The organism is Yersinia sp. 2553 StPb PI (assembly GCF_052217105.1).
Classification (GTDB): domain Bacteria; phylum Pseudomonadota; class Gammaproteobacteria; order Enterobacterales; family Enterobacteriaceae; genus Yersinia; species Yersinia enterocolitica_E.
The window spans coordinates 1,034,532-1,092,202 of sequence record NZ_JAZGPX010000002.1 but is presented as its reverse complement, the minus strand read 5'-3'; the positions used below and the strand labels follow the sequence as shown (position 1 = coordinate 1,092,202).

Sequence of the window (57,671 nt, the reverse complement as noted above, 5' to 3'; positions counted from 1 at the left end):
TGTTGGTCTCTCGAGAGCGAGGATCAGACATAATTGATCTGCCCCAATCCAGATAAGGGTACCGTTATTTTCTCTTAGGTTCCCAGACACATGTGATGCCGCAAACCTTTTCGATGAACGCACAAAGAGCTGCCGCACCTTCTTCAATCGTGTTGTAAGGCTCCGAACCGTAAATTTCGTTTTTCCCGTTGAACCAACTACGATGTTCTGGCCGTATATCAACTGAAGTGAAGCGTTTCAGACAATCTGGACTGGTACGAATCCGAAAACCACCATTTTTGTCGCGCTGAAGCATATGTACACCAGTGGTATTGTTACCTTTAGTGTTAGCAAGATTGACCATTTTCGATTCCTATTTGTATTAAGATGATTCTGAGGATAAACACACCACTAATCGTTGTATTTGCTCAACAGGGACCCGAATTTAACGATATTTAGATAATTTTTATAACCCATCGAGTCGAGAGTTACCAGATAACAGGTTGGTGAATTTTAGCAAAACCAGCACCGCTATAACGAATTACATCACGTGGCCACCAGTTGGGTATATATCCCCGCCATTGGTCGGGTTCGTATGCTGTTGAGTAGGTAATAGCTCCCGTCGTAGTCACTCGGAGATATGAGGGTGTTTTCAGTAATTGACTGTTTTGACGGGCGCTAAATAAAAAAGGCCACCAAATTGGTAGCCTTAAAATTATTCTGTAGTGATCGGGATGTTCTCTGGCTATATCAGTTTTAATCTATAGATATTAATAACGAGCTAATTATATAAAACACATTTATAAATAATCTATTTTAATTCAATTAATTGAACTTATATATTCATTGACGGGAACGATCCCTTCGGTAAAATGAAATCAACATAACTTTCCCTGGTGTTGGCCGAATTGGCATCCCTTACCAAATAAGATAGAGGTAAGGGCTTTTTTTTTGCGCCTAATAATCATATTGGATTGGTCGATGAAATATAATGCAGTGATAGCTAACTACCACGGGTAGGACGACTGAGCCACAATCATCAAAAAGCAACTGTCACGGCAAGTTATAATTTACACTAGCAACATAAACAATTAGTAAATATCGCTCATTTTTATTGAGCTCCTCGCCCCCCCCCAAAAAAAATGAATAAAAAAATCACCGAAGTGAGCCTTAAAAATTGTCGTGAATTGATCGCTTAGCGTTGCATAAAACTAGTGACTAAAATTAAATCTATTACACTATAAAAGCACTCGGTGTAGCCCTGACTATAGCAGTTTCAATTAGCTAAACGTGACAGAGCTCGCAAGCACTCTTATCCGAAAGTTATAACCCTTTCGATGTTAAACGTGCCACGTGCTCGACAAATAGTTGAACAGGGTTGGTACTGCTGGTAACAACCCCCGCAGTTTGATTGATAGCATCCAGGTGATCCATTGAATAATCAGAGCGGATAACTTTGCCGAGATGCATACTATAGCGCCCAACCAACCCATCATTCTGTAAACGTTCTTTTGTGAACAGAAATGAGAGGGCAACCATTGAAATATGCAGCGGATCAAAATTATTGAGTCCCTGCTCAATCGGGTTGTAATTAATCACCCCACCCCAAGAATAATAATAAACGCCATTCTCATATTCTTTACCTTCGCCTCCCCAATTGCTTGGCAAACCCTGCGGATATTTGGCATTGAATTTAGCGACGCCTTCGCTGGTGAGCGAGTTAAGCGCTGCGACACTGTCTTGTGGCAGGGAGGGACGACCAGTCATAATGGAAAGGAATGAGCCAAAAACGTTCATCACTGCGCCCGCAATCGCTTCTGGAAGGGAGCCTGGTTTCATCGCCAAACGGACCAGATCGGCAATTTCCGAGCCAAAGTTTGCCCCATTAACGGAGGTAACAGACGCAACCAGTTCGGGATGAATGGCGGCGACGTAGCGGCAGGCCAAAGGGCCTTGGCTGTGACCAATCAGGTTGACCTTGTGGGCTCCGGTTAATTGGGTGACTTGTTTTACAAAACTGAGTAATTGTTCACCACGAGCTTCATTACTGTTTTCTGCCGATATAGAGGCAGTGAATACAGTAGCTCCGGCTTTTTCCAGTGCTTGCTGAATACCGAAAAAGTAAGGATAGATTCCAGCAATCTTATCGAAACCACTGAAACCGTGAACGAGAATAATGGGATATTTTAATGAATTAGACATGATGAATACCTTTTAGGATTATTTGTCCATGTGGTCGAAATAAATAGTAAATCAAGGTGATGACTCCAATCCGTCATTACTGTTGTGTGGCGAGTAATACAAAGAATGCGTAATGGTGACGCTGTTGAACATTAATAGGACATGTGCTTTTCAATGAAGGTATCCGCCCATTCCACAAACCAAAAAGCCCTGACTTATGTCGGGGCTTATCATTTTTGAAGTCGGTTACGGTTCCGGCGTCAACACCTAACGATGTGCTGACCACATACCTTTAAATGTACTTCTGTGGTGGCGGGGAATTCGCCGATGTCGTTTCACTGGTGTTCCACTTGTATCCCCACATATCGGTGCCGGTTTTCTCCACATTCGGCTGGATACTGTTTCACAACGATTGGATTAACCAATCCAGTACCCATGCGAATGTAGAAATGAAAAAAAGGCCAAAATTAAATAGCACCATAATCATTTCATTATTAACTAGTATACGTTCATCAATGATCCATGTATTTATTTTGACACTCATTAAATATTTCAAGTATATGGACGTGAGCATATAAAAACTCACCTGCAAATTTGGAGAAATCATTATGTTTAAAATTATAAAGTTTGGAGCGGTGGCGTTGTTGTTTACAATAGCAATCCCTACGTTTGCTTGTGTCTCTATGGGTGTTAGTCACACGTGTAATAAAGATTGTAATTCTTGGTCAGAGCCTTGGTACGCACTTTGTATATATGGTGGAGAACAACATCGATAGCTAATAAAAAGCCCCTGAGCAATTAACTCAAGGGCTGGAAAGTTGCCTGTTTTTCCCAACCGTTACTTCACATCAGTAAGGTACACTTAGCTTCTTTTGGAAAGTCGATAGTGTGGATCTGCCCAGCGCTCATGCGAATGAGCCCTCCAGTAATTACAGCTCCCACCAATAATTCAACGGCATTGCTGAGAGATACTATCCGTCCCGCGAGGGCATATCTCTGAAGAACTTGGGTACGGCATTGGTATCCAACTCCAAGAACAAGCAGACAATGGTAAACACAAAATAACAGCAATTAACATTCTCATAAATCACATCCCTATCATTTGTTAAGGGAATATATCAAAATATTAATAACCCATTTTTAAACGAACAATGATTTACTTAAAATAAAAAGCCCCGGCGATTAACCGAGGCTTTGAGTTTGGTGCTGTGATAGCTGACCCTGTAACCGTACCAATGATAATGCAATCCTTGCACCAAGGTAACTATCACAGCACTATATAATATACAGTGCAATTATAAACAAACATTAAACATGACCAGTTTTATAGTGGGCATGACTCACAAAACAGCCCCCCTATAACTATTAACTCAAGGGCTGGAATAGTTGCCAATATCTCATAGATATGATTACCAACAGAGAGGCGCACCGGGCAATTTTCCGTAGGGGTCTACGCATCAATTTATAAGCACGCCATCAGCAAGGTTACTTTTCAGATAATTCAGTCTACTAATGCAAACTCCAGAAAAGACAAAACCCCGCACAAAGGCGAGGTTTATTTGACTGAATAAGCGCTACTTCATAACCAACTCTTATCATACTAATACACTTTTTGCGGCCGCACCAACACTTTCATCATAAATTTCTGACTTCATTGTTGCAGGGTCCATTTCTAGGCAAACGTCTATCATCGACAAGCAACCATCAACAAATCCTTCGGCCATCTGCATGCTCACCCTGACGGCTCTTTCATCCCGTTTCTGCTGCCGAGCAATGGCCCGTTTTGACTGATTCAACACATAATGCCGTATAATCAGTTCGTACTCATCAGGTCGATATTGATTTAGTCAGGCAACCCGCTAACTGGAAAGGAATTATCTCTCGGCCAAATTGCCCGGCGAGACGCCATATCCCAAGCCATTGAAGCCAATAACTTCATTGAACAAAATTACACGCCTGTCGCGCTACTAGAAAAGCTCAAAGGCACGCAGGAGTACACACTTTCAGCATGGCTAAAACGGTATGACGTCATTTATAAACGTCGGGAACTGGCGGAAAACACATATAAAGTTCGCAAGGGACAAATAGCTATGATCAGCGAAATGATGGGTAACAAGGTGTTAGCTAAAATCAGTACGCGCCATATTGCCGAGTTTTTAGAGTTTTGGGTGGCACAGGACAAAAAAACTATGGCCGCTACTATGCATTCAGTGTTGTCTGATATTTTCCGAGAGGCGATTGTCGAGGGCCATATAGAGAATAATCCGGTGGCACCGACACGCTCAGCTAAATCTGTGGTGAAACGTGAGCGCCTGGAACTGGATCAGTATCTCGCTATTCGTGAGGTCGCTGACACATTACCGGCGTGGTTTGGGCTATCAATGGATCTGGCGCTAGTCACTGGCCAACGACGTGAGGATTTATCTCTGATGCGCTTTGACCAGATTGTTGATGGCAGATTACAGATAGACCAAGGCAAAACCGGTGCCAAAATATCCCTACTCTTAGACCTTGAACTGAAAGCTGTCGGTCTGCGGCTAGGTACAGTAATTGATCGATGTAGGTTAGCCAGTAATACAGATTTTATGATAAGTGCAGGCATCAGAAAAAATAGCCCTGATGGATCACTACATCCAGATAGCCTGACAAAGAAATTCGTAATGGCGAGAAAAGGAACAAATCTTCGTTTTGATGAGAGTCCGCCAACTTTTCATGAGATCAGAAGCCTAGCCGGACGATTGTATGAAAAGGAAAAAGGCAAGGAATTTGCGATGAAATTGCTGGGGCATAAATCGGAGAAAATGACGAATAAGTATCCCGATACGAGGGGGAAAGAATACGTGATGCTATAAAAGACCGAATATCAGATTTCGATAAAATTTCGATAAATTTCGATAATCCTAAAAATTCACCTTTAAAATCAACAAGATAAAAAAAGACCGAATACGATTCCTAAAGGTGAGAATTCTTAATTTTATCAATATAAAACAATAAGATAACCAGAATTATGACCTTTAGCCTACGTTTAACACCGTCTTTAAAAGATCAACATGATCATATAATTATCAGCTATTTCGAAAATTCTCGGGAAAATTTCGAGCGTTAAAATGAGGAAAACATGACTTCAACACTGTTTATAGTCTGCCTAATACTGACAGCCGTAATGATCACCATCCACCCTGCTCTCTGCGTTCCGTTTGTTATCGCTGCTTACCTGTTGGCAGGTAAAGGAAACATGCACATGGACAGTAACGCGAGTATCATTTTAGGTATTATCGGATTTATTCTGTTATTAGTTCTGTTCGTCATTGTGAATGACGCCCTCAAATAATTATTGATGCTGTAATATGGATTAATAGTTACTTAGTCTGGTCGTCAACTAAGAGCGAACAGCGGACGTTGGCCTTTCATATATGTACGATTTACTCGCTGGCCTGCTCTGACGTATATATCATAGATTCAGGGATTCATTAGTATGATCGGAGATTGCATATGTTGATATATAACGTTTTTGGGCGGCATATTGGCGTTCAACGTAAGAATGAACGATGGCTGGTATTTCGTGCTGACCTGACGGAGAGAAAGTTTTCTCGACTCTATGACATCGCTATACCAGACGATATGACGGAAGGCGAGATTGCCGGCTGGCTGGGTGACATTTTCCATGAAGCCGCAACCGAGCGTCATCCAAATGTGGAACGCATTGAATAAGGATTTGATGGATAGCATTACATTGAGTCCGTTCCTGGCACACAGCAGACAAGCACGTGGCGCTGAAGGTCCGCCGTGAGCGAGGTGCAGACCTACCGACCCTGCATGAAGGGTGCCATAGGATCATGAAGAGAAGAACTACAAGGCATCTTGAGTTCAGTTGACCAGATATCAAATCGGTTAACCTGTAATGGTCAACTAAAACCGGACACGGATTTAGGCACATTGTTGTAATCGGCGTTCATATTCATTCGGCGATATATTGCCCAGCCGGTAATGCCGACGCTTCAGATTATAAAAACTGTCGATATAATCGATAACGTCCGCAATGCCCTGACTTCGGGTTTCATAGCGACGGTAGTTAACTCTCTCTGCTTTCAGGCTGCGGAAGAACCTCTCCGTAACGGCATTATCCAAACAGTTACCCTTGCGGCTCATACTGCCCGTCACATCAAGTTCCTGCTGGCAGGACTGGAACTGGGCGCTAGTATACTGAGCACCTTGATCGCTATGGAATACGACTGGGCCTGTTGGCCGTCGTTTATTAACCGCCAGTCGTAATGCCCGGATAGTCAGGGCGCTGTCCGGTTTGTCCGAGAAGGCCCAACTCACTATTTTTCTTGAACATAAGTCCATGACAATAGCCAGATATAACCAGCCCTGAGCGGTACGAAGATAGGTGATATCACCTGACCACCAGGTATTTAATGTCTCTGGATTAAACTGTCGATTCAACAGATTAGCCGCCACTACAGCCGGTTTACCACCACGTGGATAGCGATGACGTCCGGGACGCTTCGCAACCAGCATCAGGGTCTTCATTATCTGACGGACACGGTATCGGCCAACGTTAAAACCCTGTTCACGCAGCTCAATACACATGCGCCGACTGCCATACGTCGCATCCATTTCAGCATGAACATGCTTAGCCGCCGCATGAAGCATCAGAACATTTGCTCTGAGGGCTGGCCGCCGGCTTCGGGCGTAAAATACACTGCGCGTGAGCGACAGGCATCGACATACTTGCTGGATGTTTGCCCCGGCCTTCTTCAGCTTCACCGCGACTTTTTGTCGTTGTTCATTTCCATGGCGAAGAAGGCTGAAGCCTTTTTTAACAGGTCATTGTCGCTTTGCAACTGACGTACCTGCTTTTCAAGTTCCTGTATTCGTCGTTGTTCAGACGTGATCGCGGTGGCGATGGGAGTATCTCCCCTCACTTCTCCGCGATATTGGCGTAACCAGCGTTGTAATGTTGAAAGGCCTATATTCATCGTTTCAGCAGCCTGGGTCACCGGGTACTTATGCTGCAGAACCAAATTGACACATTCCTGCTTGAACTCATGGGTAAACGTTTTTCTTCGCATTTTCACCTCGTTAGCGTTGCTCATTATATCTCTAACAAAGTGTCCGAAATGATTAGACCATTACAACCATCATATCCGAATGATGCCCCTCTGTAGGTCCAAAAGCTACGTAGTCTGAATGTCCAGCTATATGGCTAGAACGAGGGATTTTATCTTTTCAGCCTTTTCAAAGTGATCCAGCTTCATCTCCATAATCCACCAATGCGCAACCTCCATGAGTAGTTCCGGATCCTCATTTTTATTAGCAAAAAAAGCATAGAAAGATAGACCTACGTTACCGCCCTTGGCCGCGATTTTAGCCTCACACGTCCTGATGATTTTTTCCTTCATTTCTGCACGCACATTCTTTCCCTTTTTGTTCGTTCACTGCCCGTATGAAAAAGCCCACTCCTGGGTGGGCTGGACCAGATTATTTTCGTACAGACAGTGACTTGCGTCATGCAATCAATCTAACATACCAGAGGGGCAGTACTCGCCTTCCCATCCCACTATCTTAGCGTTTGAATCCAGATCTTTTACCGATACGCTATCTCCGGAAAATTCCGAGCCAGTAACGACGATATCGTAATCATGATTTGGCTGAGGAATGAATCTCTCGGAGGTAGACTGTACTGTATTTTGATAGTACCCAGCCTGGGTCCAATAATGAATTACCGTCACCAGTTGCCCCGGCTTGATAGTAAATTCATTTATGAAAATGCCCTTGTTATTAGATGACTCTGGCATTCCGATTTTTTTATTTCCTGTGACAGGAATACCGATAATAGCCAAACCAGCAGTAATCCGGCGTTCTAGAACTTTTTTATAACAACCACTTGCCTGTTTTTCGTAAAATTGAAGAGCTGTATTGCCATCAGATGCAGCACGAATCCGGGCTGCATCTGAACCTTTATAGTCTTCCAACGAAGGCCTAAACCCCGCCGTACATCCACTCAACAACGTTACCATTATTCCCGTAATGGCCAGTTTTCCATACATGAGCATCACCTTGCGTTTTTGTTGATCCCACTTTTATCGACTCAGACGGGGAAAACTTTAAACGAATATTAAGCCAGTCATTTACCACTTCATCCCGTTATAGTGTTCCAACCACTCATATTTAGCATAAAATCAGTTCATCGTACCGACTCTGTACCGCTTTACTGTCAGCGCCAATGTTTATAAGGTCCGCTCCTGGCACAGAGCAGACAAAAAGCAAGGTCATAAGGTTCGCTATGAGCGAGTAGCGGAAGTTCGCTCTTAGGTAACCTAATCCTTATGTCGGAAGTCTTCTAGAAGCGTATGAAACGATTATTTGGGATACTTACATAACCACATCCGCGATGCTCGACTGGTGAGGGAATATGCTCCCACTCCCTGTGCTATGCCTGGGCACAGAACGCGATCCAGTATTACGAAAAACAGGAACTGAGTCAGAATGAAGCGCTGGCATTAATACCAGCGGGTCTGGATAATGAGGATGGACGCGGGCGATACATTGAGCAGATTCATGGAAATGCTGAGTAAATATCTGACTAAAACAAGAGCTTTTAATCATTCCTACATGTGAAATTTTTCACAAATAACTTAATGTAGTAGTAGAACAATGAAAAAACGAGGTAGTGAACACGTGACTATTCCGCTTCGTCGCATTTGAGTTTAAAATCACTAAATTCAGCAAAAACATAGGACTACTTGTTATGAAAATCTCATATTTAAAATCATCACCATCTTTGATTGAAGTTTTGAAAAGTAACTATGAAGCTTTCATAATTCAAAATTATAAATTAAATCATTTTGGTTTGTTTCATGACGAGGAAACTATTTATGCTGTAATAAAGGATTGCGAAGGATGTAATTTAACATTAAATGAAATACAAGAAAATTATAACTATAATTTTAAAACCATAGGTGTTCCAGGACCAATCTTCACGGATGAAATAAAAGATGATTTCATAAGGATAGATCTAAGAAATACCTACGAAAAAGTAAATTTATTTGGACAGCCGTTTAATCCTTCCGATTTCAATAATAATATAAGTATAGCTATACCACCTGAATTCCATCCTTTTCATGTGGACATGAAGTGGTCCAACAACACCTTTACTTTTACCTTTAATAAAAACCTAACTCAAAATGAAACTGATGAAATTATTTTAATATGCGAAAGTTTGGGTTTCTATGGATACAATTATATTATTAAAACAGATCATGAACTACCTGATTACAAACATCAAAAAAATAAAATGAACACACAGGTAAATCTTACACTGGTTGCAGGTCGATACCTTAAAAATAATCAACCTAAAGAAATTTTAGAAAAATATGAAGAAGATCAAGATTTCTGGGTTGAGAAAAGAGTAAATGTATTTTCAGATATAAATTTCACCAGAGATGAATGCCTTAGCGATTCATTTAAAAACAGTCAAAATAGATGTTTTGTAGATGCTAGCGTTTTCCCTCGAAATAATATAAGAGAATATATTTCACTATATGATACTGTGATCATTGCAATTCCATTAATAGATACATCTAATACTAATAATTTTCATGATATTTTTAAAATCAACAGAATTGAACTATTAGAGTTAGTTAGACGTGGACGTATAAAATTCGTCGCATTCCAAAATCTCCAACGCTATGATTCAACATTCTTGGCGGATGTTCTATCTGTTGATCCAGAATGTGTTTTATTTTCCAGAAGATTAGCTGCCGCCTCATTATTAGGAATTCGAGAGAAAACAGGATTTTTTGGATTTTCTTTTGATAGTAACACTCAATATAAGATATTAAAAGAATGTTACAACTCAAAAAGTAATTCACTAAAAATATTAGCAGAATCCTTATCTAAAAATATAGCATTTCTTGAGCATGGAATAAACCAAAGGGGGGCTCTGGGTGTTAGTCAATTTTGTGGGGCGGGTTTTGCGGCACAAATATATAAATCACGTGGTCGTGATTATGATATTGAGTTAACGTCAAGTGCAATGTCACTTGAGTTTTCAATGGGATTAGGAGCACATCACTTCCCCTTTGAACACGTAGATTATTCTGAGGTAAATGCCTGTAAAATACTTAATGGAATATATAGTGGAGTTAAGCAATCACAAAATGAACTCCGAGAAGTTGAGATAAATACTTTACTGTCAAACATCCTTACAATTAATAACGACATGAATGTTCTTGAGTTAGATGATATTTTAAGTAAATACAACAGGCGCATGATTCCAGGAATATTAAAAGAATATGCCAATCTGACACCAGAAGAATTAAGTTTTAAAATATATTCTTTAAATAAAGATATAAAAGCAATTGAGCAAAGGAAGAAAAATTTATCTGTGTTAGACTTATCTGGCTTAGCCCCAGTCGTTGTAGGGGCTGTTATGGAGTACAAAGGTCTCTCAGGGGCTGGTTATATCGCATTCCTTCCCTGGTTTTTTAAATTATTAAAAGCCACCTGTAATAATTCAGATATATTTAACAATAAAATCCTTAGTGATTTAGAATCACTAACTTTAAATGCTCCAAGAAACACAGTATTGGTTCATAAAATCAGAAAAAACTTATCCAAATAGTATGTATTTAATACATTACTGCATGTATGCGACAAGCCCATACTCGCGTATGGGCCATAGTGATGTATGTTTAGCACAACACCGTTAAATCAACCAGTTCAAAATGAGACTGCTTCACCCGAACTTCTTCCAGTATGGCAGTCACTTATCTCATAAGTTTTCCAATTTCAATATCGCCGATGTCACACAGACCACATCAACTCTGAACAGGAAGGGATGCTGCGGAGGTACATTTCAGGTAATCTGTTCATAGTGATCCACCATACACATGGTGATCTTTAGTTTTGCTTCACATTGAAAACGCAAATAAAAATACGATATTTCGCCCCCCCCCTAAAAACCTTAATGATATATAAGCTTCTTCATATCAATATCATAAACACTCTTTTGTGCCTCCCCCAGGCGTTGTTGAATAAATCGAACTTTTGGCCGTAGTTAGGATCAGATCACCACACTCCTGATCCTGCAGCGATATCACGTGGCAAAACAAAAGTTCAAAATCACCAACTGGGCCACCTACAACAAGGCGCTTGTCAATCGGGGCTCACTGACATTCTGGCTTGATGAGTCGGCCATTCAGGCATGGTATGACGAGCCCAACACGTCTTTACGCGGTCGTCCGCAACGTTATTCTGAGCTGGCCATTTCAACCGTTCTGATGCTCAAACGCGTTTTTCGCCTCACACTTCGCGCTGCGCAGGGATTCATTGACTCCATCTTTACCCTAATGAAGCTCCCGCTCCGTTGCCCGGATTATTCCTGCGTCAGCAGGCGGGCTAAATCCGTCAGCATCCCTTTCAAAAACCCAACACGCGGTGAAATTGCCCATCTGGTTATCGATTCCACCGGCTTAAAAGTCTTCGGTGAGGGTGAGTGGAAGGTGAAAAAACACGGCCAGGAAAAGCGCCGCGTCTGGCGGAAACTGCACCTGGCGGTGGATGCTGATACGCATGAGATTATCTGCGCTGACCTGTCCCTAAACAACGTGACTGATGCAGAGGCATTCCCGGGGCTTATCCGTCAGACGCACAGGAAAATCAGGGCTGCCTGTGCCGACGGGGCTTATGACACAAAGCGGTGCCACGACGAGTTGCGGCGCAAGAAAATTAAGGCGCTTATCCCGCCGCGAACGCGCGCCGGCTACTGGCCGGTGGAGTATGCCGACAGAAATCAGGCGGTGGCGAGGCAACGGCTTACTGGGAGCAATGCGTACTGGAAATGGCACACGGCTTATAACCGGCGTTCAGTGGCCGAAACGGCGATGTACCGCGTAAAACAGCTGTTTGGTGGGCATCTTACGTTGAGGGATTACGATGCGCAGGTTGGAGAAACTATGGCCATGATCCGTGCCTTAAACAAAATGACGCGTGCAGGGATGCCAGAAAGTGTGCGGATTGCCTGAGGAAGTCAGTGACGAGAGGCGCTTTTATCTAAATCCGAATTATTCAACAAAGCCGATCCACTGATGAAACCCGTTCATTTAGTTCCTATGAGCGTGAAAGATGCGGTAAGTGGTAAATATGAAATGCGTGATGTGGTGATGCCCGGTGTTGGGCTCTATCGCATACAGGCAGACCGCTCTGGTAACTATGCCGGTGCACAGGAACCCGAATTTGGCCCTGACCTCACACAAGTTTTTAACGGAGTAGAAATTACTTTCCCTCAGTGGTGCAAATACACCCTGAGCAAACTCATGCCTAACGGCACTATCGTGGAGTTCAGTGCGAAGGAATATTGGCTGGAGAACTATGCGACCGCTGGCCGCGATACCCAAGCACCCAATGCCATGTGGAAAAAGCGGCCTTATGGGCAATTAGCCAAGTGCGCCGAAGCGCAGGCACTGCGTAAAGGTTGGCCGGAAATTGGTCAGCAGCCAACAGCAGAGGAAATGGAAGGTAAAAGTCTTGATGTGAATGAAGGTAAAGAACACAGCCAAGGCAGCCAGCAACCAAGCCAGCCGCAGGCACTACCAGAATACAGCGCGGAACAATTTCAACGCGCACTTGCTGACTGGACAACACTGATCAACAAGGGCAAGAAAACCGCCGCGCAAATCATCAACACCATCGAAAGCAAATACACCCTCACCTCGGCACAAATCAAAACTATCGAACATCTGGAGGCAGAAGATACAAATCATTAATGTCCAGCAAGGCACGCCAGAATGGCACGCCTTACGCAGTCGCCATTTCACTGCCAGCGAAGCCCCAGTAATGATGGCAGCCTCCAGTAAAATGCGCCGCGATGAATTGCTGAATATGAAGGCCACCGGCTCGGAACGGGAAATCAGCGATTGGGTACAAACCAACTTGTTCGATAAAGGCCACGCGCAAGAAGCCACAGCGCGGGTCATCGTAGAATCCATGATCTGTACCGAATTATTCCCAGCAACCGCCATCGATGATGATGGCTATTTGTTGGCTTCCTTTGATGGCATGACCATGATGGAAGATGTGTTGTTTGAACACAAAATGTGGAATGCCACACTGGCGCTGGCGGTGAAAAATAAAGACTTGCCGCCAGAGTATTACTGGCAGTTAGAACAGCAGCTTTTAGTGAGTGAGTCCGAAAAGGTCATTTTTGTGGTATCAAATGGCACTGAGGATAACTTTGTGTGGATGGAGTATTTACCGGTACCTGGTCGCCGTGAAGTTTTGATGGCGGGTTGGCAGCAATTTGAACAGGATTTGAACGGTTACACAGCCCCTGAGATAAAAGACATACCGCAAGGTAAAGCCTTAATGCGCCTCCCTGCCCTATTGGTGGAGATAGAGGGCGCGGTAAAAGAATCAAACCTGACTGTTTACCAGAATCAAGCGTTGGCCTTTATTCAATCCATCAACACTAATCTGGTGACCGATCAGGACTTCGCTGACGCAGAAGAAACCGTTAAGTTCTGTGAAAAAGCAGAGAAAGAGCTGGATCTGATTAAGCAGCAGGCACTGTCTAAGACTGAGCAGATTGATCTACTTTTCCGCACCATTGATACCTTGCGCGATGAAATGCGAAACAAACGGCTAGACCTGTCAAAACTCGTTAAGTTGCGCAAAGAAGCTATTCGCCTTGAAATACTGAATAAGGTAAACCCGCTCTTGCTGAGCACATTGCCGGTATCAATAAACAGTTGGCTATTGTCACTCTACCTACTATCCCGGCTGATTTTGCCACTGCTATCAAAGGCAAGAAAACCCTCACCTCTTTGCAGAGTGCAGCCAACGATGAACTGGCCCGCGCCAAGATAGCTGCTAACCAATTAGGTGAGAAATATCAGTCTAACTTAGTGCTATTTGCTGATATTGAACCGGCTTATAAAAATCTGTTCGCTGACATCAACCAAATAATTGCCCTTGAGCACGAACATCTGGCGCTGATGATTGATCAACGCATTACCAGGCAAAAACAAATTGAGGAACAGCACAGACAGCAGGAAGCATTGCGGCTTGATGAATTGAAAAAACAACAACAGTCAGTGCCAGTGGCCACTACAGAAACAGTCGCCGCAAGTACGGATACAACAGTCCATCAGTCGTTACACCCTGCGGGATCGCTTAACTTTCCTAAGCAACTGGGCGGATCGGTAAATACGCAACTAACAGACAAGCCAGCTAATTGGATTGCCCAAATTGATGCTGATTTAGTAGCGGCAGGAATTGAGCTTACTACTGAAACAGTTAACCGCCTGTACAACGCGGTAAAAGCTGGCCGGATCCGCTATTTCTCTATCACGCAATAACCTTTCATAACCTGCCACGGCAGGCATTCCACAGGTAACCCATCATGACCACACAGGCCACAACTGCCAGTGTGCTGGAGTCATCCCTGCGTCCAGTTCGGGCGCAGTTAGACCTTGCCATCGAGCAGACTACCGGCACCGCACAGCGCTCTATAGAGAGCGCGACTGTTTTACTCAACCAAGCACAGTCCCTATGTATTGAACAACTCAACATCGAGACTGACGAGTACAACCTTTTATTCGACCGTTTAGAAAAAACTGAAAACGACCTAACCACGAAATCCTTGGCGTTAACACAAGTGCAGGAACGCATAGAAAATGCAGACCTGTTAGTCGCTGAAGCTAATGCGCAGCGAGACAGTATTTCAGCCAAATACAATCTTTCACTTTCAGGCCAACGCGTGTTGGCTACTGAGGTGAATCGGTTGAAGTCACTGAATCCTGAAAAAATGAAAATCCAGATCGTTCGCCTCAAAGATGATTTGGAGAGCAAGCGCACGCTGTTAAACCAGCAACTAACAGAGATCCGGCGATACAAAAAAGAGGTGGCAGAAAAAACCAGCAAACTGGCTGTCATGGTCAATGTTAATGACCAATTGAATAATGCCGTTTCTGACCTCACCAACCGGATCCAGCGTATGGATGGTGACGTCGAGCCAACCTACTATCGTGGCAATGATGGTATTGAGTTTTACTTTTATACCTTCCAGTGGGGACTGAAACTGCGCTCAGGTGATTACGATATGCAGCTCATTAACGATATTGACTGGCATATTGAAATTCGCTCCACCAGCGGCATTGGCCTGATCGTCTCGGTCAATGAGTGGGCATTACCCGTCTATCCCATGGTTGAGGATTTCAAACAGAACTGGCCGGATGGCCTGACCCCAGCGGTTACCCAGCGTTCACGCCGTCAAAGGCTTCGGGATAGCAACTGCCCGCCAGGTACACGCTCAATGCACCAGAATCGTAAAAGAGTGGGAATTAGAGCAGAAACAGAAGGAAGCCGCATGATGGATGAGGAACTGAACCAGAGTACCGGCAGCTACTTTAAAGAAGATGACCGGGGGGACTATACCGCTCGTATCATCTGGCTAATGCGCTGTCGCGCTGAAATCCGCAGCGGTAACCCCTACCAGCCAATACCGAAGCCGATTTATCCCAATGATGAGCGATGGCCCGGCTTATCTCAGGTGAATACGGTCGATATAGGTATTCGTAAGCGCTACTCACTGGAAGTTTTGCTGGCTATCTATCAGTTTCACCGCGCTGGCCACAATGAAAACTTGATTGCCAGCAGCACCGGTATCCCGGTGACCACTATCCGCAAAATGTTGGAACATAAAACTCAGAATCAGCGCAAAGCATGGCAATTGGCCTACCAGCTTCGCATTCCCTCCAAAAGAGACATTATCAACCGGTTAACTCGGGAGGTTTAACCATATCCGACCGTAGCATTCGATAGCAGTATCACTAAAACATAGCCCCTTACCACCCCAGACCAAACGACCATAATAGGGCGTAACATCTTTGCGCCCTTTCCTACTGAGGAAAGACCAATGACCAAACTACTGACATTAGAAGAATGGGCGGAAGAAACCTACCGCAGCAAGCAACCAACCCCCCAGACACTCCAGCGCTGGGCGCGAGGCGGCAATATTTACCCTGCCCCTGAAAAACATGGGCGGGAATATCGTGTACAGCCAGGTGCTATTTATATTCAACCTAAAAGCTATCGCTTAGCTAAAAAAATAATAAAAGCATCACCCGATGTTAACTCACCATTAATAGAGAGAATTAATCATGGCATCAAGGCCGCAAAGATATGATGCCAATTTACCTCGGAACCTTACCTATCGCCGCTCGCGCAAATCATTTTACTGGCGTAACCCTATTACTGGGGAGGAAATAACCCTCGGGCAAATTGCCCGTAGAGATGCCATATCTCAGGCTATTCAGGCCAATAATTATATTGAATCCAATTTTCAGCCAGTTGCCCTGCTTGAACGATTACAAGCCCCTACCCCAACTCCTGCGGCTAAAGCTGAAGTTAATACCGTAGCAAGTTGGCTAAAGCGCTATTCAGAGCTATTAAAGCGTAGAGAACTGGCTGAGAACACCATGAAAATGAGAGTCCTGCAAATCGGATATATTAACCAAGAATTTGGAGATAAACCGATCGAGGCTATTACCACCAAGCATATCGCTGATTTTATTAATGCCTATGTCGATAATGGTAAAAGTTCGATGGCGGTAAATCTACGTTCTGTTTTATCTGATGTTTTTCGCGAAGCAATAGCTGATGGTTTAATTAGCACCAACCCAGTGGAAGCAACACGCACGCCGTCACCAAAAGTTAAGCGGGAACGGCTCGACTATGCTGCCTTTTGCAAGATTTACGAGGCAGCCGGCCAACAGCAGAACTGGGTTCAACTCAGCCTAGCATTGGCGCTAATTACCGGCCAACGCCGTGACGATGTGCGGCAATTAAAAAGAAGCGATGTGCATGATGGCAAGCTTTGGATAGTCCAAAGTAAAACTAAAATGCAGATAGCTATATCACTATCACTTCGGTTGGAAATAATGAATACCTCCGTCGGTGACGTTGTAGAAAAGTGCCTGAATAACAATAAGAGCGAATATCTCATTTGCTCGTCCAGTAGAAAATCAGGCCGGGAGCCCGGTGCATTAAATGCGGACTCACTCACCAAAGCATTTGTTAAAGCATTGAAAGCAACGGATCTGGTTTATGACATATCCCCTCCCAGCTTTCACGAGATCCGCAGCCTGGCATCGAGACTTTATGAAGCTGAGTACGGTAAGGAATTTGCACAGAAATTGCTCGGTCACAAATCGATGAAAATGACGAATGTATACCTGGATTCGCGTAAAAATGAGTGGGTAGAAATTTAGGCCGAGTATAGGATTTCGGGGAAATTTCGGGGGATTTCGGGAGAGAGGAAAAAACATCAACAAAATCAACACATTAAAAAGAGACCGAATACGATTCCTATATTCGGTCTAGGGAAATGGCTCTTGGGAGAGAGCCGTGCGCTAAAAGTTGGCATTAACGTAGGCTTATTCAGCCGTACTCCTTAAGCGTAGTCGAGTACATGTGTTTCGCCAACTTGGCAATAGAACTAATTAATTACGGTTGTAAACTAATCTGAATGGCGAAAACTCAAACCTATTACTAGTAATAGTAATCATTTGAAAAATACGGGTTAATATTGGTGAGTCTCACAATTTCAGGTTTAATTTTGACACAATGACATTGCACGCTGCTGGAAAGGCGCCAAGCTCATCTTCTGCCCAGGGTTGTTACTGTCATCTAACAACAAAATATCTAACGGCTTCGCTAATACAAGGCCAGATTTCATCTGCTCGGTAGCAATATCATTGAGGGGATATTGCGCTAACGTACTCGGGTTAATCACAAATAAAGCATTACCTGGGCGGCATTCCAGCATCACTTCTTCTCGGGTAAATGCCCATTGCTTACCAAATTCAAATTTACTGACCGTCACTATCTTTCCAGCAGCAATAGCGTTAATTGATAGCATCAGCAACGATAACGTCAGCACAAAACCTTTCATCTTAATTATCCTCAATTAATTGATTGCTTAGATTTTCTCGCATCCAAAGGCTCCAATGCAAGCTCAGTAGCAATATCTGTTACTTATAGCTTTACCCTATACCGGTGCCATAGTGGCAAAAACACTGACTAAGAGTAATACCGCTACACCGAGGATAATTTCCACACAACTATTTACCACTAGCCAATAGTGAGCTTTAGCGGGTAATTGCTTAAGCAATGGAACGATGAGATAACGATTAATCAGTGCAACAATAATCATAAACATCACCAATATCACTTTGCAGAGCAGAAGTATCTGATAAGTAGATGTCAGCGTCAGCGCGGTATCGCCCAGTATAATGATGCTGTTAATAACACCACTCGCCAGTACCAATGCTACGGCCAGATGTCCCCAGCTTGAGAATCGAATCAACGTAGTGATGGCTTCACGTTTGACATCATTATTGCGGGTATAAACGAGGCAAATCAGCAGCGCTGGCAAGCAACCCAGCCAGTAACCCGCACTGAGCAGATGTATGATTTGATTAGTTTGGTGAATCCATCCCACGACTCCAGCATGCATCGCCGCATGCCCGGTAAAAGCAAGACTCGCGAGTAACAGCGTTGAGCAGCCCGCTATCAGTCGATAGTTGCTACGAGTTGAACCCAGCAACACTATCCACATAATCAAAATGGATAAACCCATATGCCATTGCCACACCTGGCCGAAGCGTGTACCAAATACCGACCACCAAACGGTCAATCGATAAGTATCAGCCCAACCATCACCCATCATTCCAGCCTGAACGGCTAAAAGCCCCACGGCAGAGATAAGCCCCAGAAAAGTACTGAAGATAAGTAGAGGTGACAGACGGGTTTTGAGTATTGAAGAGAATCGATCTGGTGCTAATACAGCGGTGAATATACTGATGCCAAACATCAGCATCACCGCCAGAAAATGCAAGAAGCGACACAGAACGAATAGAGCCGCCAGAGACATATTATTTCACAGTGAAGCTGTATGTGCCTTTGGTTTTATGACCATCGACAGACACCACGTGCCATGAAACATTATATTTCCCTGCTGTTAATGCATGATCAATAGGCAAAATCAACTGTGTGTTATTCACCGGATCCAATTTTAACGCACCAGTTTTCACTACATTGTTATCAGGGCCGGTAACTTTCACACCACTGAAATTGAGTTCAATACCTTCAGAGAAACCCAGCGTCACTGCTTCTGGTGCTGAACCGATAGTGGTATCGGCAGCTGGCGACTCTATTTTCAGGTGTGCGTGAGCCAGAGCTTGCTGGCTAGATAGCCCAACAAACAACACAATAAGCGCCGAAAGCATGCGGCAAGAAGAACGGACTTTGCGAATAAACATAGTATCCCTTAATCAATGGGGAAAAGAATCAATCTGCTACCAACCATATCCTATATTGGCAGCGCGAACCCCTATCACTTCCAGTCAATTGCACTACCTGTGAGATAGCACACAAAACAAAACGCCAAATTCTGAGTGGTGATTGAAATATCACCAATAATTGGGCAGCAATTCAACTCACTGCCTTGTCGTTATTGCAAATGATAACGATTTGAATATAGCAAGTCGAGAAACCATAGCTAAACAATATGCAATTAGCACGAAAACAATAAGATGGAGGGAGTTGTGTAGCTAAGTTAGCGGGGAAAAACGAAAATCGCAGTTCCTGATTCTGTTGATCGAGAATCAAAAACTGCGTCAATCACTCTAACAATACAGATTAAGCTTGAACGTGGCTTTGGGCCGCCATTGTTTTCAGATCTTTATCAACGAAGAACAATGAATTACCGCTGTTACCCACCAAGGCCAGTTTATCAAGAATGGATTTGAACAGTTTTTCTTCTTCATGCTGCTCAGCCACATACCATTGCAGGAAATTGAACGTGGAATAATCGTGGTTTTCCATTGCTGCATGAGCGAGTTCATTAATTTGAGTAGTAATAAGCTGCTCATGCTCGTAAGTCTGCTTGAATACATCAGCCAGAGAAGCAAAATCAATTGGTGGGGCGCTGATCGTACCCAAAACCGGCATAGAGCCTGTCCCGCTGAGATATTCGAACAAACGCTGCATGTGCTGCATCTCTTCTTGAGAATGCTCTTTTAAAAATGCCGCAGCACCTTCAAAACCTTTATCGCTGCACCAGGCACTCATTTGCAGGTAAAGATTCGCAGAGTAAAACTCCAGATTAAGCTGCTCATTGAGCTTTTTTGCCATTTCTGTTTTCAACATAATAATTCCCTTATTTTTATAATGCAGGTAAGCGATGATTATTTTTCGTATTATGCCAAGATAAATACAAAATAAGAACACCCCATTTACAATAAAAACATTAAAAAGATAAAGACAACTCAACCACTTGATTTAAATCATAAAATAGTAAATACCACAAATTACCGTAATTATTATAAGAATCATTCACATTACCGGCAAAATACTAAAAGGAATGATTATTATTTGATTTTCACCTTAAAATAATAATTAATTACAGTGGGTATTAATATTATCCCAATACAGATAACCGATTAATGTGATGGTTTGGTCACATCCGCTACTTGCCAATCCACGTTACCTGCATTACCTTTTGCGCCATACCCCCACAGCCTAAGAAGGAGAAAACGATGGGATATAATCTGACGGAGCTTTCTGACGAAGAAACGGCAAAAATGAATGTTGATTTAGCCGCTTCAGGTGTGGCGTTTAAAGAGCGTTACAATATGCCAGTGATTGCTGAAATGATCGCCCGGGAACAGCCGGAAGAACTGCGTGAGTATTTTTTACAACGCTTAGCTCACTACCGTGCTGAATCAATTAAATTCTCACGCTTACCGTATGAGCCCAAGATAAAGTAAGCGACTAAAAACTCCCGCAGGTATCAAGTTGCGGGAGTGGACCGAATAAGACAATTATGACTTACGCGCAAATCTATCTGTAGCCAGAATCAACTGGTGCAGAATTCCTGGCTCATCAAAGGAATGCCCCGCACCTTCGACAATATGCAATTCAGCCTCTGGCCAGGCTTGTGCTAAATCCCAGGCATTCTGTGGCTGGCACGCCATATCATATCGACCATGAATAATAACTGCTGGAATATGACGAATACGTGTCACGTTATCCAACAATTGGTTATCACTGTCTAAAAAACCTAGATGGGTAAAATAGTGATTTTCAATACGGGCAAAGGCCAGAGCAAAATCATCTTCGCCAAAGGAAGCAGAGCTTTTGGTCGGTAATAATGTAACAGTTTCACCTTCCCATAAACTCCAAATTTTGGCAGCCTCCAGTTGTACCGCCTTGTCAGGTGATGTCAGCCGCTTACGGTAAGCAGCAGTAATATCACTCCGTTCTTCTGGCGATAAAATGGAAAGTATACGTTGCCATTTATCTGGGAAAAAACGAGAGGCCCCATCCTGGTAGTAGCAATTCAACTCTTTTTTGCGTAGTGTGAAAATTCCACGCAGAACCATCTCACTGACCCGTTCGGGGTGTGTTTCACCATAAGCCAATGCGAGTGTTGAGCCCCATGAACCACCAAAGATCAGCCACTTATCTACATCCGCCATTTTGCGTAGCCGTTCGATATCATCGACCAAATGCCAGGTTGTATTATTGTCCAGACTGGCGTGGGGTTTTGAACGACCACATCCACGTTGATCAAACAGCAGCACTTTATATTTTTTAGGGTTAAAAAGTTGCCGGTGATAAGGTGCAATACCCCCTCCCGGTCCACCATGTATAAATACAGCTGGTTTACCTTCTGGGTTGCCACAGAGTTCCCAATAAATCTGATGCCCATCGCCGGTGTCTAATAAACCACTGTCGTAGGGTTCATACGCTGGATAAAGCCCACGTAATTGTTCCATTATTTTTCCATGTTTGTTATTAGACATTAAAGTTATCAAAGCCTATACAGCACGCAGGGTCAACGATAAAACATCACATTTACGCCAATCAGCCAATTAATTCCTCCAACTGGCGATAATTACGCCATATCTCAATGCATTCTGCGCAGTTATATCCTCGGGATAACACGATTTAAACGGTAACAAGATAAATTAAGATTTAATAATACTGTTGTTAAACAATAGATTAATTGCATTGATGCTTTATCTCCTTGCAACTTACCCTCATAAGGTGGTTAATAGGTGGGCGTACCAACCTAACCGAAGGTAAAGAGAGGCAAGCCATGAGTAAGGGAATGGACAGCAAAAAGAACGCGAAGAAAAAGCCACTAAAAACTCCAGCTGAGAAAAAAGCGGAGAAACGCGCTAAGAAGTCATCTTCTACCAGCGCAGAATAAACGGGCTTTTCGTCTCGTCAGTCAACCCGCCATATTAGGCGGGTTTTTTGTTGCTATTATTTAGCAATAGTCGGTGGGGGATAGAAATGTATTTTCGTGTTATCGATACCGAAACCTGTGGTTTAGCCGGTGGGATTGTTGAGGTTGCTTCTATTGATTTAGTTGATGGAGCATTGGCTAACCCTATGAGTGATCTGATTAGTCCAGACCGACCAATCAGCATTGATGCGATGGTAATCCACCATATCACTGAAGAAATGGTAGAAGGCAAACCACGAATTGCGGTGGCGATTAGAAGATATCAAGGCAGCCCATATTATGTTGCCCATAATGCGCCTTTTGATCGTGGGGTATTACCGGAGATGGGCGGCCAATGGATTTGTACGCTTAAGCTGGCACGAATGCTCTATCCTGACATTAAGCACAGTAATCAATATCTGCGTTACGCTTTGCGACTGAATGTTTCAGTACCGGATAATCTATACCCGCATCGTGCTTTATACGACTGCTATGTCACTGCGGCGCTATTACAGCGCATTATGCAAGACTCTGGTTGGAACGCCGAACAAATGGCCGAGATAACACAGCAGCCGCTGTTATTACAGACATTTAAATTTGGGAAATACCGGGGCAAAAGCATTGAACAGATAGCCCGGCAAGACCCGGACTATCTGCGTTGGATGTTAGCTTCAATAACTGACCTTACGCCAGATATGCGCCATACCCTGACCTATTACCTGACGTAATATTCCTGACTAGATTAAGCCAAAGCCAGTATGAATGCATATTCCAAAGCGATGTCTTCATACGCTTTGAAACGGCCTGATTTACCGCCATGACCTGAATCCATATCGGTGTAGAGCAATAATTGGTGGTCATCCGTTTTCATTTCACGCAGCTTGGCGACCCACTTTGCCGGTTCCCAGTATTGAACCTGTGAATCATGTAAGCCGGTAGTCACCAGCATGTGCGGATAATCCTGAGCCTTTACCTGATCATAAGGACTGTATTGCTTAATATAGTCGTAATACGCCTTATCGTTCGGGTTGCCCCATTCATCATACTCGCCAGTGGTGAGAGGAATCGATTCATCCAACATGGTGGTTACCACATCAACAAACGGCACCTGTGCCACTACGCCTTTATATAACCCGGGTTCCTGATTGATGACCGTCCCCATCAACAAGCCACCAGCACTGCCTCCCATGGCAAATACACGGTTAGCATCACCATAACCCTCAGTTATCAATGCTTTGGTAACATCGATAAAATCGTTGAAAGTATTTAACTTGCTGAGCAATTTACCGTCTTCATACCACTGCTGTCCCAATTCTCCGCCGCCCCGAATATGAGCCAGAGCGAAGACAAAACCACGATCCAATAGGCTTAATCGGCTACCACTGAATGCGGGATCCATACTGCTGCCATATGAGCCATAGCCATAAACCAACAGTGGATTACTACCTGAAACAAAGTGATCTTGGTGATAAACCAATGAAACCGGCACTTTTACGCCGTCGGTTGCAGTGACCCATATCCGCTCGCTGCGATACTTTTCCGGGGTGAAATTCTTCACTTCTTGCTGTTTCAGTAGCTGGCGCGTACCTGTATCCATATTAAGTTCAAACATTGAACTTGGTGTAGTCATAGAGGAGTAGCCATAGCGCAGCAATTCTGTTTCTGGCTCGGGGTTATAAGCCAACCAGGTAACATAGGTTGGATCATCAAAAGTAATGTATTTCTCTTCGTCAGTGGCCCAGTGAATCTGTCGTAAATGCGTCAGCCCTTCACTACGCTCTTCCACTACCAACCAATCACGGAATAGGCTGAAGCCCTCCAACATAACATCAGTTGTTGGCGCGATTAATGACACCCATTGAGATTCATCGGCAAAATCACGTTGTTCCTTACCTTCTTCGGCTATTTTGTACAAACCGAAATTCTTGCCATCTTTATTTGAGCGTAAATAAAAATGTTGCTTATAGTGGTCCAACCCGTATTCATGGTCTTTACGGCGCGGTGCAAACATCTGTGGTGCGGATTCAGGCTTATCAGCATCCAGCAACAAGATTTCAGATGTAGTGGTACTGCTCAGATTAATAACAATGAAACGTTCAGATGTGGTTTTTTCCAGCCCAACATAAAATGTATCGTCAGTTTCCTGATAAATAAGTTGGTCCAATTGAGGGTCGGTTCCTACTACATGGCGATACACTTGATAAGGCAGTAATGTTTTTTCATGTTTGCGCACGTAATAGAGCGTTTTTGAATCATTGGCCCACTCAAAACTACCTGAGGTATTGCTGATAACTTCTTCGTGCCAAACATCACTTTGCAAATGTTTCACCCGAATATCATATTGGCGACGCGATAAGAAATCCTCTGCAACCGCTAATAGATGATTATCTGGGCTAACATCCAACCCACCCAAGGTATAAAACTCACTGTCCGCTGCCCGTTGGTTGCCATCCAATAACGTTTCCCAACTGCTATCAGCCCAAACCGGTTGACGCACGTAAATAGCATATTCATTACCCGGCTCAAAACGCGTCTGATAGCGATAGCCATTGCGGATATAGGGGACTGATTCTTCCTGTGGCGGAATTCGCGAAACCATCTCTTGATACAGGGTTTCTCGCAAAGGTTGTTGTGGCTGCAACACTGCGTTGGTGAAATCATTTTCAGCTTGCAAGTAGTTCAGAACATCGGCGTCAGTACGCTCGTCATCACGTAGCCAATAATAGTCATCTACACGGGTATCGCCGTGCATAGTTATTGGATAAGGGCGTTTATCGGCCTTTGGAGGTATGGTCATTGATTGAGTTATCCATCTGTGTTCGTTAACGCGAGAGTGACACGATTACCTGTGGATGCCAAGCACCAGCATATGCTTATAATTTAGCTGAAGGGAGCTAATTAAATGATAAATATGATTATAAAAGAGACCTGAGAGAGTATCCGCCGTGAGGGGGGATAAACAGGTACCAGATACGTTTCCTCCAGCACCTGTTTGGCAGCTATTAACTTTATGCAGACGTTATTCTACCCAGACCTATTTGAGTCAATTACTAATGAGAGGTATACCTATTTAGGGCCATTATAGGTAATGCTGCCAGCTTTGCAGTCAAGTACCACTTGGTAGGTTTTGTCACCCTTGTTACCACGAACAGTCATTGGAACCTGCCAGACATCATCCTGGCCTGTAATGTCTACCGCGCTAATCCAAACCACTGGGCTATCAGTACCCAATTGTTTCTTATCCGCTTCCCAACGCGTAATTCTGTTTTGCAGAAAATCTCGCTTAACCTGCGTTGCTACCTGAGATTGGTTTAAACCGGGGCAAGCAGGTAATTTCGCTACTCGCGGCTCTTGGGCCTGTACACCACTGGTGATACCCGCCAATGCAGTGATCAATACCAAGGCTAATCCTGTCTTTCTCATCATTCCTCCAAATATTATTATTTCTATCCTATGGTAGGAACGATGATTGAAAGGTAGGTTACAGAGTGAACAGCGTTGCAGGGTAATAATGATAACGCCGTTTAATTAACACCGCGTAAATTCAATCACATAAAACTGTTCCAGCCCAGGATAGATCTCCTTAATCACCTTTTTCAGCTCATCCAATGACATATTTTCTTGCTCCGCATGACGGTCAGACAGTGCCTCCAGCGTGATTGGCGTGACTGATTTGACCATAATGTGGCAGAAGAATACGCCATCTTCATTGCGACATACGCGCAAGGTTTCCCCTGGGCGGAAATCGGATTCACTGCTATCCCGGATGGTGATCGTCTTACGATCTGCCAGAATATCCGCCTCAAATCGGCTAAAGAAGGTGATTTCACGATTCATTTTAGATCCCTTTTTCACTTTCTGCTGAAAGTTGGCAAATTAAGCGGCTTGATTTTCTTCAGATTTGTTTTTTTTCTCTGGTACATTCTTTTCCGCTTTCACTTTTGCTTGCCCATCGACAGGAGTCGCAGGGTTAGCACCTCGAAGAATTTGCCCCAAAGCCTCTTTATTTTCTGCCAGGAAGAAACTCAGCGCCTCGCGTTGATCTTCTTCAAGGGTTAAGGGAGCCTGTGACAGCCACTCAGACAAATTGTCAGCCAAATCCAGCATTTTATCGTAAGCATCGGCTTCTTTTTTGGTTGTGAAAGTCATTTTTTCCTCACCCTGTCTTACCACGACGAATTTTATTTCAACGGCCATTGCTGTATGTCCTTTTCATGTCTTTCACGCCCACAAGTAACTGTACATATAAACAGTATAGTGTGAGTTGTCGGGGGGATGCAACAGTCATCTCCCCTTCGTGTAATTATTTCAATAAACGGGCTTTGCAGTTTTTGCCTTTAATCTTGCCTTGTTGTAATTGCTGTAAGGCACGTTTGGCACTGGCTTTACGGATTGCAACATAGGCATGGACTGGGAACATATCAATCTTACCGACGTCAGCAGCGGTCAGACCGGCCTCACCGGTTAAAGCACCCAAAATATCACCTGGGCGAATTTTTGCTTTGCGCCCACCATCAATGCATAACGTGACCATTTCAGGCTCTAGCATCGTGTTAGCACTACGGCTCACCTGTTCCGCCGGGGTCCATTTCAGTTTTATTTGCAGATAATCTTCAATGGCATGCGCGCGGGACATCTCTTGTGGTGTACACAAGCTAACCGCCAGACCACTCATCCCTGCCCGACCAGTACGACCAATACGGTGCACGTGAACCTCTGGGTCAAAGGCCAGCTCAAAGTTAACCACCAGCGCCAGATCTTTAATGTCCAGGCCTCGGGCTGCTACATCGGTTGCCACCAGCACACGACAACTGCGGTTGGCAAAACGCACCAGCACCTGATCACGGTCACGTTGTTCTAAGTCACCATGCAAAGCCAGCACACTGATTCCACGAGATTCCAATGCTTCATAGACACTTTGGCAATCTTTCTTGGTGTTACAGAAAACCACACAAGAACTCGGCTGATAATGACTGAGAACTGATATCAGTAGCGGCAAACGTTTTTCGCGGGTGGTTTCAAAGAACACCTGCTCAATGGCAGGAACTTCATCGCCATCATCAACTTCAACATTGATTGGTTGGCGTTGAACTCGCGCACTGATTCGTTCGATACCGACCGGATAGGTGGCTGAGAACAGTAGGGTTTGGCGCTGTGGCGGGGTATAGGCAATGACATCGTCGATGGCATCGGTAAAGCCCATATCCAGCATGCGATCAGCCTCATCCAATACCAGAATCTTAAGATCTTCCAGTACCAGTGTTTTCTTACGCAAATGCTCCTGAATACGCCCCGGCGTGCCCACAACAATGTGTGGCGCATGTACCAGTGAATCCAATTGATGCCCCATCGGTTGGCCACCGCACAAGGTCAGGATTTTAATGTTTTGCGTGAAACGGGCCAAGCGGCGCAACTCTTTGCTGACCTGATCAGCCAATTCACGGGTCGGGCACAGCACCAATGCCTGGGTAACAAACTCACCGACCGCAATTTTATCGAGTAAACCAATACCGAATGCCGCAGTTTTGCCACTGCCGGTTTTGGCTTTCGCCCGGACATCCTGCCCGTTGAGGATTGCCGGTAAAGCCGCAGCCTGTACCGGTGTCATCTCGGTATAGCCAAGTTCATTAAGATTGGACAACTGCTCAGCAGGCAGCGTCAGGGAAGAAAAGGAAGTTGTGCTCACGGCAGTAACTCTTATAACTGGATGGAATGGCAGCGACAGCCTGAAGGCAAGCGCAAGATTTTGGCGCGATAATACCAGAAATGGGGGCATTGCCGGAGTTAAACCGCAAAAAACAAACCAAATACGCAATGCGCTGCACATATATTGATATCGACTCACTGCCATTCGCCAGATACGCAATCGTTTTCGTTGCCATTTTGCCGTATACTGGCGCCCGTAAAATTGATCGCGCGACAAATAAATGTGCAACTATCCCACTGATGTAGGTACCTAACTATGCTAACTATTGGAACCGCTCTGCGCCCAGGCGCTACCCGTGTCATGTTGCTTGGCTCTGGCGAGTTGGGTAAAGAAGTGGCTATCGAATGCCAAAGACTGGGGCTGGAAGTGATTGCCGTGGATCGCTATGCAGATGCACCCGCCATGCATGTTGCCCATCGCAGCCATGTCATTAATATGCTGGATGGCTCGGCGCTGAAACAGTTGGTCGAACAGGAAAAACCGCACTATATCGTGCCAGAAATAGAAGCTATCGCCACCGATATGCTGGTTGAACTCGAGATGATGGGCCAACGGGTCGTGCCTTGTGCCGAGGCAACCCGGCTGACGATGAACCGTGAAGGCATTCGCCGTTTAGCGGCAGAAACCCTGCAATTGCCAACCTCTAGCTACCGTTTCGCCGACACTGATAGCGCATTCCGTCAGGCCGTTAGTGAAGTGGGTTATCCCTGTATCGTTAAGCCAGTAATGAGTTCTTCCGGTAAAGGCCAAAGTCTGATCCGCAATGCAGGTCAACTCCAAACCGCCTGGGATTATGCCCAACAAGGTGGCCGCGCCGGGGGTGGCAGAGTGATTGTTGAAGGCTTGGTTCGTTTTGATTTTGAAATTACCCTGCTGACAATCAATGCTGTTGATGGCATCCATTTTTGTGCGCCTATTGGCCACCGTCAGGAAGATGGCGACTACCGTGAGTCTTGGCAACCACAGGTGATGAGTGAGACCGCCTTGGCGCGCGCAAAAGCGATCGCGTCTCAGGTGGTGAAAGCTCTCGGCGGTTATGGCTTATTTGGCGTGGAATTATTTGTTTGTGGCGATGAAGTGATTTTCAGTGAAGTGTCACCGCGCCCGCACGATACCGGCATGGTGACGTTAATTTCACAAAATATGTCTGAGTTCGCATTACATGTCCGGGCATTTCTTGGTTTCCCGATTGGCACTATCCGTCAATATGGCGCGGCCGCTTCAGCGGTTATTTTACCTGAATTGACCAGCCAGAATATTGCTTATCATGGCTTAGAAACTGCGTTGACTGGCGATACGCAAATTCGCTTATTTGGTAAACCTGACATTGCCGGCAAACGGCGTTTAGGGGTGGCGCTGGCCGTCGCTGATGATATCACTACCGCCATCGAAGTAGCGAAACGAGCCGCAGCGGCTGTCGTGGTCAGTGGGTAACCCTCAGCCCGTTCATCTGGTTATCCCATAAAAAACCCGCCAATTAACGGCGGGTTTAATCAGTTGCTATCCCGAGCTTATCCCTCGTACGGATCCTCAATGTCATCCGCATCTTGCTCATTATCACGGCGATAATCAGATTCATCATGATCATCAAAATCAGTATCTTCAAAGATAGCCATGGCTTGTGGATCATCTTGGTGCCGCTCACGGATTTCTGCGGCCACCAGTGCGATCGCTTCACCACTGCTCATACCTTCTGACATGAATTTGTGAATACGTTCGACAGCTTCTTGCTGTTCCTCATGGGAAAGTGAAGGCATACCCGCTAGCATTGATTCATCTCCAACATATAATTGATTAAGTATACCTGTTTATTCGGGTCTGCGGTGAATTGACTGCCCCAGACGACCCGCCCGCCAATTTATGCTAATCTTCACTGCGGCGCGCTGCGAACTGCGTCATCGCGCCCCCAATATGTCCATCCGAAAGAAAAGAATAGTGACTCATGAGTGTGAAATCCCTGACCATCAAAGCCTTGCCTTATCAGCCTGACGCCCTGCTCCAACAATTTGCTCCACTCGCCAATCAAAGCTGGGCAATGCTGCTGCATTCGGGATTCGCAGAACATGCTCATAATCGTTTTGATATATTGGTCGCTGACCCGCATGTAACACTCACCACTCGGGGCCTGCAAACGGAGATAATCAGCGCGCAAGGCCGAGTCTGCTCCCCGGCAGATCCCTTCTGTTTATTACAGCAGCAGCTCGATAAATTCGCCTTGCCACTGCCATCACACCCTGACCTGCCATTTCTGGGCGGTGCATTGGGGTTATTTGGTTATGACCTGGGCCGTCGAGTTGAGAAGTTGCCGACACTGGCCGAACAAGATATCGCATTACCGGATATGGCGGTCGGCTTGTATGACTGGGCGCTGATTGCCGACCATCATTTGCAGAAGCTGACGCTGGTGTGTCATGGGGATGCCGAGCAGCGCCTACTCTGGCTACAGCAGCAACAGAGTCCTAAAGCTCCCCAGTCATTCACACTGACCAGCCCATGGCAGGCCAATATGTCGCGGGCGGAATATGGCGAAAAATTCCGCCAGATTCAAGAGTACCTGCACAGTGGTGACTGCTATCAAATTAATCTGGCACAGAGATTCAGTGCTGAATATCAAGGTGATGAATGGCAAGCCTTTCTGTCGTTGAGTCGCAGTAATCGCGCACCGTTTTCGGCCTTTATCCGCTTGCCACACAACGCCATACTGAGTGTCTCGCCGGAGCGCTTTTTATGGCTGGAAAACCATCAAATTCAAACCCGCCCGATCAAGGGCACACTGCCACGTTTGGAGCTCCCCGAGCAGGACCGCTTGCAGGCTGAACGGTTAGCTAACTCACCGAAAGATCGGGCTGAAAATCTGATGATAGTGGACCTGCTGCGCAACGATATTGGCCGTGTGGCACAACCAGGTAGCGTGCGGGTGCCTGAGTTATTTGTTGTTGAGCCTTTCCCGGCAGTGCACCATTTAGTTAGCACCATTACCGCGACCCTGCCTGCTGAATGCCCGGCGACGGCGCTGCTTCGAGCCTGCTTCCCCGGTGGTTCAATAACCGGAGCACCGAAGATTCGTGCCATGGAGATCATCGAACAACTGGAGCCACAGCGGCGCAATGCCTATTGCGGTAACATTGGCTATATTAGTTGCTGTGGTACGATGGATACCAACATCACCATCCGCACGCTGTTGACCGAAAACGGCAAAATCTATTGTTCTGCCGGTGGAGGAATTGTGGCTGATAGCCAGGAGCAGGCTGAATATCAGGAAACATTTGATAAAATCGCCCGCATTTTGCCGCAACTGGAAATGCCTGGCGTTGAAAAAGACAGCTTATAAGCGAGCCATTCTGTGAGTGAATTATTTATCGGGCAAACTTTGTCTGAATTTATCAGCCGGTTTCAACTGCAACTGCCCCAAGCTGGCAGCTTTACGGCCAATAGCCACCATGCCGCGGTTTTAATTCCGATAATCTGTCGACCAGAGCCTACTTTACTGCTGACACGGCGCTCTGATCATCTGCGTAAACATGCCGGTCAGGTCGCCTTCCCCGGCGGCAAAGCAGACAGGGAAGACAGTTCACTGATTGATACCGCACTGCGTGAAGCGCAAGAAGAGGTCGCTATTCCTGCTTCGGCGGTACATGTCCTCGGGCAACTGGCGCCATTAGACAGTTCCAGTGGTTATCAGGTCACCCCGATTGTTGGTTTGATCCCCGCTAATATTGCCTTTCATGCTAATGAAGAAGAGGTGGCTGGTCTGTTTGAAATGCCCTTACACGAGGCGCTTAGCCTTTCACGCTACTATTCTCTGGATATCCATCGTGGAGGTGTCAATCACCGGGTCTATCTTTCTTGGTATGAGAGCCAGTTTGTCTGGGGCTTGACGGCGGCAATTATCCGGCGGCTGGCACAACAGGTGAGTATTTAATCTAAAACCATCACTCAAGCATGGGTAATGAGTGACACACCTCACAGCGTTGCCGCTAAAAAAGCTGAATTACAGCATAAAGCGATCCCTATCACCCCATCACATCGATTTTTACTCTACTTTCCTTGCACAACCATTTTAAAAAAACTGTAAACTGGCCTGTCAGCGTTATGAAATATCTGTAAAATAACATTCATCACTATAAACCACTAAAAATGTAAGGTTAAAACCTGATAGTGAGCGCCACTGATGTCATCCTAAGCTGCTCTCGATTTAGTTCGTGGGTGATAACACAGGCAGACACCATATGTAGTTAATTTCATATGGTTTTTGATCGTTTTTTAGCCCTAAATTGATCGTGATATGTAACTGTTGCGGCATCAAATCGATGCGGCTAACACCAGTAGGACCCAAATAAACAAGGGTCTGTGATGGCAATACTTCATGTATAAATATTTATCATGCGAAGTAACCTGCTGCTATCCACAGAACTCTTATACTTAATATAGATATTCTCAGTCACATTCATATGCACTGGGAATAACAAAATGCGTTGTTAAGGAGTTATAGCGTGATTAGCGTTTTTGACATGTTTAAGATTGGTATCGGCCCATCCAGCTCTCATACTGTTGGGCCAATGAAAGCTGGCAAGGAGTTTGCTGATTTGCTGGTGACTCAGGGCTTGATGCCATCTGTCACGCGTGTTGCCGTTGATGTTTACGGCTCACTCTCATTGACAGGGAAAGGTCATCACACCGATATCGCCATTATTATGGGGTTAGCCGGCAATATGCCTGACACCGTGGATATCGACAGCATCCCAGCCTTTATCCGTGATGTGGGATTAAGCCAGAAATTGATGCTTGCCAATGGGTTGCGTGAAGTTGATTTCCCACGGGAAGGCGGAATGGTGTTCCGCAGCGATAATCTGCCACTGCACGAAAATGGCATGCAAATCCACGCCTTTGCCGGTGATGAGAAAGTGCTGAGCAAAACTTATTATTCAATCGGTGGGGGTTTCATCGTTGATGAAGAGCATTTCGGCAAAGCTGCGGTAAATGCCGTCAGCGTGCCCTATCCATTTAATTCTGCTGAAGAAATTCTGGCAAACTGCAAGCAAACCGGCATGTCTATCTCCGGTATGGTGATGCAGAATGAGCTGGCGATGCACAGCAAAGAAGAGATTGAAGCCTATTTCACCGCTATCTGGCAGACCATGCGCGCCTGTATTGATCGCGGTCTGAACACCGAGGGCGTATTACCGGGTCCTCTGCGTGTACCGCGCCGTGCCTCCGCATTGCGCCGCCTGCTAGTCTCTTCCGATAGCCTGTCCAGTGATCCAATGAACGTTATTGATTGGGTCAATATGTTTGCACTGGCAGTTAATGAAGAAAATGCGGCTGGCGGGCGTGTTGTTACCGCGCCAACCAACGGCGCTTGCGGTATCGTCCCCGCAGTGCTGGCATATTACGACCACTTTATTGAGCCGGTCACCCCGGAAATCTTTATCCGCTATTTCCTGTCATCAGGTGCTGTCGGTATTTTGTACAAGATGAATGCCTCTATTTCTGGCGCTGAAGTAGGCTGTCAAGGTGAAGTGGGCGTTGCCTGCTCAATGGCAGCCGCAGGTCTGGCTGAATTACTGGGTGCCAGCCCAGAAAAGGTCTGTATTGCCGCTGAAATTGGCATGGAACACAATTTGGGGCTGACCTGTGACCCGGTTGCCGGCCAGGTACAAGTGCCTTGTATTGAACGTAATGCCATCGCATCAGTAAAAGCCATTAACTCTGCACGTATGGCGATGCGCCGCACCAGTGATCCACGCGTCTCCCTCGATAAAGTTATCGAAACCATGTTTGAGACCGGTAAAGATATGAATGCCAAATATCGCGAAACATCCCGTGGCGGTCTGGCTATCAAAGTGCAATGTAATTAATTTATTACATTGAAAAAATCGTGTTCATCAAGGGGATGCCGGTGCGCCCCTTGATGCACAGTAAAAGATTAAAAATAACTGTTATGCCTAGCAACCAAAACATGCGGGAATGCAACATATCTCACAACACACAGACCAATCAATATCTCCTTGAGGTATTTGAGGCTGAGTATCGCACGCTTTTTTATTTACCTCAGCGGCGATGGGTGTCGATAATGCATCACTAAGCGCCCTTGACGCCGTCTCCTGGCCGAATGTACCAAATGAAGACAGCATTAATACAAGAACAAAAACTATCTTTCTCATAGAACCTCCATCACGAGCGGGTAGAATGGTGAAAATATAGGTTATACGGCATCAAAAACAGAAAGTTAATTTCTATTCTGGCATTTTAAAATAGATTAAAACCAATATTTTAAACTGTTTTTAATGCCTACTTAAATTCTGTTTAAATACCCATATAACTGCCTTGAGCATTGACTTGCTTAAGTGATTTTAAGCATAGTATATATCAATTTATTTGGCGTTATTATTTTAATTAATTATTACTTGTTTCCATTCACACGTAAAATAAACATAACCTGTTGATTGTGAACAACTTAATGAGCAATTGTTTATTTTAATAGTCATCAGTATTTACTGGGGTTTTAGTATTATTGCTTTCGTTATTATATATATCAGTTTTATTTAAATTGCAGGCCTGGAAATTAACAATAAAAAACATAGTTAACTATAATTGTTTCGTCTATTAAAAAACAATTAATAGTGTGATGAGTATTATTTATCAGTCTGATAAATTAAACGAACTAAAAAGCGCTGAAATATCCATTAAAAAATGCGGGTCACCTTAAGATGACCCGCATTAGCCGAAACTCTTTTCGTTGTTAGAGTGTTACTCTTCCAGTTCGTTATTCAGTTTGGTGATTCGCACTAACTCGATACGGTAATCCGAAACCTCCATAATCTCAAAACGCAGGTTATGCAGTTCAACCACATCCCCGGCGGTTGGCATATGGCCTGAGTGAGACAGCAGCATCCCGGCGAGTGAGGCATAATCGGCGGTCGGACTTACCAGTTCGTGACAGTCCAGAGCCTGTTCCAGAGAGTGTAAATCCGCGCCTCCTTTCACCAACCAGCCATCACCGTCAGTGATAATGTCTGGTGTTTCATCTTCATCCGGGAACTCACCGGCAATGGCTTCCAACACATCAAGTGGTGTTACCAGACCCTGTACCACACCAAATTCGTCATTGACCACCACTAAGCGGCCTTTTGCTTTGCGTAATACACCCAACAGATTAATCACGTCCATGGTATCGGGTACCACAATCGGTGGCGTTGTCGCCGCAAACTCACAAATAGAGTCACCTCGCTCAATGGCAACTAACAGATCTTTGGCGCGAACCACGCCGATTATCTGATCCAATGAATCACGACAAACCGGGAACAAACTGTGTGGTGTATCTAAGAGCTGCTCACGGATCTCCTCTTGTGAGCGATTACAATCGACCCAGGATATCTCTGTCCGTGGTGTCATCACACTACGCATCGAGCGGGATGCCAATGTCAACACACCACTTATCATATAGCGCTCTTCTTGTGCAAATGCCTCGGTAGGTATCATCTGTTGCGAGTCACCATTTTGTGGTTCCTGCTGCTGACGCCCCCCCATCAAACGAATGATGGCTTCAGCCGTGCGCTGGCGTCTTGGCAAACGTGACTCATGCTTAATGAAGTTACGGCGCGCAATCTGGTTAAACAGCTCAATCAGAATAGAGAAGCCAATGGCTGCGTACAGATAGCCTTTCGGAATGTGGAAACCAAAGCCTTCAGCAATCAGACTCAGGCCAATCATCAGCAAGAAGCTCAGACACAGCACCACCACCGTAGGGTGGGCATTGACAAATCGGGTCAGTGTTTTCGATGCCAACAACATCACGCCCATGGCGATGACAACCGCAGTCATCATAATCGCCAAGTCATTCACCATCCCCACCGCAGTAATCACTGCATCGAGTGAGAATACAGCATCCAGCACCACAATCTGTGCCACTACTGCCCAGAAGCTGGCATAGCCTCGATTGGCACTGTCATCGTGCTGGTTACCCTCCAGCCGTTCATGTAGCTCGGTGGTGGCTTTAAATAGCAAAAACAGCCCCCCCACCAGCAAAATAAGGTCGCGTCCCGAGAAACTAAAACTGCCGACACTAAACAGTGGTGTCGTCAGCGTGACCATCCAGGAGATGACCGACAACAGCCCCAGGCGCATGATCAGCGCAAGCGACAGCCCGATGATTCGCGCTTTGTCTCTTTGTTTGGGGGGGAGTTTATCAGCCAGAATGGCAATAAAGACCAGGTTATCAATACCCAGAACAATTTCCAGCACCACCAGTGTCAATAACCCTGCCCAGATTGAGGGGTCCATTAGAAATTCCATGTCAGACTCCGAAAATAAGAACACGATTTAGATGATGTGCGCACTGCAACAGATACAGCAAAACGCCGTAGCACGGTTGTCAGTATAGATACGCAGAAAGATTGGGTGAGATTATACGCAGCAAAGGTGCGTGATTGAGTAACCAGATTTAAACCCACTGGTTGGGTATTAACGCTAAATAAACAGTAACTTCGGTGACAGTCCATAGGGAGAGCTGAGGCCCTTAACTCCTGACAATTAATAGAGCCGTTAACTTTATCAGGATTTTTTTTATCAGCATAGGGGGATTTATTACCTGACCCACGATAAACAGTCATCTCATCACCTTAAGGTTCATCATCAGCCGCGATTCTATTTTTCTATACCTGAAATTTATCCCTCACCGAAAAGTGGTTATGAATCAATTTTTATACCGATTACACAAATAGTTAACACAAAAAGTCTAATATGACGCTAGCAGCCCAACTGAATACATCAATGTCGTTTATATAACTGTCGATTAATTACCCAAGTAAGCTAAATCATTCATAACATGTCCGAATAAATGAACAGCGTCACATAATTTATTTTTTCACTGACTAAAATAAATCACATCCAACAACATTAAGCGGCCTACTTGAATCGATTCATTTGTGTTGCGAATAAATCATCAGCAGTACGCTGATATTGTGACTATCATAATAGATTCAATGTATACCGAAATGCTGTGGGTGATTACTGGATTTTCTGTTACGTGCTAGGACTCAATTCTGAGTTAACAGAGGGGGTAGCGAGTGAGTATAGCTATTATCATCGGCACACATGGGGCTGCGGCAGAACAACTGCTGAAAACAGCTGAAATGATTTTAGGCGAACAAGCTAACGTCGCTTATATCGATTTCGTCCCCGGTGAAAATGCCGAAACGTTGATTGAGAAATACAACGGTAAATTGACCGGGCTTGATACCAGCAGTGGTGTTCTATTCCTGGTTGATACCTGGGGTGGTAGCCCGTTTAACGCTGCCAGTCGTATTGTTACTGATAAAGAAAATTATGAGGTCGTTGCCGGGGTTAATATCCCGATGCTGGTTGAAACCTTTATGGCTCGTGATGATAACCCATCATTTGCTGAATTGGTTAAAATCGCGGTGCAAACCGGTCGTGAGGGAGTTAAAGCATTAAAAACCGTCGAACCTGATGTGGCTACCACTCAACCGCAACCCCCTGCCGCTGCACGTAAAGTCGCGGCCCCAGCCGTCGCTTTAGGCCCCAATGATCATATGAAGATTGGGTTGGTGCGTATTGATGACCGCTTAATACATGGTCAGGTTGCCACCCGCTGGACCAAAGAAACTAACGTAAATCGTATTATTGTCGTCAGCGACGAAGTTGCTGCTGATAAAATGCGCAGTACGTTGCTAAAGCAAGTTGCTCCTCCCGGCGTCACCGCGCACGTCGTTGATGTTGAAAAAGCGATTCGCGTCTATGACAACCCGAAATATGCCAAAGACAGGGTCATGCTGTTATTTACTAACCCAACTGACGTCGTCCGTGTGGTTGAGGGTGGTGTAGACATCAAGTCAGTCAATATCGGTGGTATGGCATTCCGTCAGGGTAAAACCCAGGTGAATAATGCGGTCTCCGTTGATGAAAAAGATATTGAAGCTTTTAATAAATTAAATGCCCGTGGTATTGAGCTGGAAGTTCGGAAAGTCTCTTCGGATAGCCGACTCAAGATGATGGATTTAATCAGCAAACTTAATAAATAGCTTTATTAAAAACTACGTAGAAAGGTAATGCCCTGTTCTGTTTGGAACACGGTTATTTTTACTCAGCTTTTTTGGTCATAGGAGAAGTACAATGGAGATCACAACTCTTCAGATTGTGCTGATATTCATAGTTGCATGTATCGCCGGGATGGGTTCCATTCTGGATGAGTTCCAATTTCACCGTCCCCTGGTCGCCTGTACTCTGGTAGGTCTGGTTTTAGGTGATATGAAAACCGGTATTATTATCGGTGGTACTTTGGAGATGATCGCTCTCGGCTGGATGAACATCGGGGCTGCAGTAGCGCCTGATGCCGCGTTAGCCTCGATTATCTCTACTATTCTGGTTATTGCAGGTGGCCAAGACATCGGTGCAGGTATCGCACTGGCTATTCCGCTAGCAGCAGCCGGTCAGGTATTAACCATTATCGTCCGTACCATTACTGTGGCCTTCCAGCACGCCGCCGACGGAGCCGCCGAACGTGGCAGCCTACGAGCGATAACCTGGATCCACATTTCAGCCCTGTTCTTGCAGGCGATGCGTATCGCTATCCCTGCCCTGATCGTTGCCCTGTCTGTTGGGACATCTGAAGTTCAGATGCTGCTCAGTTCGATTCCTGATGTGGTTACCAGTGGCCTGAATATCGCCGGTGGTATGATCGTCGTAGTAGGTTACGCCATGGTTATCAACATGATGCGTGCCGGCTACCTGATGCCATTCTTCTACTTAGGTTTCGTGACCGCCGCATTTACCAACTTCAACCTGGTGGCATTGGGTGTTATTGGTGTGGTTATGGCCCTTCTTTATATCCAGCTCAGTCCTAAATACAACAAGTCTCAGGTTGTACAGTCTGGCCCGTCCAATAATGACCTTGATAACGAATTAGACTAGGAAAAGGTGAGAGAAATGGTTGATACAACAACTGTGCTTGATAAAACCACAGCGACTGGTGAAAAGAAACTCACGCCTGCTGATATTCGCGGGGTGTTTATCCGCTCTAACCTTTTCCAAGGGTCGTGGAACTTCGAACGTATGCAGGCGCTGGGGTTCTGCTTCTCAATGGTGCCGGCGATCCGTCGTTTATACCCTGAGAACTCGGAAGAGCGTAAGCAGGCAATCAAACGTCATTTGGAATTCTTCAACACCCAACCTTTCGTTGCCGCGCCAATTCTGGGCGTAACGCTGGCGATGGAAGAGCAGAAAGCCAATGGTGCCGAGATTGACGATGCAGCAATTAACGGGATAAAAGTCGGTCTGATGGGGCCGCTGGCAGGTGTCGGTGACCCAATATTCTGGGGTACTGTGCGCCCGGTGTTGGCAGCTCTTGGTGCCGGTATCGCAATGAGTGGCAGTTTACTTGGCCCATTGCTGTTCTTTGTACTGTTTAACCTGGTACGTTTGCTGACCCGTTATTACGGTGTAGCCTATGGCTATAAAAAAGGCGTCAATATCGTCAGCGATATGGACGGTGGCCTGCTGCAAAAACTGACTGAAGGGGCGTCTATCCTCGGCCTGTTTGTTATGGGGGCCTTGGTTAACAAGTGGACCCACGTCAACATACCGGTGGTGGTATCCAAGATAACCAATCAGAATGGTCAGACCACAGTAACTACGGTGCAAACCATTCTTGACCAGTTGATGCCAGGTTTGGTGCCATTACTGTTAACGTTCGGCTGTATGTGGCTATTACGTCGTAAAGTTAACGCGTTGTGGATTATTATGGGCTTCTTCGCCATCGGTATCTTCGGTTACTGGATTGGCTTCCTGGCACCTTAATGTTCTGATTAGATTTGGTAAAAACCGGGGGTTTACTCCCGGTTTTTTTTAGGGTAGATACCAATACCCAATAGATTTCAAAGTGCAGGAAGGTGGCAGCAACACACCTGTGGTTTGAAAGATGATGGGGATGTATCTCTTGGGAGTTGTTGCATGTCGGTTACTGATCTCGTTTTAATTGTTTTTATCGCCCTACTGCTCGCTTATGCTATTTATGATGAATTCATCATGAACATGATGAAAGGGAAGACCCGGCTGCAAGTTCACTTAAAACGTAAAAGCAAAATCGACTGCGCCATCTTTGTCGGACTGATAGCTATCCTCATTTACAATAATGTCATGGCGAATGGTGCACCGTTAACCACCTATTTATTAGTGGGTTTAGCGCTCATTGCGGTTTATATCTCTTATATCCGTTGGCCCAAATTATTGTTTAAAAATACCGGTTTCTTCTACGCTAATGCTTTTATTGAATATAGCCGAATAAAAAGTATGAATTTATCTGAAGATGGAATTTTAGTCATTGATTTAGAGCAGCGCAGATTATTAATCCAGGTTAAACAATTAGATGACCTAGAGAAAATCTATAATTTTTTCCTTGAAAATCAATAACAAAACAACATCCTTGGGAAATAGGTCTATTGAGTGCCTACTCAACTGATTAATTTCCCAGCAAGACTCTTGTCTCTTATCCTGCTTATTCCCACATTGTTATCGATGTTTATATGTACTATTTTGCACAAAAATCTCGATAATGAAAATAATTATCAGTAATAGTAATTTGTCTTATTATCTTTGGGGTTGTCGCTATAATAATTTATATGTTAAGGTTGCGCCGTTCATGGGGAGTAGCCGGTTTCTGTGCAATTGTACCTAACGTAATTGAAGGGTATTTATTGATAAGCAGAAACGCCCGTATCAACATACTCGTTTCATCTATTGAAACGTGGTACGGGTAGCCAGGTAAGGTTGGCGAGACCATAGACACGTAGCTCCGTCGTTAGGTTGGGGGTGGGTTACGTGTATATGGAGCCGCCCGGCCGAGTTTATTGCTATGAATCTATCTGCAACTCTTATCCTTGCTTTTGCTATGTCTATGGATGCATTTGCTGCATCTATTGGTAAAGGCGCCAGTCTACACAAACCCCGTTTTCGAGAAGCACTACGTACTGGCCTTATTTTTGGCGTAATAGAAGCTATCACCCCACTCATAGGTTGGTGTATCGGCCTGTTCGCCAGTCAATATATTCTGGAATGGGATCACTGGATTGCTTTCAGTCTGCTGTTTATTCTTGGTTGCCGCATGATTTTTGAGGGTGCGAAACAACAAGTTGCAGAGACTGAAAAAATGCGCAGCCACAGCTTCTGGGTTTTGGTCATGACCGCAATTGCTACCAGCCTTGATGCTATGGCAATTGGTGTCGGTTTAGCCTTCTTACAAGTGAATATTGTCCACACCGCCATGGCGATCGGTCTGGCGACCATGATTATGGCTACCTTAGGTATGCTGATTGGCCGTTATATTGGCCCATTATTGGGTAAGCGTGCCGAAATCATTGGTGGGATAGTCTTGATAGCGATCGGCTTTAATATTCTGTATGAGCATATCTATCGGGTCGCTTAATGGCTAAAACGCGTCTATTCTGCCGATAAAATCATTGGGCAAAAATAAACCCCGCATTCAAAGAATCGCGGGGTTTTTTATGGTTCCGATGCCGCTTAGCAAACGGGCATCAACCTCGGATTAGAAGTCCATGGAAACAGACAGTTTTAGCTCACGCGGATTACCTTGATACATATAAGTACCGGTATCTTCAACCGACTCCCAGTAACGTTCGTTGGTCACGTTCTCGAGATTCGCACGCCAGATCAGATTGGTCTCTTTCAGCGGCATGGTGTAACGCATGCCCAGATCCAGACGGGTCCATGGTTTTAGTTTTAAGGTGTTTTCTTGGTTAGCATACTGCGAACCAGAACGTGTGACAGTACCAGTAGCCGTCAAACCTTCTACTGCTTTAATATCGTACTCACCGCCAAACACTAACTGATAGCGAGCCACACCCACAGCATAATTACCATTATTTTGGCTGCTTTGCGCTTCGGTCAGTATCGGGTCCAACCACACGGCACTACCTAACAGACGAGTACCAAATACCGGTTCACCGAATACGTTCAGTTCAACGCCGCGGTTACGCTGTTCACCACCCAAGGCGTAGATATTGGTTGTTGCATCAATGGCACCGGCAGGTCTGGTGATTTCAAACAGAGCCAAGGTACCGCCATAGCGCTTGTTATCGAATTTCACGCCAACTTCATTCTGTTTAGCATGAATAATACCGGTAACATTACCCGCATTGGCGGTATACCAAGGCGCGACCTTCCCCGGCGATAATGCTTCAATGTGGTTAGCATACAGGGAAACATTTTCCCACGGTTTAACCAGCAAGCCATATACCGGTGTCACTTTCATGGCATCTTGCACGTTTTTACTGTCTGGTACACCACTGTCAAAATTGCGAATAACCACTTCCTGACGGCGCAGCCCGAGCATCAACTGCACTTTATCATCCATTGCCGACAGGGTATCCGACACCGAGATGCTACTGGCCCGAACCTGACTGTTTAGTGTTGGGTCTTGATTAGGGCTAGCAAAAGCAGTTGGGGGGAATGGGATTACCCCTGGGTTATAGATATTGGTGTCTACTGGCCCTGACATATTCCAGGCAGATTTAGCCGTTCGGTAGTTAGCGGCATAACCGAGATTCATCTTATGGGTTACTGGGCCGGTTTCAAAATGACCACGAATCCCCCCTAAACCAGCAATAGAGTCCGAAACATAAGGCACATACAGACGGCTGATGGTGGCGTTGCCATTATTATCAGTCAGCGTTGGTGAGCCATATTGCCCGGTTTCGTCATTGTGGCTGGCACCGAGGGTACCGTATACCGTCCAGTTCTGGCTTAAATCATACTCACTACGCAGCATACCGAAGGTGGTTGCCATATCGGTATAGACCCACTGCTGACCATAGTTTAAGGTGGCTGCCGGTGGTTCTGGAATCACCGTCGCACTACCAATGGCAACATCAGTACGCATACCGTGAACGGTTTGTTTTTGATATCCAATATCTAAAGAAGTACGGGCGCGGTCACCACGGTAATCTAAACCGGTTGAGAGTGCGGTCGTGCGCTCGTTCTGATCATGAATCGCCGTTTCGCCTTCGCGGTGCAGCACATTAACCCGCACACCGAATTGGTCATTGTCACCAAAGCGGCGACCGACATCCAACGCACCACCAACCTTGGCAGAAGAAGTATAATCCACACTAACACGCGTCAATGGAGTATCACCGGCACGTTTAGGCTCCAGGTTAATCATCCCTCCCACACCGCTGCCGCTCGGCGAAATACCGTTTACAAATACGTTCGGGCCTTTAAACACTTCAACTCGCTCGACCATACTGGTATCAACCACCTGACGTGGCAGTACGCCGAACAGACCGCCGAACGAGATATCATCCCCATCGAGATTAAAACCACGAATACGGAAGTTCTGTGAAGCATTACCGTAGCCGCGCACGTTCTGTACTGAAGCATCGTTTTTGACCACATCAGCCAGTGTCCGCGCTTGCTGGTCTTCTACCAATTTAGATGTGTAGCCAATCACATTAAAAGGTACGTTGCGCGCATCTTGCTGCCCCAGGAAGCCAATACGCCCACCGTTAGCTACCTGACCGTCCAGATAGGTTGGAATAAGATCATTACCACCGGCACGGAAGGTCTCTTGCGTCCCGACCACGGTAATAGTATCCGTTGTTTTGCTGCTATCAACCTGAGTGGCATCAGCTGTTGTGCTAGCCTTTTTGCTGCTTTCAGCCGTATTGTCTGTGGCTGTTGCTGCCCATACAGATGCAGACAAAGTCCCTAATGCCGCACCGATCATCACGCACAAAAGACGTGGTGCAAGCCGCTTCTGATTTGCGCGGGTAGAGATAGTTTGATTCATCGTGTTGATGCCCCTGAAGTTTGCAATTTTGTTAATAATGAGAATGCTTATTATAAGGATTCAGAATTATCCTGATAACAGTTGCCGATGCAAGCATTTCTGCACTTCTGCGGGGTTATTTTTTGTATCGTGAAAAAATTAGATCAGTTATGTAATGAACATGATCTCGGTCGGTAATCTTATGGCCCCAAATGAGGGGAAATGATTGCGTAAATTACTTTTATATACGACCAGACTAATTTCCCCTTCCCTACTTAAGTCAATTTTTATGGGTTATTCACGCCACCCCCTATTATTAATAAGGCGATTTATTCTTTCTCCCTGTTATATTGACATCAGTTCCTTACCTGAAGTCCCGTAGTGACAGGCTTGATAAGCGTAACCCTCATATCCATTACAATTCTTATCGTGTATTTATTTCTGGTAAGAAAATTCTCATTACCTAATTTCATCTGTTAGCGATAGACTGCTACATTACTTTTACCGCAATAACAGATTAACCCTTCTGGCTCTCGATCCGCTCAGCCAAAGGTGGCTGAATATTAATTCAAGGAAATACAGGAATGGCTTTGCATCCAGCATCATTTGACGATCATATTTTCCGGCTCTTGATTGAAGCCGTTGATGACTAAGCCATATACATCATTGATGCTCAAGGACATATCCTCACTTGGAACAGTGGCGCAGAACGCAATGCCGGTTACGCTAGCGAAGAAGTTATTGGTCAATCTTTCGAACTGTTTTATACCCCAGAGGATTTGGCGAACAAATTACCGACCAAAGGGCTGCAACATGCCAATCAGTTTGGCCACTATGAAACCCAGGGCTGGCGGGTGCGTAAGAATGGTAAACGTTTTTGGGGTAATATTACGCTGAGTGCGCTGCATGATTCAGACCATATTTTGCAGGGATTCGTCCATGTCACCCGCGACTTGACGGATAAATGGCAGCGCGAAAATGCGCTGCGAAAGAGTGAGGAACAGTTTCGTCATCTGATCAGTGAAGTTGAAGACTATGCTATTTACATGATCGATACTCATGGCCGAATTCTCACCTGGAATAAAGGTGGAGAACGGAATGAAGGCTATACCAGCGATGAAATAATCGGTGAACATTTTGCGTTGCTGTTCACACAGGAGGATATTTCTGCTGGGGTGCCGGAGAAATCACTTGCCAAAGCTACCGCAGAAGGTAATTACCAGAGCGAAGGCTGGCATGTGCGCAAAAACGGTATTCGCTATTGGGCCAGTGTAGCAATTAACCCAATGCATGATGACAGTGGCAAACTGTTGGGATTTACCAAAATTGTCCGTGATCTCACCGAGCGTCGTCAACGAGAAGAAGCACTGCGCATCAGTGAAGAGCGTTTTCGCTTAATGGTTGATACTGTTGAGGATTACGCTATTTTAATGCTTGACCCTTGGGGCCGGGTCAGTACCTGGAACCAGGGTGCTGAACGGAATATTGGCTATGCCAGTAATGAGATAATTGGTCAGCATTTCGGTTGTTTCTTTTTACCCGAGGATATTGCCGCCGAGTTACCGGAGAAGTTGCTGAAGACCGCAGCATCGACGAGTCGAATGGAGCGTGAGGGCTGGCTGGTTCGCAAAGATATGACGCGCTACTGGGCAGTGACAGTCATAACAGTAGTCCATGACAATAATGGGAAACTTCTCGGTTATGCCGAAATAATCCGTGATATGAGTGAGCGCAAACAACGCGAAGATGCACTGCGCGCCAGTGAGGTCGCGCGTTATGAAGAGCGCGAGCAACTGCATCGGGTGTTGTCATCTATCCAGGAGGGGATTATCTCCCTCGACACAGAAGGCCGTGTGGTACTGATGAACCCCAAAGCCGAAGAGATGACCGGGCGTAGCCAAAATGAATCCTGCGGTTTGCCTATTGAAGACGTTTTTATTTTGTGGTCTCCGTTGCAAGATAAAAATCAGTTACTTGCCTTCAATCAGTGTTTGGCCGAGGGGCGCAATACCTTATTACCAGAAGGCAGCCAGTTATTATCAAGCCAAGGAGAACGGCAAGAGATTCGCTGTTCTGCCTCGCCGATCCGCGATCGTGACAATATACTCACTGGCGCGGTCGTGGTATTTCAGGATGTGACTCGCGCCCGCCATGCACAGCGCGAACTGCAATATCAGGCCAATCATGACATGCTAACTGGCCTGATTAATCGGCGTCGACTGGAAGAGCGGCTCACCCAGTCAATCAGCCAATTGGGGGATAACGAGCAGCATATCCTCTGTTATGTCGATTTAGACTATTTCAAAGATGTTAACGATACCGCAGGTCATGAAGCTGGGGATATGGTGCTGAGAATGGTGGCACAAACCATGCAACAAGCCGTTCGTGAAAATGACATTGTTGCCCGTTTAGGTGGCGATGAGTTTGCTATCGTGTTGTTTAATTGTCAAAACAAGCCTGCAACAGACATTCTGGAATCTGTGGTTGCCGATATTGCCGCCATCCAATTTCATTGGCACGGTCAATCGTATACATTTACCGCAAGTCTGGGCGCCATCCCGCTAACTCGCCAAACTGAGAATGCCGCACAAGCCATGCGTCAGGCAGATATCGCCTGTTATGCAGCAAAACACGCAGGCCGTAACCGGCTATCACTCTCACTCTAAACCCTTCTTGTCTGGGTGGCGATGACTGCCACCCACTCATCAAATTGACCAATCATCAGAAGCGCATTAACTCAATCGCCCTTAATGACACAATTTTATCAGGGTTATTGGTTTGTATGTCGCGCAATTAGACTTTGGTCAAAATATCGCTGTCAGTGCTGTGCTATATAAAGATAATCATCTTATAGCTTGGAACAAATAGATATGCCGTACTTTACGGTTAGTGTTGTTTTGCATAATGCAGTGGAAGGCGATTACGAGTCACTTAATAAGAAAATGATTGATGCCGGCTTTACCCGCCTTATTGGTCGGGAAAAAGTCTATAAATTGCCTGAAGGGGAATTCAATTATGGCAGTGGCACACTAAACAAACAAGAGGTCGCTGATTTAGCACTAAAAATTGCCGAGGAGGTACGGTTCATACCCTCTATACTGGTGACTGAATCCGGTGGTCGAACCTGGCGAAACTTAGATCTTAAATAAACCACTTCAGTAAAATATAAAAAAACCATGAATTTGACTTAAGTTAATTAATGATTCTACACCAGGGAATGTCACACTATAAATATATTAAAATAATAATGAGAGTTTACCTTAGGGGAGTTAGCTAATATTAAGGTATTGGTGATTTTTAAAAATCAAATCTGGATTGATATAATTTATATAAGACTCGTGGCCCGAACACTGTCAGGCCAACGCTAACAGCATAGACTATTGGTCACTGCTCACGGCTGCAATTTCAGCCGTAGGCTCTTCTCTGCGGCGGTGCAACGCAATGACAAAGTCAGTTTCACAGATAAATGCCTGCCGCGCAGCCAACTCCTGCCCCATTTCGATTGATGCCCGCCAGGCAAAAGGGGTCATCTGCAATAAATTAAAACTCTGCTTACCCGGAAGTTTCATTTCATAAGCCAGTTTTTCGCAACTCAGCAAGTCAAACCCCTCAAGGTGCTCTTGTGCATCACCGTGGAGTTGTACTTCTGGGTAGATCAGTGCTTTTAACTGATAGAGATGACGCGGCCCAGGGGCAACAGTAACCACAATCCCGCCAGGTTTCACGGTACGTGATAACTCCGCCGCTTTGCACGGTGCATAAATCCTTAATACCGCATCAAGCGAGTTATGGGCAAAAGGTAAGCGATGGCTGGAAGCTACACAGAAGCTCACCTGTTGATAGCGCTTTGCGCCATACCTTACGGCGACTTTTGCCACATCTAAACCGAAAACAGCCATTTGACGCCGCCGATTTAACCTATCTGCCACAGCGCCGGTGTAATAACCTTCACCACAACCGATATCCAGCAACATGGTGGCATCCAGTGGTAACGCTGCATCCAGAAGCTCGCAGACCCGCTGCTGCAAGGGCTGATAATATCCCGCATCAAGAAATGCCCGCCGGGCCTGCATCATCTCAGGGCTATCTCCTGGTTGTTTCGATCCCTTGTGCTGCACTGGCATCAAATTGACGTAACCCTCTTTGGCGCAATCGAACTGATGATTATTGCTGCAACGCCACTGCTGCACGCTAAGCTGCAAAGCCTGATGACAAAGGGGGCACTGATAAGACATGGTTGATTTCCAGATGACAGACAAATAACCGCCAGAATCGCGGACAGACACGGCGTTAGTCTAAAGAAGCACTTCCACCGTTGCAAGCCACTGTTTAACGCCATAAATCGGTCGAATATCAGCTATGGTGTACCATCCCTGCCGGGATAGCGTCAGGTTCAACATTCATGGTGCGCAAAATTTGCCCCATAATATCGCTAAATACCGGGGCAGAAACCGCGCCGCCATAGTATTTGCCGCCTTGCGGATTGTTTATCACGACCACCAATGCAAAACGGGGTTGGCTGGCAGGCGCGACACCCGCGGTATAAGCCACATATTTATCAATATACTGGCCATTTGGCCCAATCTTCTTAGCAGTCCCCGTCTTAACGGCAACCCGGTATCCCCTGACGGCCGCTTTCATTCCGCCACCGCCGGGCAGCGCCACACTTTCCATCATATGTTCCACTTGCCGCACCAGATCCTCGGGGAATACCCGTAGCCCTAACACCGGAGGATCGACCTTAGTAATCGATAATGGCCGATAAATACCGAAACTGCCGATGGTGGCATAGACTCGAGCCAGTTGCAGCGGCGTCACCATCAAGCCGTAACCGAAAGAGAAGGTAGCACGATCCAGATCACTCCAGCGTTGCCGCTGTGGCATTAACCCACTACTTTCACCGGTAAGGCCTAACTGAGTCGGTTTTCCCAAACCAAACAACGCATAGGTTTCCATTAATGCCGAAGACGGCATTGCCAACGCCAGACGAGAGACGCCAACATCACTTGATTTCTGCAATACGCCGGTCAACGATAGCGCAGGATAAAAACCCACATCTTTAATTTGGTGCCCACTCAGCACATAAGGATGGGTATCCAGTACGCTGTCTGGCTTTACCAGATGATGTTGTAATGCAGTCATTACCACCATCGGTTTGACTGTCGAACCCGGCTCAAAAATATCGCTGATAGCCCGATTACGAAAATTCTCTTCCGCCGTGGCTGCGCGGTTATTCGGATTAAAGGTGGGATAGTTGGCCATCGCCAAGACTTCGCCAGTATTAATATCAATAACCACTGCGGAGCCAGAATCAGCCTTATTAAACATGACAGCATTGGTCAGCGCATGGGATGTTTCAGCCTGCAAACGTTCATCAATACTGAGTTCAACATTCTGTCCCGGGTGGCTATCAGTAGAAGAGATATCCTCAACCACTCGGCCAAAGCGATCTTTACGTACCACTCTACTGCCAGCGGTGCCACTTAATAGCGAGTTAAAGCTCTTTTCTACGCCTTCAATACCCTGGTCATCTATATTAGTGAAACCAATTAAATTGGCCGCCACATCACCGGACGGATAAAAACGCCGTGACTCCGCTTTGGTCGCGATACCGGGCAGTTTCAAGCGTTGAATGTACTCAGCAACATTAGGTTCAACTTGTCGGGCAAGATAGATAAAACGGGCATTGGGGTTTTGATTGATACGGTTGATTAATTGACCTATTGGCATATTGAGTTCCTGTGCCAATGCCTGCCAGCGTTCGGTAGTACCTACCCCGCCTTTTTCCAGTACCGTTTTGGCATCAGCCCAAATGGCCTCGACCGGGACACTGACCGCCAACGGATGCCCGCCACGATCAGTTATCATACCGCGTGTATTGGGTGTTGCCACCACACGCACTGAACGCATGTCCTCTTCTTTTACCAGCGGATCCGGTTCAATAACTTGCAGCCAGGCAACCCGTGCCAGCAGGCCAAAAAGTGACATTAAAATACAACTACACAACAAGCCAAAGCGCCAACGAATAAAGTTATTACTGTCAGTTTTTGGTTTAGGAATCATTAAGATCAACCCTGGAGAATAGCGAGCATCATAGCTGCCATTAAACCCTATCCCAGACACTAACGGGTGCCAAAACAGTGATACAAGATGCATTATTTTGCAACAATTCACTAACGGCGATTTAAAAGAAAAGGTGACTGGTCAATAACTTAAAAATCGGCTTACACTGAGTGGCGTTCTTTTTCTTCATTAGGTAGGTTCTATGACTGATTTTTCACCACAACTTAGCCGGATCACCACCCTCTGCCATGGTTTTGGCAATAAATCGGCCCTGTTACCTTCCTGCCTCTTGCCATATCAGGCTTCACAAGCCATTAAAAAGCAGGTTCATGGCACTACGATTATCGATGTGACCGCCCCGGGACAAGAGTGTGGTGAAGCCGATGGTTTCTATACCACTCAAGCAGGCATTTTATTGACCGTTCTGACGGCTGATTGTCTGCCAATCATTTTTAGCCAACAACAAGGGAGAGCCATTGCGGTGGTTCATGCTGGTTGGCGGGGCTTATTTGATGGTATTATCTTAAAAATGGTTGAGCGTATTGCGCGCGATGATGACCCTGTAAATTGGGTTGCAGCCATCGGGCCTGCCGCACAGTCTTGCTGCTATGAAGTCAATGAGGAGTTGGTCGAAAGGTTTACTAATAAATTACCACTGGCTAAAAATATCATTTCACCCCGTTTTCGCCACCTCAACTTAGCGGCCATTGCTGAACACCAATTACGAAGTGCAGGCATTCATCAAGTCGATCATGTGGGCAGTTGTACTATTTGTACGACTATTCAACATGATGATAATAATAAAAGTCACTTCAAATATACCAGTTTCCGCCGAACCAGCCAGCAGCAAGCGATTGACCCAACCCATCCAGGGATTAAAGGCCGTAATCAACATTCCGGCTTAATTATTTTGCCTTAACGGATAGATAATATTTATCGCACCCTGAATACGAAAAAACCCGCACAAAGGCGGGTTTTTACAGCAAAAGAGCTGATTAGATTGCAGTAACGTTTACTGCAGACGGACCTTTCTGACCGTCTTGGATTTCGAACTCTACGTTCTGGCCTTCAGCCAGGGTTTTGAAACCATTACCCTGGATTGCAGAGAAGTGTACGAACACATCTTTGCTGCCGTCAGCTGGAGTGATGAAACCGAAACCTTTAGACTCGTTGAACCACTTAACTTGACCTTTGATCTTTGCCATCTTGAGTATTTCCTTTGGATTGTTTAACTCGCCCGTAGGCGTTTACATAGACAAACTAGAGTCGTTACTGCTTGAGGCACTAAGATAAGGATCGGCAGAGAAGCGGTATTCAACGCTAACGTCTTTACTCAGAACTTCTTTACTGAAAATGCCACACATATACAGAACTGTACCTCGTTTTACCCATATGCGTTATCACATACTCTGTATTCGATGGCAAGCCATTTTTAATCAAGGGTGAACCTGTCGCACATATTTGAAACGCTTGCTCATAAAGAATGCGTAAATATGCTGAAATTTGTTGAAGGTCATCGTATTTTCTGCTCTATTTTTTTATACTGGCCTATCGCGCTTTCTTACTGGTTTTTAACATTTCAGCTAACACTTTTTATAATACTGCTTACGTGGATATTTACTGTTTTCCATCCCCAGCATCGAACCGAAAATCACAGTGGTATAAATTTTATTAGCATTAAATATATAATAATTGAATATATCCCTCCCCAGCGCTGACGGCTCACTCTCTTCATCTAGTGACTGTCACAGGGGCAAGCTTGTTAGCTAACCCCTTACTTAATATCAGGTTATAGTTTGAATCTTATCTTTGCTCAAAAATCAGAAATAATTTATTGGCGACTTTGTTATGAAGCACAATTGCACAACCTACCCCCAACAGTAAGGAGAGCCCCTTGTTATATAAAAATATAAACTCAAATGCCAAATTTAATACTAAAAGATTGGCTCTCCATATGGACTGGTATTGTGCTATATAGGTGCAATACACGAGAAAAATTAGCTGCATCGCACCAACAAGGTGCGATAGCACTTTATTTAATCTGCATGAATATCGCCTAAAGTACGCATTATTAGTTAATTCACCAGGGTGAAATGTAGCCTAATCCACCTACATTTAGTGTGAGAAATTCCTCTTGATATATTCTTAACTTTTCTGAAACAGAATTTAATAGCACTGATGTACAGTTGAAAACTCTAAATTACTTTATCGTTATAGTGTGGTTTAGGTTCGAGATTATAAGCTCCACGCAATTATAAATAATCTATTAATCACTCTTATTTTGATAAGTACAAAGATTATCTGATGCACAGATATCTTATTTCGCCTTATGGGCATCAGAGAGCCATGTTATGAATTGTAAATATATTATCAACACCTGTATTCTCAGTAGCTTATGGTGGGGTCAGGCCGCTACTGTATTGGCGGAGGAAGACTATCAGCCAACACCGACATCTATAGGGCAGCATAACCCGCAAACCAGCAATGAAAGCTTGTGGCAACGCCTGACGAGCAACATCTCGCTTACCTGGGATTCACCAAACCAGGAGCTGTATATCCCGCTGAATACCTGGCACAACCGCTGGACCTACGATGATGACAAGATAGAGTCATACAATGAGCGGCCATGGGGTATCGGCTATGGCAAGTATCGCTATGATGAGGATAACAACTGGCACTCTGTGTATGCGATGGCATTTATGGATTCGCACAACCAAATTGAACCCATTATAGGTTATGGCTATCAAAAAATGTGGATACCGGGAGCGATGGACGGCTGGCGTTTTGGCGTAGGCTTTACCGCCAGCATTACCGCACGTCATGAATATTATTACATTCCTGTCCCATTGCCTTTGCCACTTATTTCTATTGAATATAATAAGTTTTCACTACAAAGCACCTATATTCCCGGCACTTATAATAATGGTAATGTTTTGTTTACCTGGATGCGCTGGCAATTCTAATGGACTCTATTATTTAACTATTTAAACCATGCAATTAAAGTGGTTATAGGCGACTATTAAGAATTAATCTCAATTAGCGTTAATTGATCCAAAAAAATACGATAGTTCTCATCAATTAAAACTATGCTGAGTATCCGCTTAGTTTATTGCTGATTATTTAAACACAACAAATAGCGTCTTAGGTGATAACAGCCGGGCTTGATTTTTCATACAGTTAATCGCCCGGCACTTTTATGCTAACACTTCAATCAGGCTACATCTGAGTCATTTACATTCAGTTTATGCCGCTTATGTTTACGCCGAGTGAGTATAAAACCGCACCACAATAGCGCAACCCAAACTGGCATCATTAGCACTGAGATCTGAATACCATCAGTGAGATACATAATGACCAGAATCAACGACAGAAACACCAGGCACAGATAATTACCGTATGGGTACCATAGCGCCTTAAACCGCGGTTCTACGCCTTCTTGCACCTTCGCAGCCCGGAATTTGAGGTGAGCTAAACAAATCATCACCCAGTTAATGACCAATGTTGAAACAACCAGCGCCATAAGCAGTTCAAACGCTTTGCCCGGCATAACATAGTTAATAACAACACCGGCTGAGGTGGCCAACGCCGAAAGTGCGATTGACAGAATAGGCACGCCACGTTTATTAACTCGGGTCAACAACTTAGGCGCATTCCCCTGCGATGCCAAGCCAAATAACATGCGGCTATTACAATAAACACCGCTGTTGTAAACCGATAGCGCGGCGGTCAAAACCACTACATTCAAGATTGTTGCAACCCAATTGCTATCTAACGCATGGAAAATCATCACAAAGGGGCTACCGCCTTCAACCACTTTGCCCCACGGATATAGGGAAAGCAGTACCGCCAATGAACCGATGTAAAAAATGAGGATGCGATAGACAACCTGATTGGTTGCTTTAGGGATACTGTGATGGGGATCTTCAGCTTCAGCGGCCGTAATGCCAACCATCTCCAAGCCACCAAAAGAAAACATAATCACCGCCATCGCCATCACTAATCCGCTCAAGCCATGGGGCATAAACCCACCTTGTGCCCAGAGGTTAGTAACCGATGCCTCAGGCCCACCAGTACCGGAAGCCAGCAGATATGCACCGAACACAATCATACCGATAATGGCAACAACCTTGATGATTGCGAACCAGAATTCAGTTTCACCATACATTCGTACGTTAATAAGATTGATGGCATTTATTAAGACAAAAAATACAGCAGCGGAAACCCAGGTGGGAATCTCTGGCCACCAGTATTGAATATAAATACCGACGGCGGTCAATTCAGCCATACCAACCAGTATAAACATCGCCCAGTAGTTCCAACCAGATAAGAAGCCAGCGAAATCGCCCCAATATTTATACGCAAAATGACTAAATGAACCTGCAACTGGCTCTTCGACAACCATCTCACCGAGCTGACGCATAATGAGAAAAGCGATAAAACCACCGATGGCGTAGCCGAGTATCACTGAAGGGCCAGCCATCTTAATCGTCTGAGCTATCCCTAAAAATAATCCGGTCCCAATCGCACCACCCAAGGCAATCAGTTGAATATGTCGATTTTTTAAACCGCGTTTTAGTGTTGAATCCTGCAACTGCTGTTCCATCCTATCCTCTGCCGCACCTATTACGCACTAACGTGCTAAACAGCGCTTTCATAAATGAATCTGCGGCGGTTTTTTAACACTTAAACCTAATTGCAGCAAGAATAAAGGTGGTTAGCTGACTATCGGAGAAGGATCAATCAGCCGATGTTTACATGGGAAGGATTTGATTAGAGGACAATGATGCTTTGCCTGTTTAGGGTTGTAACGCAGATATGCCACATAACTTACTCAGATTCCTGGCCCCAATCATCAATGTCGCGACATAAGATTGACTCCGGGTGACAACTTCAACCGCCACGCGATTATTTTTATAGCGGATAAGATAAGTTGAAGGCCAGCCTTGGCGCCGCTCACCATAAGACTTTTGATGGTGGTCAATCGCCGCATGGGCAATGACCAGGTGAGATAAATTTGAATCCCCTTTAATAATACGTTTCATCATCAGCTCCAAGAAGTCAGTCAGAGAATCGCTTACCGTTGGTCACGCCACGCGCTCAGCATATGGGTATCCACGCGGTCGAAAATCATCAATATTTACTCAAATATCTTGGCTGAGCAGGTAACAAATCATCGCGGCACGAAGTGGACTTTGGCTATAGGCTTGCCACTCACCTTGCGGATTGGTAATCCGAGCATTCCACTGATTATTATCATTAACTTCAGGGGAATAGAGGCCAATTTTATTGGCATAGATGATAGGCCAGGCATCAGAAGGGTTTTTGCAGTAGTCCTTACCTTTAACTCCACCGTATGGATACCACTTATCGGGATCTTCCCCTGTCAGCAGTGCAATATTTCGGTTCACTTCAGTGTCACTTTCTTCATACCATTTAATCATTAGAATCACCGTTGTCTTGAAAAGTTCTGGCTACATTACGGCGAAAATAAGACAAATTTATGACAATCAGCGCAGTATATTGGGCTAAATAAAGGGGCAAACTCACATCGCGCAAAAAGATAATGCCGGCTATGCAGGAGAAACCATAACTCTAGCTACGACGATATTCTGATACCGCCTGGTGACAGCATCAGAATCGGGGGGATTTATCGCTCTGGAATAAACCCTTTGAAGTCGAGAGGCGAAACAATATCACTATCGTCTTGCTCATGCCTGACACCCGTAGCATTTTCCAGTAAAGCATTGAGCAATTCGGTTTGCCGTTTTTGTTGTTCGGCAATTTCGTGTAACAAACGGATTTGTTCATTTGCTCGTACACTGGCACGGCTCAAAAAGAACCAGACTATCAAGAAGAAAATGACAGTAAGCAGCGATAAAGCAATTGGGATGACACCCAGTGCCCCCATATTTGTATCTAACATTGACTACCCTATGACATACGTGGCTAAGGCGCTATCTTATCACTCTGCCCACCACAAAGGGGATCTGAATAAGTGATTCATACTTAATAACGATAACTAATAGTAATAGTTATCTATCGTTATTATAGCTAAGCATAATAGGCTATCCTTACCATGGAATAATCGAAGTGATAGCACAAATACCGGTAGAAAAAGTCCCCCCCTGATCGCAATAACTATCAAGGGCTAATAGATAAAACAAGCAGCAAACGGCAATGATCCCTACCGTTGCGACAAGTTTCTTAATGTTCAAATCGGGCACCTTCCGTAATGTTTTTTTTAATTATACTGTATTAAACATCAACCATTTATAGCCAAAATGTAATTACTGATGTGCACTATAGCTCTGTAACAACATTTTTTATAAGAATTTACTGTTTAGTCTTATAAATCAATATGATTTAGGATTTTTACTATTAACTAACTTATCATTACTCGTTAAACTGTTAAATATTTATCCTAAAAAATAAGTAAAACTAATTACATGGAGTGACTACATGAGTTTATTCAGACTGGTTTTGGTGGCAGCAATCATATACTTGGGCCTTCTCTTTTCAGGCTATGGCGTGCTTATTGGCAGTGAGAAAAACGCCGCAGGCATTGGTTTGCAGTGTAAATATCTGACGGCAAGAACTGTTACAACCGCTCAATTTATAAACGGTGAAAATGGTGTCATTGGTGTCAGTAACTGCCCATTAGTGAAAAAGATCGGCAATAACGTTTTTGAATAATTGAACTGCGGGTTTGCTATTCATAACCCGCAGTGCATTTCCCCCACGGCCGCTAGCCTGATACTACCGCCCTACTTGCAGACAGCCTTAAACGGTAGCTGTTATTTTTGGCTAAATTTCATATCAATTAATGCAATGGCTTTCTCAATCGCTCGCTTAGTCACTGGGTCCGCCCCTGCCGGGTGTGTAGAGAAATCAATAGCTTTAAGTTGATGGGACATTTTATCTCGCACCTCCACCGGAGCAATGATATCAATCACATCAAGGATTTGCTTAATCACCAGTTGGCAGGCAACCAAGTCTGACACCAGCTCTTGGTCATTAGTAAACATTTCAGACATGCATAATTCCTTCTCAGTAATATCGTAAAAGGATATCACGCTTGCTGAAATATTTCTTTAACCTGCACTGCTCTTGTCGACTCGAGAGACTAACATTATCCTTGGCTAATGAAATACCTACAACCGATGTCGATGATGTGCTTAATCAATTGCCCCCTCTTTTTGAAAGAAAGAAGCAGATATGAGATGGCAAGAAAGCTAACGTCAGTACGAAGAGGATATAAAAAAACCAGGCATGAAATTATCAATCACCTGGTTCTAGAGGAAACTCATTAGATGTAGATCGATCACAATATTCCTAATCTCACAGTTCATCACCTCCTGCGCCTTTACCTTTATGCAGGACCATTACTGGCATCTTTAAAAAAACGGTTACGCCGACAACCGCTATCAGAGTCATAATCACCGTTATTAACATGCGATCACCTCATCATTTTTAATTTCTATTTTTCCAAACTCAACCCTTTATCCTCGGGATAGACCCCTTCCTGATGACACTACCCTTTTACTATGGCACCAGAAAAATCTTTTGCAAACACTGTCTGAAAAGTCTTTATGGTCTATTTTGTTCAATCGGGAGCAATTTGGTGTTTTGTGTTGTTC

General features: G+C 45.0%; 54 protein-coding genes, 4 pseudogenes and 1 riboswitch. Of the genes and pseudogenes, 27 read left to right on the top strand and 31 right to left on the bottom strand.

What is annotated here, in order from left to right:
- Positions 1 to 64: 64 nt before the first annotated feature.
- From V2A84_RS06265 to V2A84_RS06255, 3 genes and pseudogenes are all read right to left on the bottom strand, one after another.
- Complete coding sequence (locus V2A84_RS06265) at positions 65 to 343, bottom strand: hypothetical protein (RefSeq protein WP_083158630.1); 279 nt, start codon at positions 341 to 343, stop codon at positions 65 to 67.
- Between the two features lie 959 nt (positions 344 to 1,302).
- Positions 1,303 to 2,181: a lipase family alpha/beta hydrolase gene (locus V2A84_RS06260; RefSeq protein WP_083158629.1), complete on the bottom strand. Its 879-nt coding sequence runs from the start codon at positions 2,179 to 2,181 to the stop codon at positions 1,303 to 1,305.
- A gap of 1,574 nt (positions 2,182 to 3,755) precedes the next feature.
- Positions 3,756 to 4,007: pseudogene (locus V2A84_RS06255) on the bottom strand (antiterminator Q family protein); the annotation flags it as partial.
- Positions 4,008 to 4,013: 6 nt separating this feature from the next.
- Between V2A84_RS06255 and V2A84_RS06250 the strand changes: the two are divergent.
- The 3 genes and pseudogenes from V2A84_RS06250 to V2A84_RS06240 all read left to right on the top strand — a co-directional run.
- Positions 4,014 to 5,012, top strand: a pseudogene (locus V2A84_RS06250) (tyrosine-type recombinase/integrase); the annotation flags it as partial.
- Positions 5,013 to 5,278: 266 nt separating this feature from the next.
- Positions 5,279 to 5,491, top strand: a complete 213-nt coding sequence (locus tag V2A84_RS06245) for a hypothetical protein (protein WP_145594010.1) — start codon at positions 5,279 to 5,281, stop codon at positions 5,489 to 5,491.
- A 161-nt stretch (positions 5,492 to 5,652) separates the two neighbouring features.
- Entirely contained in the window at positions 5,653 to 5,871 is a 219-nt protein-coding gene (locus tag V2A84_RS06240) for a DUF7661 family protein (RefSeq protein ID WP_005182474.1), read from the top strand.
- Positions 5,872 to 6,087: 216 nt separating this feature from the next.
- On the opposite strand, the gene V2A84_RS06235 is transcribed toward V2A84_RS06240, so the two are convergent.
- The 4 genes from V2A84_RS06235 to V2A84_RS06220 form a co-directional block, all read right to left on the bottom strand.
- Entirely contained in the window at positions 6,088 to 6,930 is an 843-nt protein-coding gene (locus V2A84_RS06235) for an IS3 family transposase (protein ID WP_442848611.1), read from the bottom strand.
- Positions 6,927 to 7,259 carry a transposase gene (locus V2A84_RS06230; protein ID WP_442848610.1) on the bottom strand — a complete coding sequence of 111 codons (333 nt, stop codon included), beginning with the start codon at positions 7,257 to 7,259 and terminating at the stop codon, positions 6,927 to 6,929. Before V2A84_RS06230 ends, V2A84_RS06235 begins: the two co-directional genes overlap by 4 nt.
- A gap of 102 nt (positions 7,260 to 7,361) precedes the next feature.
- Positions 7,362 to 7,577 carry a DUF6500 family protein gene (locus V2A84_RS06225; protein WP_050126877.1) on the bottom strand — a complete coding sequence of 72 codons (216 nt, stop codon included), beginning with the start codon at positions 7,575 to 7,577 and terminating at the stop codon, positions 7,362 to 7,364.
- A gap of 102 nt (positions 7,578 to 7,679) precedes the next feature.
- Positions 7,680 to 8,213, bottom strand: a complete 534-nt coding sequence (locus tag V2A84_RS06220; RefSeq protein ID WP_019082153.1) for a hypothetical protein — start codon at positions 8,211 to 8,213, stop codon at positions 7,680 to 7,682.
- A gap of 701 nt (positions 8,214 to 8,914) precedes the next feature.
- Here V2A84_RS06220 and V2A84_RS06215 point away from each other — a divergent pair.
- From V2A84_RS06215 to V2A84_RS06180, 8 genes and pseudogenes are all read left to right on the top strand, one after another.
- Positions 8,915 to 10,789, top strand: a complete 1,875-nt coding sequence (locus V2A84_RS06215; RefSeq protein ID WP_442848657.1) for a hypothetical protein — start codon at positions 8,915 to 8,917, stop codon at positions 10,787 to 10,789.
- Between the two features lie 478 nt (positions 10,790 to 11,267).
- On the top strand, positions 11,268 to 12,191 hold the full coding sequence (locus V2A84_RS06210) for an IS5 family transposase (RefSeq protein ID WP_226717630.1): 924 nt from the start codon (positions 11,268 to 11,270) through the stop codon (positions 12,189 to 12,191).
- A gap of 54 nt (positions 12,192 to 12,245) precedes the next feature.
- Positions 12,246 to 12,932 (top strand): annotated as a pseudogene (bet, locus tag V2A84_RS06205) (phage recombination protein Bet); the annotation flags it as partial.
- A 70-nt stretch (positions 12,933 to 13,002) separates the two neighbouring features.
- Entirely contained in the window at positions 13,003 to 14,031 is a 1,029-nt protein-coding gene (locus V2A84_RS06200; protein WP_442848656.1) for a hypothetical protein, read from the top strand.
- Positions 13,989 to 14,522 (top strand): hypothetical protein, encoded by a 534-nt coding sequence (locus V2A84_RS06195; protein ID WP_442848655.1) that lies wholly within the window; start codon positions 13,989 to 13,991, stop codon positions 14,520 to 14,522. The genes V2A84_RS06200 and V2A84_RS06195 overlap by 43 nt, the downstream gene beginning before the upstream one ends.
- Positions 14,523 to 14,566: 44 nt before the next feature.
- Positions 14,567 to 15,961 (top strand): hypothetical protein, encoded by a 1,395-nt coding sequence (locus V2A84_RS06190; protein WP_227746529.1) that lies wholly within the window; start codon positions 14,567 to 14,569, stop codon positions 15,959 to 15,961.
- Positions 15,962 to 16,081: 120 nt separating this feature from the next.
- The gene (locus tag V2A84_RS06185) at positions 16,082 to 16,351 is read left to right on the top strand and encodes an excisionase (protein WP_049603910.1); all 270 of its coding nucleotides are present in this window, start codon (positions 16,082 to 16,084) and stop codon (positions 16,349 to 16,351) included.
- On the top strand, positions 16,326 to 17,435 hold the full coding sequence (locus V2A84_RS06180; protein ID WP_193784647.1) for a tyrosine-type recombinase/integrase: 1,110 nt from the start codon (positions 16,326 to 16,328) through the stop codon (positions 17,433 to 17,435). The genes V2A84_RS06185 and V2A84_RS06180 overlap by 26 nt, the downstream gene beginning before the upstream one ends.
- Positions 17,436 to 17,776: 341 nt before the next feature.
- On the opposite strand, the gene V2A84_RS06175 is transcribed toward V2A84_RS06180, so the two are convergent.
- From V2A84_RS06175 to ftnA, 4 genes are all read right to left on the bottom strand, one after another.
- Positions 17,777 to 18,118, bottom strand: coding sequence for a YebY family protein (locus V2A84_RS06175; RefSeq protein ID WP_193784646.1), 342 nt, complete (start codon positions 18,116 to 18,118; stop codon positions 17,777 to 17,779).
- Positions 18,119 to 18,214: 96 nt separating this feature from the next.
- On the bottom strand, positions 18,215 to 19,099 hold the full coding sequence (gene copD / locus V2A84_RS06170; protein ID WP_083158611.1) for a copper homeostasis membrane protein CopD: 885 nt from the start codon (positions 19,097 to 19,099) through the stop codon (positions 18,215 to 18,217).
- A gap of 1 nt (position 19,100) precedes the next feature.
- Positions 19,101 to 19,487 carry a CopC domain-containing protein YobA gene (yobA, locus tag V2A84_RS06165; protein WP_083158610.1) on the bottom strand — a complete coding sequence of 129 codons (387 nt, stop codon included), beginning with the start codon at positions 19,485 to 19,487 and terminating at the stop codon, positions 19,101 to 19,103.
- Positions 19,488 to 19,866: 379 nt separating this feature from the next.
- On the bottom strand, positions 19,867 to 20,376 hold the full coding sequence (ftnA, locus tag V2A84_RS06160; RefSeq protein ID WP_083158609.1) for a non-heme ferritin: 510 nt from the start codon (positions 20,374 to 20,376) through the stop codon (positions 19,867 to 19,869).
- 389 nt (positions 20,377 to 20,765) lie between these two features.
- On the opposite strand from ftnA, the gene V2A84_RS06155 reads away from it, so the two are divergent.
- Complete coding sequence (locus tag V2A84_RS06155) at positions 20,766 to 20,996, top strand: DNA polymerase III subunit theta (RefSeq protein WP_083158608.1); 231 nt, start codon at positions 20,766 to 20,768, stop codon at positions 20,994 to 20,996.
- A 54-nt stretch (positions 20,997 to 21,050) separates the two neighbouring features.
- On the opposite strand, the gene pip is transcribed toward V2A84_RS06155, so the two are convergent.
- Positions 21,051 to 22,007: a prolyl aminopeptidase gene (gene pip, locus V2A84_RS06150; RefSeq protein ID WP_442848654.1), complete on the bottom strand. Its 957-nt coding sequence runs from the start codon at positions 22,005 to 22,007 to the stop codon at positions 21,051 to 21,053.
- A 523-nt stretch (positions 22,008 to 22,530) separates the two neighbouring features.
- On the opposite strand from pip, the gene exoX reads away from it, so the two are divergent.
- Positions 22,531 to 23,190, top strand: a complete 660-nt coding sequence (gene exoX, locus V2A84_RS06145; protein ID WP_083158606.1) for an exodeoxyribonuclease X — start codon at positions 22,531 to 22,533, stop codon at positions 23,188 to 23,190.
- 14 nt (positions 23,191 to 23,204) lie between these two features.
- Here the strand turns inward: exoX and V2A84_RS06140 are convergent, their stop codons facing one another.
- The 5 genes from V2A84_RS06140 to dbpA form a co-directional block, all read right to left on the bottom strand.
- A complete protein-coding gene (locus V2A84_RS06140; protein WP_083158605.1) occupies positions 23,205 to 25,259 on the bottom strand; it encodes a S9 family peptidase in 2,055 nt (684 codons plus the stop codon).
- A gap of 269 nt (positions 25,260 to 25,528) precedes the next feature.
- Complete coding sequence (gene yebF, locus V2A84_RS06135) at positions 25,529 to 25,885, bottom strand: protein YebF (protein ID WP_265331620.1); 357 nt, start codon at positions 25,883 to 25,885, stop codon at positions 25,529 to 25,531.
- A gap of 105 nt (positions 25,886 to 25,990) precedes the next feature.
- A complete protein-coding gene (gene yqfB / locus V2A84_RS06130) occupies positions 25,991 to 26,299 on the bottom strand; it encodes a N(4)-acetylcytidine aminohydrolase (protein WP_083158603.1) in 309 nt (102 codons plus the stop codon).
- Positions 26,300 to 26,338: 39 nt separating this feature from the next.
- Positions 26,339 to 26,659, bottom strand: a complete 321-nt coding sequence (locus tag V2A84_RS06125) for a YebG family protein (protein WP_083158602.1) — start codon at positions 26,657 to 26,659, stop codon at positions 26,339 to 26,341.
- Positions 26,660 to 26,765: 106 nt separating this feature from the next.
- A complete protein-coding gene (gene dbpA, locus V2A84_RS06120) occupies positions 26,766 to 28,148 on the bottom strand; it encodes an ATP-dependent RNA helicase DbpA (RefSeq protein ID WP_083158601.1) in 1,383 nt (460 codons plus the stop codon).
- Between the two features lie 276 nt (positions 28,149 to 28,424).
- On the opposite strand from dbpA, the gene purT reads away from it, so the two are divergent.
- Entirely contained in the window at positions 28,425 to 29,603 is a 1,179-nt protein-coding gene (gene purT, locus V2A84_RS06115; protein WP_083158599.1) for a formate-dependent phosphoribosylglycinamide formyltransferase, read from the top strand.
- Positions 29,604 to 29,680: 77 nt separating this feature from the next.
- Here the strand turns inward: purT and V2A84_RS06110 are convergent, their stop codons facing one another.
- Entirely contained in the window at positions 29,681 to 29,938 is a 258-nt protein-coding gene (locus V2A84_RS06110; protein ID WP_083158598.1) for a YoaH family protein, read from the bottom strand.
- Positions 29,939 to 30,111: 173 nt separating this feature from the next.
- On the opposite strand from V2A84_RS06110, the gene pabB reads away from it, so the two are divergent.
- The 3 genes from pabB to V2A84_RS06095 all read left to right on the top strand — a co-directional run bounded on the left by pabB (position 30,112) and on the right by V2A84_RS06095 (position 34,027).
- Positions 30,112 to 31,500, top strand: a complete 1,389-nt coding sequence (pabB, locus tag V2A84_RS06105) for an aminodeoxychorismate synthase component 1 (protein WP_442848653.1) — start codon at positions 30,112 to 30,114, stop codon at positions 31,498 to 31,500.
- 12 nt (positions 31,501 to 31,512) lie between these two features.
- Positions 31,513 to 32,091, top strand: a complete 579-nt coding sequence (locus tag V2A84_RS06100) for a CoA pyrophosphatase (protein WP_083158596.1) — start codon at positions 31,513 to 31,515, stop codon at positions 32,089 to 32,091.
- A gap of 571 nt (positions 32,092 to 32,662) precedes the next feature.
- The gene (locus V2A84_RS06095) at positions 32,663 to 34,027 is read left to right on the top strand and encodes an L-serine ammonia-lyase (RefSeq protein WP_083158595.1); all 1,365 of its coding nucleotides are present in this window, start codon (positions 32,663 to 32,665) and stop codon (positions 34,025 to 34,027) included.
- Between the two features lie 87 nt (positions 34,028 to 34,114).
- Here the strand turns inward: V2A84_RS06095 and V2A84_RS06090 are convergent, their stop codons facing one another.
- The gene (locus V2A84_RS06090) at positions 34,115 to 34,303 is read right to left on the bottom strand and encodes an ST-I family heat-stable enterotoxin (protein ID WP_280512713.1); all 189 of its coding nucleotides are present in this window, start codon (positions 34,301 to 34,303) and stop codon (positions 34,115 to 34,117) included.
- A gap of 616 nt (positions 34,304 to 34,919) precedes the next feature.
- Positions 34,920 to 36,464: a TerC family protein gene (locus tag V2A84_RS06085; RefSeq protein WP_083158594.1), complete on the bottom strand. Its 1,545-nt coding sequence runs from the start codon at positions 36,462 to 36,464 to the stop codon at positions 34,920 to 34,922.
- A gap of 773 nt (positions 36,465 to 37,237) precedes the next feature.
- On the opposite strand from V2A84_RS06085, the gene manX reads away from it, so the two are divergent.
- The 5 genes from manX (at position 37,238) to mntP (ending at position 41,610) form a co-directional block, all read left to right on the top strand.
- Positions 37,238 to 38,212: a PTS mannose transporter subunit IIAB gene (gene manX, locus V2A84_RS06080; RefSeq protein ID WP_083158593.1), complete on the top strand. Its 975-nt coding sequence runs from the start codon at positions 37,238 to 37,240 to the stop codon at positions 38,210 to 38,212.
- 91 nt (positions 38,213 to 38,303) lie between these two features.
- Positions 38,304 to 39,101, top strand: coding sequence for a PTS mannose/fructose/sorbose transporter subunit IIC (locus V2A84_RS06075; RefSeq protein ID WP_004701713.1), 798 nt, complete (start codon positions 38,304 to 38,306; stop codon positions 39,099 to 39,101).
- Between the two features lie 15 nt (positions 39,102 to 39,116).
- The gene (locus V2A84_RS06070; protein ID WP_083158592.1) at positions 39,117 to 39,986 is read left to right on the top strand and encodes a PTS mannose transporter subunit IID; all 870 of its coding nucleotides are present in this window, start codon (positions 39,117 to 39,119) and stop codon (positions 39,984 to 39,986) included.
- Between the two features lie 153 nt (positions 39,987 to 40,139).
- On the top strand, positions 40,140 to 40,598 hold the full coding sequence (locus tag V2A84_RS06065; RefSeq protein ID WP_083158591.1) for a DUF986 family protein: 459 nt from the start codon (positions 40,140 to 40,142) through the stop codon (positions 40,596 to 40,598).
- A 219-nt stretch (positions 40,599 to 40,817) separates the two neighbouring features.
- Positions 40,818 to 41,030, top strand: a riboswitch (yybP-ykoY riboswitch).
- 10 nt (positions 41,031 to 41,040) lie between these two features.
- Positions 41,041 to 41,610 (top strand): manganese efflux pump MntP, encoded by a 570-nt coding sequence (mntP, locus tag V2A84_RS06060; protein WP_083158590.1) that lies wholly within the window; start codon positions 41,041 to 41,043, stop codon positions 41,608 to 41,610.
- Positions 41,611 to 41,730: 120 nt separating this feature from the next.
- On the opposite strand, the gene V2A84_RS06055 is transcribed toward mntP, so the two are convergent.
- Complete coding sequence (locus tag V2A84_RS06055) at positions 41,731 to 43,992, bottom strand: TonB-dependent receptor (protein WP_193784645.1); 2,262 nt, start codon at positions 43,990 to 43,992, stop codon at positions 41,731 to 41,733.
- 563 nt (positions 43,993 to 44,555) lie between these two features.
- Here V2A84_RS06055 and V2A84_RS06050 point away from each other — a divergent pair.
- Together V2A84_RS06050 and V2A84_RS06045 are read left to right on the top strand one after the other, a co-directional pair.
- Positions 44,556 to 46,637, top strand: a pseudogene (locus V2A84_RS06050) (PAS domain S-box protein).
- A gap of 204 nt (positions 46,638 to 46,841) precedes the next feature.
- Positions 46,842 to 47,120, top strand: coding sequence for a hypothetical protein (locus V2A84_RS06045; protein WP_083158588.1), 279 nt, complete (start codon positions 46,842 to 46,844; stop codon positions 47,118 to 47,120).
- A 228-nt stretch (positions 47,121 to 47,348) separates the two neighbouring features.
- On the opposite strand, the gene rlmA is transcribed toward V2A84_RS06045, so the two are convergent.
- Complete coding sequence (gene rlmA / locus V2A84_RS06040) at positions 47,349 to 48,206, bottom strand: 23S rRNA (guanine(745)-N(1))-methyltransferase (protein ID WP_083158587.1); 858 nt, start codon at positions 48,204 to 48,206, stop codon at positions 47,349 to 47,351.
- Positions 48,207 to 48,324: 118 nt separating this feature from the next.
- Complete coding sequence (gene ftsI, locus V2A84_RS06035; RefSeq protein ID WP_083158586.1) at positions 48,325 to 50,034, bottom strand: peptidoglycan glycosyltransferase FtsI; 1,710 nt, start codon at positions 50,032 to 50,034, stop codon at positions 48,325 to 48,327.
- A gap of 202 nt (positions 50,035 to 50,236) precedes the next feature.
- On the opposite strand from ftsI, the gene pgeF reads away from it, so the two are divergent.
- Positions 50,237 to 50,953 carry a peptidoglycan editing factor PgeF gene (gene pgeF, locus V2A84_RS06030; protein WP_083158585.1) on the top strand — a complete coding sequence of 239 codons (717 nt, stop codon included), beginning with the start codon at positions 50,237 to 50,239 and terminating at the stop codon, positions 50,951 to 50,953.
- A gap of 76 nt (positions 50,954 to 51,029) precedes the next feature.
- Here the strand turns inward: pgeF and cspE are convergent, their stop codons facing one another.
- Both cspE and V2A84_RS06020 read right to left on the bottom strand, forming a co-directional pair.
- The gene (gene cspE / locus V2A84_RS06025; RefSeq protein WP_002221949.1) at positions 51,030 to 51,239 is read right to left on the bottom strand and encodes a transcription antiterminator/RNA stability regulator CspE; all 210 of its coding nucleotides are present in this window, start codon (positions 51,237 to 51,239) and stop codon (positions 51,030 to 51,032) included.
- Positions 51,240 to 51,281: 42 nt separating this feature from the next.
- Complete coding sequence (locus tag V2A84_RS06020) at positions 51,282 to 51,398, bottom strand: DUF2627 domain-containing protein (protein ID WP_002211058.1); 117 nt, start codon at positions 51,396 to 51,398, stop codon at positions 51,282 to 51,284.
- A 987-nt stretch (positions 51,399 to 52,385) separates the two neighbouring features.
- Here V2A84_RS06020 and pagP point away from each other — a divergent pair.
- Complete coding sequence (gene pagP / locus V2A84_RS06015) at positions 52,386 to 52,997, top strand: lipid IV(A) palmitoyltransferase PagP (RefSeq protein WP_083158584.1); 612 nt, start codon at positions 52,386 to 52,388, stop codon at positions 52,995 to 52,997.
- Between the two features lie 248 nt (positions 52,998 to 53,245).
- On the opposite strand, the gene V2A84_RS06010 is transcribed toward pagP, so the two are convergent.
- From V2A84_RS06010 to V2A84_RS05990, 5 genes are all read right to left on the bottom strand, one after another.
- Complete coding sequence (locus V2A84_RS06010; RefSeq protein ID WP_442848652.1) at positions 53,246 to 54,637, bottom strand: amino acid permease; 1,392 nt, start codon at positions 54,635 to 54,637, stop codon at positions 53,246 to 53,248.
- A 193-nt stretch (positions 54,638 to 54,830) separates the two neighbouring features.
- Positions 54,831 to 55,079 (bottom strand): DUF4060 family protein, encoded by a 249-nt coding sequence (locus tag V2A84_RS06005; RefSeq protein ID WP_083158582.1) that lies wholly within the window; start codon positions 55,077 to 55,079, stop codon positions 54,831 to 54,833.
- A gap of 96 nt (positions 55,080 to 55,175) precedes the next feature.
- Positions 55,176 to 55,475 carry a phage protein NinX family protein gene (locus tag V2A84_RS06000; RefSeq protein ID WP_083158581.1) on the bottom strand — a complete coding sequence of 100 codons (300 nt, stop codon included), beginning with the start codon at positions 55,473 to 55,475 and terminating at the stop codon, positions 55,176 to 55,178.
- A gap of 206 nt (positions 55,476 to 55,681) precedes the next feature.
- The gene (locus V2A84_RS05995) at positions 55,682 to 55,957 is read right to left on the bottom strand and encodes a YebO family protein (protein WP_083158580.1); all 276 of its coding nucleotides are present in this window, start codon (positions 55,955 to 55,957) and stop codon (positions 55,682 to 55,684) included.
- Between the two features lie 148 nt (positions 55,958 to 56,105).
- Complete coding sequence (locus V2A84_RS05990; protein WP_072081862.1) at positions 56,106 to 56,249, bottom strand: PhoP/PhoQ regulator MgrB; 144 nt, start codon at positions 56,247 to 56,249, stop codon at positions 56,106 to 56,108.
- A gap of 244 nt (positions 56,250 to 56,493) precedes the next feature.
- Here V2A84_RS05990 and V2A84_RS05985 point away from each other — a divergent pair, with 244 nt between their 5' ends.
- Positions 56,494 to 56,727, top strand: coding sequence for a YobH family protein (locus tag V2A84_RS05985; protein ID WP_102970397.1), 234 nt, complete (start codon positions 56,494 to 56,496; stop codon positions 56,725 to 56,727).
- Positions 56,728 to 56,828: 101 nt separating this feature from the next.
- Here V2A84_RS05985 and V2A84_RS05980 read toward each other — a convergent pair whose 3' ends face one another.
- Positions 56,829 to 57,068: a DUF2766 family protein gene (locus tag V2A84_RS05980; protein ID WP_083158579.1), complete on the bottom strand. Its 240-nt coding sequence runs from the start codon at positions 57,066 to 57,068 to the stop codon at positions 56,829 to 56,831.
- Positions 57,069 to 57,671: the final 603 nt, after the last annotated feature.

Bases quoted from the DNA above. Each gene is read 5' to 3' on its own strand.
- yebF (WP_265331620.1), bottom strand. From the start codon at position 25,885: ATGAGAAAGACAGGATTAGCCTTGGTATTGATCACTGCATTGGCGGGT.
- V2A84_RS06230 (WP_442848610.1), bottom strand. From the start codon at position 7,259: ATGAGCAACGCTAACGAGGTGAAAATGCGAAGAAAAACGTTTACCCAT.
- V2A84_RS06220 (WP_019082153.1), bottom strand. From the start codon at position 8,213: ATGTATGGAAAACTGGCCATTACGGGAATAATGGTAACGTTGTTGAGT.
- V2A84_RS06055 (WP_193784645.1), bottom strand. From the start codon at position 43,992: ATGAATCAAACTATCTCTACCCGCGCAAATCAGAAGCGGCTTGCACCA.
- V2A84_RS06190 (WP_227746529.1), top strand. From the start codon at position 14,567: ATGACCACACAGGCCACAACTGCCAGTGTGCTGGAGTCATCCCTGCGT.
- purT (WP_083158599.1), top strand. From the start codon at position 28,425: ATGCTAACTATTGGAACCGCTCTGCGCCCAGGCGCTACCCGTGTCATG.
- V2A84_RS06020 (WP_002211058.1), bottom strand. From the start codon at position 51,398: ATGTGTGGCATTTTCAGTAAAGAAGTTCTGAGTAAAGACGTTAGCGTT.
- V2A84_RS06240 (WP_005182474.1), top strand. From the start codon at position 5,653: ATGTTGATATATAACGTTTTTGGGCGGCATATTGGCGTTCAACGTAAG.
- V2A84_RS06075 (WP_004701713.1), top strand. From the start codon at position 38,304: ATGGAGATCACAACTCTTCAGATTGTGCTGATATTCATAGTTGCATGT.
- rlmA (WP_083158587.1), bottom strand. From the start codon at position 48,206: ATGTCTTATCAGTGCCCCCTTTGTCATCAGGCTTTGCAGCTTAGCGTG.
- V2A84_RS06045 (WP_083158588.1), top strand. From the start codon at position 46,842: ATGCCGTACTTTACGGTTAGTGTTGTTTTGCATAATGCAGTGGAAGGC.
- yqfB (WP_083158603.1), bottom strand. From the start codon at position 26,299: ATGAATCGTGAAATCACCTTCTTTAGCCGATTTGAGGCGGATATTCTG.
- pagP (WP_083158584.1), top strand. From the start codon at position 52,386: ATGAATTGTAAATATATTATCAACACCTGTATTCTCAGTAGCTTATGG.
- V2A84_RS06065 (WP_083158591.1), top strand. From the start codon at position 40,140: ATGTCGGTTACTGATCTCGTTTTAATTGTTTTTATCGCCCTACTGCTC.
- ftsI (WP_083158586.1), bottom strand. From the start codon at position 50,034: ATGATTCCTAAACCAAAAACTGACAGTAATAACTTTATTCGTTGGCGC.
- V2A84_RS06175 (WP_193784646.1), bottom strand. From the start codon at position 18,118: ATGAAAGGTTTTGTGCTGACGTTATCGTTGCTGATGCTATCAATTAAC.
- V2A84_RS06005 (WP_083158582.1), bottom strand. From the start codon at position 55,079: ATGATGAAACGTATTATTAAAGGGGATTCAAATTTATCTCACCTGGTC.
- V2A84_RS06125 (WP_083158602.1), bottom strand. From the start codon at position 26,659: ATGGCCGTTGAAATAAAATTCGTCGTGGTAAGACAGGGTGAGGAAAAA.
- cspE (WP_002221949.1), bottom strand. From the start codon at position 51,239: ATGGCAAAGATCAAAGGTCAAGTTAAGTGGTTCAACGAGTCTAAAGGT.
- exoX (WP_083158606.1), top strand. From the start codon at position 22,531: ATGTATTTTCGTGTTATCGATACCGAAACCTGTGGTTTAGCCGGTGGG.
- ftnA (WP_083158609.1), bottom strand. From the start codon at position 20,376: ATGTTGAAAACAGAAATGGCAAAAAAGCTCAATGAGCAGCTTAATCTG.
- pgeF (WP_083158585.1), top strand. From the start codon at position 50,237: ATGACTGATTTTTCACCACAACTTAGCCGGATCACCACCCTCTGCCAT.
- V2A84_RS06185 (WP_049603910.1), top strand. From the start codon at position 16,082: ATGACCAAACTACTGACATTAGAAGAATGGGCGGAAGAAACCTACCGC.
- V2A84_RS06090 (WP_280512713.1), bottom strand. From the start codon at position 34,303: ATGCTGTCTTCATTTGGTACATTCGGCCAGGAGACGGCGTCAAGGGCG.
- V2A84_RS06260 (WP_083158629.1), bottom strand. From the start codon at position 2,181: ATGTCTAATTCATTAAAATATCCCATTATTCTCGTTCACGGTTTCAGT.
- V2A84_RS06140 (WP_083158605.1), bottom strand. From the start codon at position 25,259: ATGACCATACCTCCAAAGGCCGATAAACGCCCTTATCCAATAACTATG.
- V2A84_RS06110 (WP_083158598.1), bottom strand. From the start codon at position 29,938: ATGCTAGCGGGTATGCCTTCACTTTCCCATGAGGAACAGCAAGAAGCT.
- mntP (WP_083158590.1), top strand. From the start codon at position 41,041: ATGAATCTATCTGCAACTCTTATCCTTGCTTTTGCTATGTCTATGGAT.
- V2A84_RS05985 (WP_102970397.1), top strand. From the start codon at position 56,494: ATGAGTTTATTCAGACTGGTTTTGGTGGCAGCAATCATATACTTGGGC.
- V2A84_RS05995 (WP_083158580.1), bottom strand. From the start codon at position 55,957: ATGTTAGATACAAATATGGGGGCACTGGGTGTCATCCCAATTGCTTTA.
- V2A84_RS06010 (WP_442848652.1), bottom strand. From the start codon at position 54,637: ATGGAACAGCAGTTGCAGGATTCAACACTAAAACGCGGTTTAAAAAAT.
- pabB (WP_442848653.1), top strand. From the start codon at position 30,112: ATGAGTGTGAAATCCCTGACCATCAAAGCCTTGCCTTATCAGCCTGAC.
- V2A84_RS06200 (WP_442848656.1), top strand. From the start codon at position 13,003: ATGATGGCAGCCTCCAGTAAAATGCGCCGCGATGAATTGCTGAATATG.
- V2A84_RS06085 (WP_083158594.1), bottom strand. From the start codon at position 36,464: ATGGAATTTCTAATGGACCCCTCAATCTGGGCAGGGTTATTGACACTG.
- V2A84_RS06070 (WP_083158592.1), top strand. From the start codon at position 39,117: ATGGTTGATACAACAACTGTGCTTGATAAAACCACAGCGACTGGTGAA.
- V2A84_RS06265 (WP_083158630.1), bottom strand. From the start codon at position 343: ATGGTCAATCTTGCTAACACTAAAGGTAACAATACCACTGGTGTACAT.
- pip (WP_442848654.1), bottom strand. From the start codon at position 22,007: ATGGAACAATTACGTGGGCTTTATCCAGCGTATGAACCCTACGACAGT.
- V2A84_RS06000 (WP_083158581.1), bottom strand. From the start codon at position 55,475: ATGATTAAATGGTATGAAGAAAGTGACACTGAAGTGAACCGAAATATT.
- V2A84_RS05980 (WP_083158579.1), bottom strand. From the start codon at position 57,068: ATGTCTGAAATGTTTACTAATGACCAAGAGCTGGTGTCAGACTTGGTT.
- yobA (WP_083158610.1), bottom strand. From the start codon at position 19,487: ATGTTTATTCGCAAAGTCCGTTCTTCTTGCCGCATGCTTTCGGCGCTT.
- V2A84_RS06180 (WP_193784647.1), top strand. From the start codon at position 16,326: ATGGCATCAAGGCCGCAAAGATATGATGCCAATTTACCTCGGAACCTT.
- V2A84_RS06215 (WP_442848657.1), top strand. From the start codon at position 8,915: ATGAAAATCTCATATTTAAAATCATCACCATCTTTGATTGAAGTTTTG.
- V2A84_RS06245 (WP_145594010.1), top strand. From the start codon at position 5,279: ATGACTTCAACACTGTTTATAGTCTGCCTAATACTGACAGCCGTAATG.
- V2A84_RS06155 (WP_083158608.1), top strand. From the start codon at position 20,766: ATGGGATATAATCTGACGGAGCTTTCTGACGAAGAAACGGCAAAAATG.
- copD (WP_083158611.1), bottom strand. From the start codon at position 19,099: ATGTCTCTGGCGGCTCTATTCGTTCTGTGTCGCTTCTTGCATTTTCTG.